This is a genomic window from Bradyrhizobium sp. AUGA SZCCT0177 (assembly GCF_018130125.1).
In the GTDB taxonomy this organism is placed as follows: Bacteria; Pseudomonadota; Alphaproteobacteria; order Rhizobiales; family Xanthobacteraceae; genus Bradyrhizobium.
The window spans coordinates 56,225-110,440 of record NZ_JAFCMA010000005.1 but is presented as its reverse complement, the minus strand read 5'-3'; the positions used below and the strand labels follow the sequence as shown (position 1 = coordinate 110,440).

Sequence of the window (54,216 nt, the reverse complement as noted above, 5' to 3'; positions counted from 1 at the left end):
GCCGCCTGCGGGCCTTTATTTGCAGCCGGCCATTGCAATTTCCAGGAAAATCTATAGTTGTGCGCGCATTCGATTGCCGCCGTGCCTTTTTGAACGCGCCTGTTAGGGCATCTTCCAGAGACATCGTCGATTGGATTTGAATCCGCGCGATCGCCGTGCGGAATGAAAGCCTACGTGCTTTGGAGAATAGAAAATGGCTACGGGAACTGTGAAGTGGTTCAACGGTCAAAAGGGTTTTGGATTCATTCAGCCGACCGACGGCAGCAAGGATGTGTTTGTTCACATCAGCGCCGTTGAGCGCGCCGGCCTGACCGGTCTGGCCGAAGGTCAGAAGGTCGAGTTCGAACTCAAGACCGACAAGATGCGGGGCAAGGTAAGCGCAGAGAACCTGTCGCTGGCCTAAGGCCTCGAAACGGTCGTTTCACGGATGTACTGAAATGGATCGCGGGCCCGCTCGACCCCACGGGGGTTGGGCGGGCCCATGTACTTTCAGGCCTATGTGTTTTCGGGCCCAGTATTTTCAGGCCCACACATTTCTTGGTGGCTATTTGGGGTTGCTGCACCCGCAGGATCGCTGTCGGCAGACGATTCGAAGGTCCGCCCCGCGGGCGCCTGGCAGGCCTCGGATTTTCCGCCGGACGGTCCAGCCGCCAGCCAGGCCTCGGCACCAGCCGTCGTTCCCGGGGATTCCTTTCAAAAATAGACGGTTTCTGGCCTCCGCGGCGTTGCGCCGGGGAAACGATTTTGGCAAGGTCCCGGCGATTTGAGGGGCCACCCTTCTGGGCGGGGAAGGCCTCCTTTTTATGCGCTTGCCGCGCTCGCGGTGTGGCGGGGGAACATCAAGGTCTGAGGCAAATTCAATGACAGCATTATGGATGATTGTGCTCTGCGGAGCGCTTTCGATTGTTTACGCGATCTGGGCGACGGCATCCGTGATGAAGGCGGACGCCGGCAATCCGCGCATGCAGGAGATCGCAGCCGCGGTGGCCGAGGGCGCACAGGCCTATCTGAAGCGCCAGTACATGACGATCGGCATGGTCGGCGTCGTGATCTTCGCCCTGCTGGCTTATTTCCTCGGCATGCTGGTTGCGGTCGGCTTCCTGATCGGCGCGGTGCTGTCGGGCGCCGCCGGCTTCATCGGCATGAACGTGTCGGTTCGCGCCAACGTGCGTACCGCGCAGGCCGCGACTACCTCGCTGGCCGGCGGACTTGAGCTTGCCTTCAAGGCCGGTGCGATCACCGGCATGCTGGTGGCTGGTCTCGCACTGCTCGGCGTCACCATCTACTTTGCCTATCTGACCCAGATGCTGGGCCTGAAGGCCAACGACCGCGTCGTGGTCGACGCGCTGGTCGCACTCGGCTTCGGCGCCTCGCTGATCTCGATCTTCGCCCGTCTCGGCGGCGGCATCTTCACCAAGGGTGCGGACGTCGGCGGCGATCTCGTCGGCAAGGTTGAGGCAGGCATTCCCGAGGATGATCCGCGCAATCCCGCCACCATCGCCGACAACGTCGGCGACAACGTCGGTGACTGCGCCGGCATGGCCGCCGACCTGTTCGAGACCTATGCGGTGACCGCGGTCGCCACCATGGTGCTGGCTGCGATCTTCTTCGCGACCTCGCCGCTGCTGGTGAACATGATGACGCTGCCGCTCGCGATCGGCGGCATCTGCATCCTCACCTCGATCGCCGGTACCTTCTTCGTCAAGCTCGGCGCCAGCCAGTCGATCATGGGGGCGCTCTACAAGGGCCTGATCGCGACCGGTGTCCTGTCGCTCGTCGGCGTTGCCGGCGTCATCTACTGGCTGATCGGCTTCGACACGGCGCTCAAGGCTGGCAATGCATCCTTCACCGGACTGACGCTGGTGTGGTGCGGCATCGTCGGTCTTGTCGTTACCGGGCTGATCATCGTGATCACCGAATACTACACCGGCACCGATTATCGCCCGGTCAAGTCGATCGCGGCGTCGTCGGTCACCGGTCACGGCACCAACGTGATCCAGGGCCTCGCGATCTCGATGGAATCCACCGCCGGCCCGGCGCTGGTCATCATCGCCGGCATCCTCGTCACCTACAGCCTTGCCGGCCTGTTCGGCATCGCGATTGCGACCACCACCATGTTGGCGCTGGCCGGCATGATCGTCGCGCTCGACGCCTTCGGTCCCGTCACCGACAACGCAGGCGGCATCGCCGAAATGGCCGGTCTGCCGAAGGAAGTCCGCAAGTCGACCGACGCGCTCGACGCGGTCGGCAACACCACCAAGGCGGTCACCAAGGGTTACGCGATCGGCTCGGCCGGTCTCGGCGCGCTGGTGCTGTTCGCGGCTTACAATGAAGACCTCAAATTCTTCATCGCCAACGCCGCGAAGTATCCGTACTTCCAGGGCGTGCTGCCCGACTTCTCGCTGAACAACCCCTACGTCGTGGTCGGCCTGCTGTTCGGCGGCCTGCTGCCGTATCTGTTCGGCGCGATGGGCATGACGGCCGTCGGCCGTGCGGCCAGCGCGATCGTCGAGGAAGTGCGGCGTCAGTTCCGCGAAAAGCCGGGTATCATGCAGGGCACCGACAAGCCGGATTACGGCCGCGCGGTCGACCTTTTGACCAAGGCGGCGATCAAGGAAATGATCATCCCGTCGCTGCTGCCGGTGCTGTCGCCGATCTTCGTCTACTTCGTTATCTTCGCGATCGCGGGCGGCGGCGCGGCGGGCAAGTCGGCGGCGTTCTCGGCCGTCGGCGCCATGCTGCTCGGCGTGATCGTGACCGGCCTGTTCGTCGCGATCTCGATGACCTCGGGCGGCGGCGCCTGGGACAACGCCAAGAAGTACATCGAGGACGGCCATTACGGCGGCAAGGGCTCCGACGCGCACAAGGCGGCGGTAACCGGCGACACCGTCGGCGATCCCTACAAGGATACGGCCGGCCCCGCCGTCAACCCGATGATCAAGATCACCAACATCGTGGCGCTGTTGCTGCTGGCGATCCTGGCGCACTGAGCGGCGAGAGGCCCGATCAAACAAAAAACCCCGCGGTGCGAGCCGCGGGGTTTTTCTTTGGAAGCCTGAGGTCTTTCATCCGTCATTGCGAGCGAAGCGAAGCAATCCATAAGCAGCGAACGCGGAAGTGGATTGCTTCGTCGCTTGCGCTCCCTTGCGCAAACGCTTCGCGTTTGTCGCAGGCAATGACGGTTGCCTCAGCCCGCGTCCATCTGCAGGCCTTCCTGCTTGATGATGGCGCCGAACTTCGCGGTTTCCGCCTGGGTGAAATCGGAAAATTGCTGCGGCGTGCCGTAATCGGTGCGTGCCCCGATCTTGGCCATGCTTTCCTTGATGTCGTCGCGCTCCAGGAACACCTTGATTTCCTTGTTGAGGGCATCGACGACGGGAGGAGGGCAGGCCTTGGGCAGGAAGATGCCGAACCAGGACGAGACATCGAATTTTGCCAGCTCCGGCCCGGTCTCGCGCACGGTAGGAATGTTCGGCCCTGACGGACTGCGCTCCGGCGTCGTCACCGCCAGCGCGTTGAGCTTGCCGTCCATGACCTGCGGCAGCGTCGGAAAGAGATTGTCCGACAGGATCTGGATGTCGCCGGCCAGTGCCGCCTGCAGCGCCGGCCCGGCGCCGCGGAACGGCACATGCACCATCTTCAGTCCGGTGAGCTGCAGCAGCCAGGCCATGGTGAGGTGAGGGCTCTGCCCGATACCTGAGGAACCATAAGTCAGCTTGTCCGGATTGGCCTTGATGTAGGCCACCATGTCCCCGATCGACTTGACCGGCACCGAGGGGTGCGCCGAGATGATGTTGGGAATCCGGATCAGGTTGGAGACCGGCTGCAACTGGTCGGCCTTGTAGGTCATATTCCGGAAGATGCTGTAGGCGATGGCGTTGGGGCCGGGATTGCCGACCAGGATGGTGTGCCCGTCGCCCTTCTGGCGGACGACTTCAGCGGTGCCGATGGTGCCGCCGCCGCCGGAGCGGTTCTCCACCACCGCGGACTGGCCCCAGGCCTTTTGCAAATGAGCCGCCAGCAAGCGTCCCATCACGTCCGTGGTGCCTCCCGGCGCGGCCGGCACGATCAGGCGGACGGTTTCGGTGGGCCGCCAGTCGGCGCCCAGGCTGCTGCGCGGCAGAATGGCTGCAGTGGAGAGCGCGGCGGCTCCGGTCAGAATATGGCGGCGGGAAAAAAATCGGCTGGTCACTAGGTCACTCCCTGCGGGGTTTTTTATTCTGCAGGCGACCGTAGGCAGCGCGCACGCGCAGGGCAAGCGGGCGACTTGGCGCAGGGGTGTTCGATATCGTTCCCCGGATGCTGCACAGCGCGCCACCCTTGTGGCGTGGTGCGCTGCTGATCCGGGGTCTACGCATTGGGTCCCGGCTCTGCGGAGCAGCACGAGGGTGCTGCACCGCGTCCAGGACACGAGGGTATCAGTTAAAGCTGAGCAGCTTGAACAGCGGCGTCAGGTAGCTGAGCTCCTGGCCTGAGGTCGGCGTGGTGCGGCTGATGAAGTCGAAGATCTTGCCGTCCTGCAGCCCGTAATTGGCAAGCCGCTGCACCTGACGATTCCTGTCGAAATAGATCGCGATCACCCGCTGGTCGACGACCTGCTGGTTCATGAAGGCGACCTTCCGCTCGGAGCGCTGCGAAATGTAGTAGAACACCTCGCCGTTCAGGGTCGCGACGGTGGAGGGCGTGCCCATCACAATCAGCACCTGGTCCTGGCTGGCGCCGATCGGGATTTGTTCGAGCGCGCCGGGGGGCAGGATATAGCCCTTCTGGAATTGCTCGCCGGTGCAGCCGCCGAGTGCGGCGCAGAGCAGTGCCACGGCCGCAAAGCCGCGAAAACCGCGCCAGCGCGCCGTCAGGCGGCGCGGCGAGGGCGCGCATGAGCGTGAGTGGCCCGTCTCGGTCATTCCGGAATCGATCCCGTCCCCTTGCATCGCGCGAGGCGTTGACGTACCGGGCAGCACGCAGGATTGCAACATGCGCGGGCGCCCGAAGCTGAAACCCTGAAGGCTGAAACCTTCATGGCGGAAACCTTTGGGGCTCGCATGCGGAACCCACAATGCTTTGGCCGTTCAATCACTTCAGGAAACCCCGGTCCGCCCCGCGCGGCACCATTGAAGCCATCTATGGCATGATCGTGACGCAGGCGCGAGAACCGTTGTTTTATCGGGACTTGGCGGTCCCGGACACGGTTAACGGCCGTTTTGACCTGCTTCTGATGCATTTGTGGCTGGTATTGCGGCGGCTCAAATCGGTCCCGGCGGGCAAGGCGCTGTCGCAGCCGCTGTTCGACCATTTTTGCAATGATATGGACGATAATCTGCGCGAACTGGGCGTCAGCGACCTCAAAGTGCCGAAAAAGATGCAGGCCTTCGGCGAGGCCTTCTATGGCCGCACCGCGGCCTATGATCTGGCGCTGACCGAGAGCCGCGAGGCCCTGGCGCAGGCGCTGTGCAAGAACGTCCTCAACGGTGAGAACATCGAAAAGGCGCGCCAGCTCGCAGCCTATGCCGAGGCTGTCATGGCGGCGCTCGACCGGCAGGACGAGGCGGCGCTGGCCGGCGGCACTTTCAAGTTTCCTTCGCCGGAGCAAGCCGGCGCACAAGCATGAGCAAACGGCGATGACCAGGAGTGCCATGATCGAGAAGCCGGACCCGTGGCGCGTTCCCGTCGCGGTGGAGAAAATCCCGGACACGGGTCTGCATCGCGACCTCGAGGCCGATCAGGCCACGCGCGTTGCGGTGGCGGAGATGGGAAGCCTGCGCGAGGTGCTTATGCTGCAGGCCTCCTTCGATGTGACGCCCAAAAGCGGTGGCCGCTTTCAGGTCGAGGGGCGCGTGCGGGCCCGGATCGGGCAGACCTGCGTGGTGACGCTGGAGGAGATGGAGAGCGATATCGACGAGCCGATCGATCTGATCTTCGCGCCGCCGGACCAGATTCCGGAAATGGCCGCGCTGGTCGACGAGGCAGAAGAGAGCGACGAGGACACGCCCGATCCGCCGGAGCCGATCGACAACGGCATCATCGATCTCGGCCGGCTTGCGACCGACGCGCTGTATCTCGCGGTCGATCCATATCCACGCAAACCGGACGCGGTTTTTGAACCGTTGGTCGAAGCCCCTGATCCCGAGGATCACCCATTTGCGGCGCTCAAGGCCCTGAAGGTCACGCCAAAAAAGTCGGGGGCAAAGAAGCCCAAAGACAAGTAACCGACACTTAAAGTGGCCGGTGAAGCAGGATTTCACTTGATGTGGCTATGATGTCTCATCAGGAATCTTGCATAAGATGTTGAGTTTGCTAATATTACGCTGTATTCCCGATTGCGGGCGGTGCTGGGTCCCATTCCCCAAAGACCGTGGTCAAGAGGTTGTGTCAGAACGGGGACACGCTATTGTCGCGGCCCGGCGGGGGCGATAGCGATGCGCTCCGCCGAGCACCGCTATCGGCGGATGCTTCCAGCGCGCGGCCGGGCTCTAACAGGGCTGCAAGAGATCAGGTTTCCGGGACGTTCATGCCTCAAAAGGTTCGAATCGCGCTTGACGCCATGGGTGGCGATGTCGGCGCATCGGTCATCATCCCCGGCGCTGCAAGGGCATTGGCCCGGCATCCCGACATCGAGTTTCTGCTGTACGGCGACAGCGCGCTGATCGAGGCGGAGCTCGCCAAGTATCCGGCTTTGAAGAAGGCCTCGCGTGTGACCCATACCGACGTCACCGTCGCCATGCACGACAAGCCGAGCCAAGCCCTGCGCCGCGGCCGCAAGAAGTCGTCGATGTGGTTTGCGATCGACGCGGTGAAAGAGGGCAAGGCCGACGTCGCCGTATCGGCCGGCAATACCGGCGCGCTGATGGCGATGGCGCGTTTTCATTTGCACACCATGCCGGGGATCGATCGGCCGGCCATCGCCGGCGTGTGGCCGACCAGCCGCGGTGAGTCCGTCGTGCTCGACCTCGGCGCCAGCATCGGCGGCGACCATCATCACCTCGTGGCGCTGGCGGTGATGGGCGGCGCGATGGCGAGCGTGCTGTTCGGCAAGCCGCGCCCGACCGTCGGCCTGCTCAATATCGGCACCGAGGAAGTGAAGGGCGGCGAGGAGATTCGCGCCGCCTCCGAGCAGCTGCGCGCGATGAACCTGCCCGAACTCGATTATATCGGCTTCGTCGAGGGCGACGGCATCGGCAGCGGTGCGGCGGACGTGATCGTGACCGAAGGCTTTTCCGGCAACATCGCGCTGAAGGCCGCCGAGGGAACCGCGCGCCAGATGTCGGAGTTCCTGCGCAGCGCCATGGCGTCGAGCTGGCGCTCCCGGATCGGCTATTTGTTCGCCCGCAACGCCTTCAAGGCGCTGCGGCACAAGCTCGACCCCAACAAATCCAACGGCGGCGTGCTGCTCGGCCTCAAGGGCGTGGTGGTCAAAAGCCATGGTGGAACCAACGCCGAAGGCTTTGCTTACGCGGTCGATGTTGGCTATGAGATGGTCCGCTGCGATCTCCTCACCAAGATCAATCAGATGCTTAATCGCGACGGCAGTGCGCTGGCTCAAGCGCAAACCGCGCAGGAGGCTGTCTCGTGACTGCTAAACGTTCGGTCGTGCTAGGCTGCGGCTCTTATCTGCCGCGGAAGGTCCTGACCAATGCCGAACTGGCGGCCCGGATCGATACCTCGGACGAGTGGATAGTGCAGCGCACCGGTATCCGGCAGCGCCACATCGCCGCAGACGGCGAGTTCACCTCGCATTTGGCGATCAATGCCGCGCGCGCCGCGCTCGACCATGCCGGCGTCGACGCGCAGCAAATCGATCTGATCGTGCTGGCGACCTCGACGCCGGACAACACCTTTCCGGCGACCGCGGTTGCGGTCCAGCACGCGCTGGGCATCAATCATGGCGTCGCCTTCGACCTGCAGGCGGTCTGCTCCGGCTTCGTCTTTGCGCTGGCGACCGCCGACAATTTCCTGCGCTCCGGCTCGCACAAGCGGGCGCTGGTGATCGGTGCGGAGACGTTCTCGCGCATCCTCGACTGGAGCGATCGCGGTACCTGCGTGCTGTTCGGCGACGGCGCCGGCGCCGTCGTGCTCGAGGCCCAGGACCAGCCCGGCAAGCCGACCGACCGTGGTATACTGACGACGCATCTGCGTTCCGACGGACGCCATAAGTCAAAGCTATTTGTCGATGGCGGGCCGTCTTCGACCCAGACCGTCGGCCACCTCCGCATGGAGGGCCGCGAAGTCTTCAAGCACGCGGTCGGCATGATCACCGATGTGATCGTCGATGCCTTCAACGCCACCGGGGCTTCCGCCGAGGAGATCGACTGGTTCGTTCCGCATCAGGCCAACAAGCGAATCATCGATGCTTCAGCGCACAAGCTGCATATTGCGCCGCAGAAGGTGGTTCTGACCGTCGACCTGCACGGCAATACGTCGGCGGCGTCGATCCCGCTGGCGCTCAACGTCGCCGTCAAGGACGGACGCGTCAAGAAGGGCGATCTGGTGCTGCTGGAAGCGATGGGTGGCGGCTTCACCTGGGGTTCCGCGCTCGTCCGCTGGTGAGGTATAAGTAAAATACCCGACAAAGTGGTTGCGCTGTTTCATGCGTGTGCATGATGGTCGCTGTTGACCATTGCGTGCTAACCTCATAATTTCAGAGAATAAATTGTTCGCCGAGAGTGCGGGGCAGGCGATGACCGGGACAGGAAAAACAGTCACACGCGTCGATTTGTGCGAGGCGGTCTACCAGAAGGTGGGCTTGTCGCGAACGGAGTCGTCTGCGTTCGTCGAACTCGTTTTGAAAGAGATCACCGATTGTCTTGAGAAGGGCGAGACGGTGAAGCTGTCGTCGTTCGGCTCGTTCATGGTGCGCAAGAAGGGTCAACGGATCGGACGTAACCCGAAGACCGGCACCGAAGTACCAATCTCTCCGCGACGCGTGATGGTGTTCAAGCCGTCGGCCATTTTGAAGCAGCGCATCAATGGTCACGCGGTGACGAACGGCGACGCCAAGGACGATTGAAGCCTTTGTGAGTGAAGCCGATACCGGTTCGCGTCAACAAAACGCGTGAAGATAGTCAGGTTAAGCGTTTAGAGTTTCTCTTCATTCTCTTGAGCTGAGAGGAGCTAAGCATTTGGACAAGGCGCCGGATGCGTTCCGTACCATCAGCGAGGTCGCGGACGATCTCGACATTCCCCAGCACGTGCTGCGATTTTGGGAAACGCGATTCACCCAGATCAAGCCGATGAAACGAAGCGGCGGGCGGCGCTATTACCGCCCCGACGACGTCGACCTGCTCAAGGGCATCCGCCGCCTGCTGTACGGCGAGGGCTACACCATCCGCGGCGTGCAGCGGATCCTGAAAGAACACGGCATCAAATCGGTGCAGGGTCTTAGCGACCAGAACTCCGCCGTCTCGTTCGGCGCGGTCGAGGAGGCGATCGGCCTCAGCCTGCAGGAGCCGGAAGAGGGCGCAGGTGCGCTCGCCGGATCCGATGACGACGATTACGAGGGAGAAGCCACGGAAATCGACTACCGCTTCGTCGATACCGATGAGGACGGTATCCTCGCCCCCTTTGGCAAGGGCAAGGCGGCTGCCGTGCCCGGCCCGGTAGGCGGCCCCGACCGCGAACGCCTCGAACGCGTGCTGCAGGACCTGGTGGCCTGCCGGCAATTGCTGGATAACGCGCTGAAGGACGGCTGAGGGCAGGGCCGGAACCGGCGCCAGAGCGTTTTCGAGTGAAAGCCTGTCCCGCACTTGATGCGGGATGGACCCCGGTTCGCGTGAAGAAAACGCGTCAAAACAAAAGACCAGGCGGGTGGTTCGGGGCCGATTCCGGCTCGTTTGCGGGTCGGATCGCGCGCCTTGCGCAGGGCGCCGATCGCAGCTAATGGAACGGCATCGGAGCGTGGCGCAGCCCGGTTAGCGCACTAGTCTGGGAGACTAGGGGTCGGAGGTTCAAATCCTCTCGCTCCGACCATCTAACTGATTGATTCCCCTACCTTTCCCCAAAGCGATTCTGGCGTGATTCTGACGCGCGGTTCTTACCCTGTTCTGCCTTCATTATCGGCGGCACGTTTGGCGCTACGCAGATCCGCAACGGCGCCGGTGATCTTCTCGGAGCGACGGCGAATATAACGCAGCGTCGTGCTCTCCTTGGTGGGTCAGCGCGCCCTGGATCATCTTGACCGTCGCGCCGGATTCCTCGGCCTCGGTGGCGCCGCCGGCGCGCGCGTCATGAAATCGGCGGCAGTTGAACCACAGCGAGTCTGGTGCGACCAATCGGAATGCTTGGAAGCGCGCTCAGTGTGATTGCGGAAACCCTCTTCGTTGCCACCGGCCACGCCATACCCAAATTCTTCGAGTGGGAAGAGCTGCCGAACTCGTGGAAGCCCTTGTCGGTTTCGGCTTTATCGCGATTGGCTTCACGCTCTTTTTGCTGGGTCACTGAAGAACCGTGGGAGGCTCTTGCGCGATGAAGACGATCGCACTGCTCGCCGTACTGGCTATGATACTGCAAGGCCTCATCGGCACTGCGTCAAGCGTGGGCGGTCCGCTGACCATCATGCTGATCCTTTTTCTCACCATGCTCGCCGTGGGGATTTACGAGGCCTGGTTAAAGAAGCGCGGCGCGCTTGGATGGATCGTGAATATCGTCGCCTCGGTCATTGGCGGCTTCGTAGCCGCCATCTTCGTTGGCATGGCCATGGAAATGATACTTCCGCAGCTGCACGTGGAAGGGTCGCTCGCGTCCTCGCAGCACCCTCTGCTGTACATCTTGTTGGCAGGTATGGCGATCCTCACAGTGGTTGGATCGTGGGGCACGCTACAGATCGCCAACCGGTTTCGATGATGGCTTACTGAAGGACCTTTGGCAGCACGACCACCATCTCAATCGCGGAAGGGGTCTCACCGTCGAAATACAGATGAGGGCGCCGTCCTCCGCCTTCACTCGTCGTTGAAAGCAAGAAGCGGAACGTCCACGTCGAACACCAATTCGAGCACCAATCCGACCGCGCAAACGACCACGGCCAGTTCGACGATCACAAAAGTGAAAATCGTGGTCAGTCCGACGACAGCGTTTTTGCGTCCGTTGATCATGATCCCCTCGTTAAGAAATCATTTAGCACCGGGGCTATTCGGCTTGGTCGATGATGTGATTTTAACGTAAACGCGGAACCCGCGTGGAACCGGCGTGCCCGATTGCGGGCCCGGATTCACGAAAGCGGGATATCCTGCGCCGAGGTTCTGAAAGGCGAGCAGGGGGCCGCCGGGTGGGAGGCGGAATCTCAGCCCGACTTGTTCATCTTCTTCACTTTTGCGTCGGTGGCTTCGATCGATGCCGCCAATTCCAAGATCGCCTTTGCCAGAAGGTCGGCGGCTTCCTTGGCGTCCTGACAGCGTTCGGCGCGCAGCGCATAATTCTTGGCTGATGATAATGACATTGGCGGCGGCCTTCCCACGGAAAAACCCACCGGGTTGAGGCGGTGGGTTTCCCTACGCGTTTACGTCTCGCGGGGCCTTGGGAGCCGTCCGCGATTGCCCGAACCATAGCGCTAGCTGGTTAATGAATTTTCTGGCCTAAGGCGCGCGCCAGCTTGCCGGCAACGCCGGTGAGCCCGCTTCTGCTAAAGAAATTCGCGCAGCCGCACCAGCTCGGCGACGTGCTCGGCGGACAGGACCTCGGGGATCATTGGCGGCTGCGGCGCTGTCAGAATCTCGTACAGGTGCCGGGTCGATTCAGGCTTGGCCATGAATTCCCTCATGCACTCATCGAGCGTGCCCTCGAACACCATATAGGGGCCGGAGCTGTCGAGGCGGCGGGCGTTGTGAAGCGACGGCCATTTGCGGATGATGGCAGGAACATCAAAACTCACTGGTACTTCGGCACCATCCATTCGTCGTCGAGCTCCTCGGTCACTGGAAAACGGCCCCCCAGCCGCAAGATGATGATGGGCACCCCACCACGAAACTCATAATCCGCGGCGTCGCCGTTGGTTCCCGGCTGATGCCCCCGAAATTTTTGCCGCCGCCGTCTGTTGGGAACAAATTATTGCCGGGGAGCTTGGTCGGGCACGTCCGGACGCGAACCAGCCCCGTCGCGTTCGGCAAAAGGCGGCCTCAGCTCTCCCCCCGTGCTGGGGCCGCCTCTTTCAACAGCGTTGCCGCGGCGCACAAGATCTTCCGCATCGTTGCGAACGGCCGAAGCTGGTTCTTGAACGGACTACTTCTTGAAGAAGCCGACAATGATCAGGAGGATCACCGCGCCAATGACGGCGTTGACGATCGCGGCCAGATAGCCTCCGACCAGGACAAACCCGATCATCGGCAACAGCCAGCCGGCGATCACGGCGCCGACGATGCCGACCACGATGTTGCCGACCAGGCCGAGGCCATAGCCCTTGACGATCTGCCCGGCCAGCCAGCCTGCGATCGCGCCGATGATCAGCCAGACGATGAGAGATTCAATCACGACCATCCTCCCCATTGCTGAGCGCCGCGGTATCCCGCGGTCGCTGCCCTCGAAGCCAACACGTTCAGGAAGCAAGACGTTCAGGAAGCCAAGACGCTTTGGGAGCGACGCTTTGGGAGCCGGACCGCTTGGCATTGCGCCAGCGCTGCCGTTCGCCCCATTGATCGATCTTAGGTAGTATTACGATCCGCTCTCGTTGGCTTGTCAACCAGTAGCTGGCTCCGGTTCGGTCAATCGCACCGCAACAACTTCTTACCGAATGTTCTCGGCGATGGATTTGCGCGTCTCGTTCTGCGCTTTGAAAATATTGCTCAGGACTTCAAACCAGGACGTGCCGCCAATCACCGCATCCAGTTCGGTCGCGCAAAGTTCGGTGGTCGCGGCGGCCCGTTGGTCGACGTTCGGCTGTGTCTGAAATGCGGTCATGATGCGCTCCGGTGGCTGGATGATGCCAAACCATCCTGACCCCGGTGAAAGGTTAGGGACTGTGATTGATGTCACAGCGACGGCGACGGCCGGGCGGCTAAATCCCCTTCATCAGCAATGATCCGACCTCGATCGAAAGGGAGCCGTCACCATGAGCACCATCATCAATCGCGCTGAATCATGCGAGCGGGACCGTCAGGCCGACGCGCTGTCTGATCGCGAGCTCGCCAATGTCAGCGGCGGCAAGGGAAAAGCCACGCCCAGCCCGTTTGTGTTTATCAAGCATTACGACAAGGCCTCGCCCATATTGGCCTGCTGATACGTCAGGCCGGCGTTCGCGCGTGCTTGGCCGCCTCAAAGGCGGCCAGCCGTTCGGCGAACTTTCCGTTCGCAGCGCCGGCGCGCGCGACGATGACAGGGGCCTGGATCGTCTCGAAGAAATGACAGGCCACGCGATGGCCGGGCGCGGCCTCGCGCAGCTTCGGCTCCTCCGCCGAGCAGCGCGGCTGGGCGTGCAGGCAGCGGGTATGGAAGCGGCAGCCGGACGGCGGGTTGAACGGGCTCGGCACGTCGCCCTGCAACATGACGCGCTTGGTGCGCAGGCTCGGGTCCGGCTTCGGGATCGCTGACAGCAGCGCGTGGGTATAGGGGTGCAGCGGCTTTGCGTAGATCGTCTTCTTGTCAGCGATCTCGACCAGCTTGCCGAGATACATCACCGCGACGCGATCGCTGATGTGTTTTACTACCGCCAGATCATGCGCGATGAACAGATAGGAGAGACCAAAACGCTGCTGCAAATTCTGCAGCAGGTTGACGATCTGCGCCTGGATCGAGACGTCGAGCGCCGATACCGGCTCGTCGCAGATGATCAGATCGGGATTGACGGCCAGCGCCCGCGCAATCCCGATGCGCTGGCGTTGCCCGCCGGAGAACTGATGCGGATAGCGCCGTGCATGTTCGGGCAGCAGGCCGACGATATCGAGAAGCTCGCTCACCCGCGTCTCGCGCGAGGCGGGATCGCCGATGTCATGCACCCGCAGCGGTTCGGCCAAAATCTCGCCCACGGTCATGCGCGGATTGAGCGAGGCGTAGGGGTCCTGGAAGATGATCTGCATGTGCCGGCGCAGCCGCCGCAGTTCATCCTTGCCGAGATTGGCGATTTCCTCGCCCTTGAAACGAACCGAGCCCGCCGTCGGGTCCATCAGGCGCAGCACCAGGCGTCCGGTCGTCGACTTGCCGCATCCGGACTCGCCGACCAGCGCCAGCGTCTCGCCGCGGCCGATCTCGAAGCTGACGTCCTCGACGGCGCGCACAAGGCCCACTTGTCTGCGCAGGATGATGCCGCGGCTGAGCTGAAAATGCTTCACCAGGCCGTCGACCTGCAGCACCGGGACCGCGCTCATGACGCCACCTCGACCGGGGCCTTCCAGCAGGCGACGAGGTGACCCGGCGCGAGTTCGCGCAGCGGCGGCGGCGCCTCGCGGCAGCGCCGGTCGGCGAACGGGCAGCGCGGCGCGAAGCGGCAGCCCTTTGGCTGGTTGTTGGGGCTCGGCACCGTGCCTTCGATGGTGGCGAGCCTGATACGGTCGACGTCGAGGCGCGGGATCGAACCGAGCAGGCCGATCGTGTAGGGGTGCTGCGGATCGGCAAACAGATCGGCGACATCAGCGCTTTCGACGATCTGTCCGGCGTACATCACCAGCACCTGGTCGGCGACCTCGGCGATCACGCCGAGATCGTGGGTGATGATCAGGATCGCCATGCCGAGCCGGCGCTGCAATTCGCCGAGCAGATCGAGGATCTGGGCCTGGATGGTGACGTCGAGCGCGGTGGTCGGCTCGTCGGCGATCAGCAGCGCCGGCTCGCAGGACAGCGCCATCGCGATCATGACGCGCTGGCGCATGCCGCCCGACAGATTATGCGGAAAGTCGTCGATGCGCTGCTTCGCTGATGGAATCCGCACCAGTTCCAGCATCTCGATGGCGCGCGCTTTCGCGGCCTGCGGCGACAACTGGGTATGGGCGAGTATAGCTTCGACGATCTGCTGGCCGATGGTGTGGACCGGGTTCAGCGAGGTCATCGGCTCCTGGAAGATCATCGACATCTTGCCGCCGCGCAGCCGGCGGCGCTCGTCGGCCGACAGTTTCAGCACGTCGCGATTGCCGAACATGACGGCCTCGGCCTCGACCTTGCCCGGGCTCGCCACCAGGCCCATCACGGAGAGCGACGTCACGCTCTTGCCGCAGCCGGATTCGCCGACGAGACCGACGGTACGGCCGCGCGGTACGTTGAAGCTGATGCCGTCGACGGCGCGAAACAGGCCGCGGTCGGTGGCAAAATGGGTCTTGAGGCCGCGGACCTCGAGCAGGTTTTCCATCAGAACGAGTAATCCAGGCCTTTGTAGAAGGTGTTTTGATAGAGCATGTGCGGACGGACGCCCTTCAGTTTCTTCTGGCTCGTGGTGTACATCGCGATGTTCATCACCGGCATCCACAGATGCTCCTCGGTGACCCGCTGCTGGGCCAACGCGTAGTATTTGGTGCGATCGGCGTCGGTCAGCGACGCGCGGCCCATCTTCAAATACTCGTCGGTCTTGGGGTCGTTCCAGTTCATCCGGTTCGGCGCCGGCATGTTCTTCGAATCGAAGTAGAAGTTCAGGAGGTCGCCCGCCGATATGTAGGGGAACGTCACCGTCCACAATTCGTAGTCCTGCTTGGCCATCTCGGCCGGCGCGATCGTGGAATCGAAGCCGACGATCTTCCAGTCGATGCCGATCTTGCGCATGTAGCCCTGGATCGCCTCGGAGACGCGGCCGAAATAGGCGACCTGCGTGAACAGCACCTTCGGCGCGAGCTTGACGCCGTCCTTCTCGCGGATGCCGTCGGCGCCGACCTTCCAGCCGGCCTCGTCCAGCAGCCTTTTGGCGCGTTCGACGTCCTCCTTGATGATGCCCTTGGTGGACGCGGCGAAGTCGAGTGCCTTGTCGTCGATGAAGGTGTAGGCCGGTTCGGCATTGCCGAGCATGATGCCCTTGACGATGTCGGCGCGGTTGATCGCGATGTTCATCGCCTCGCGCACGCGCTTGTCGGCTACCATAGGCCGCGTGGTCTTGTAGCCGTAATACATCAGCTGGAAGTTAGGCTGCGCCTCCTGCACGTTGAGGGTCGGCGCGGCCTTGACCTGCTGGATGAACTGCAGCGGGATTTGGTGGCTGACATCGAATTGTCCGCCCAGCATCGCGGCGACGCGGCTGGAATCCTCCGGCACGATCTTGATGCTGAGTTTTTCGAATTTCACCGGGCCCTTGTTCTGGTACATTGACGGGCCCCATTTGTAGGCGTCGTGGCGCTTGAGCACGATTTCGGTGCGCGGCTGCCAGTTCTCGAAGCACCAGGGACCGGTGCCGTCGATCGCCTTGATGCCGTAATCCTTGCCGAGCGCCTCCACGCTCTCCTGGTTGTGGATCGCGGTGGTGAACATCGTGAGCTGGAGCAGCAAGTCGGCGAACGGCTCGTTCAGCTCGTATTCGACGGTGTAGGGGTCGGGCGCGCGCAGTTCCTTGATGTTGCCGGCGCGCCAGGCCAGCGGCGCTTTCAGCTCGGTGCTGGTCAGGCGCTTGAAGGAATAGATCACGTCGGCGGCGGTGAATTTCTTGCCGCTGCAGAATTGCACGTCATCGCGCAGCTTGAACACGTAGGTCTTGCCATCCTCGCTGATCGTCCACGACTTGGCGAGATAAGGGATCGCCGTCTTGCCGTCCCAGTCCATCGCGACCAGCGTATCCTGAATCATGTTGACGATGTCGGAGGAGGGCGACCAGGTGGTGCGCTGGCCGTCATAATGCGGCGCATCTAGCGACTTCATCATCTTCAGGGTCTGCGCCTCGAGCGGGGAGGCTCCCACCACTCCGAGCAGCACCGCAGCCGTCGTGAACAATCCGCGCATCGTTTGCTCCTTGTTGTTGCTTGCCTATAGCGACGCGTCCAACCCCTTGTAGAAGGTGTTCTGGTAGATCATGTGCGGCCGCGCGCCCTTGATCTTCTTGTTGGCGACCTGGTCCATGTTGATGTTGAGGACCGGGATCCACAGATGCTCCTGCATGACCTTCTGCTGCACCATCGCGTAATGTTTGGCGCGATCGGCCTCGGTCAGCGCCGAGCGGCCGAGCTTCAGCCACTCGTCGGTCTCGGCGTCCTTCCAGTTCATCCGGTTCGGCGTCGGGATGTTGCGTGAATCGAAGTAGATGTTCATGAGATCGCCGGCCGACAGATACGGCACCGTCACCGACCAGATTTCATAATCCTGCTCGGCCATCTTGGCCGCCGCGATGGTCGAGTCCTGCGGGTTGAGCCGCCAGTCGACGCCGATCTTGCGCAAGTATCCCTGGATCGCGTCGGCGACCTTGGCCGAGTTGGCGTTCGCGGTGTAGTACACTTTCGGCGCCAGCTTGGTGCCGTCCTTTTCGCGCACGCCGTCGGCGCCGACTTTCCACCCCGAATCGTCGAGCAGCTTCCTGGCGCGTTCGAGGTCTTCCTTGACGATTCCGGCCGTCTTCGGATCGTGGTCGAGCGCATCCTTGTCGACGATGGTGAAGGCCGCCGTGGCGTTGCCGAGCAGGATGCCCTTGGCGATCTCCGCGCGGTTGATGGCGATGCTCATGGCCTCGCGCACGCGCTTGTCGGCGACCATCGGCCGCGTGGTCTTGAAACCGAAATAAAGCAGCTGGAAATTCGGCTTCGCCTCGCTCACGTTGAGCATCGGGGCGGCCCTGGCCTGGGTGATGAACTGGTGCGGAAACTGGTGGGTGATGTCGAACTGGCCGGCCATCATCGCCGCAACCCGGCTGGATTCCTCGGGCACGATCTTGACCACCAGTTTTTCGAATTTCACCGGGCCCTTGTTCTGGTACATCGACGGGCCCCATTTGTAGGCGGCGTGGCGCTTCAGCACGATCTCGGTGCGCGGCTGCCATGAATCGAAACACCACGGCCCGGTGCCGTCGGCGCCCTTGATGCCGTAGTCCTTGCCCAGCGCCTCGACGCTTTCCTTGTTGTGGATCACGTTGGTGAACATGGTGAGCTGCAACAGCAGCTCGGAGTAGGGCTCCTCGAGTTCGTATTCGACGGTGTAGGGATCAGGCGCGCGCAACTCCTTGATGCTGCCGGCGCGCCAGGCGTACGGCCCCTTGATCGCGGGATCCTTCAGCCGCTTGAAGCTGTAGATCACGTCCTCGGCGGTGAATTTCTTGCCGCTGCAGAACGAGACGTCGTCGCGCAGCTTGAACGTATAGGTCCGGCCGTCCTCGCTGATGATCCAGGACTTGGCGAGATAGGGGATCGGCGTGCGGCCGTCCCAGTCCAGCGCCACCAGCGTGTCCTGGAACATGTTGACGATGTCGGATGTCGGACCCCAGGTGGTGCGCTGCGCGTCGTAATGCGGCGCGTCGATGCCCTTCATCAAGGTCAGCGTCTGGGCCGATGCGGCCCCCGCGACGCCCATTGCCAATGCCACACCCAGAACGGTTCTGATCATGTCTGCAGCCTCGGATCGAGGACGTCGCGGAACGCGTCGCCCAGAAGGTTGGCCGCCAGCACGATCACGAAGATCGCGCAGCTTGGGATCGTCGCGATGTGCGGCGCCATGAACAGGAAGTCGCGCCCCTGGGCCGCCATCATGCCGAGTTCGGCGGTCGGGGGTTGCGCGCCCATGCCGAGGAAGCCGAGCGCCGAGCCGATCAGGATGATCTGGCCGAAGCGAAGCGTCAGGAACACGAAGATCGTCGAGATGCAGTTGAGCGTGAGATAGCGCCAGATCAGTGCGCCGTCGGTGACGCCGACCGCGCGGCCGGCTTCCATGAATTCCTGGCCCATGACGCCGACCGCGGCCCCGCGCGCCACCCGCGCGACGTCGGGCACGGTGGCGACCACCAGCGCGATGACCACGGCGGTGAGGCCGGCGCCGAAAATCGCGGCGACCGCGAGCCCGATCAGGATGGCGGGGAACGCCAGCATCACGTCGACCAGCCGCATGATCCAGCCGTCGAGCCGCCTGTAGTAGGCGGCGAGAATGCCGAGCACGCCGCCGAACAGGCCGCCGATGATGACGCCGACCAGCCCGAGCATCAACGTGGCGCGGGTGCCGAAGATGACGCGGCTCAGCACGTCGCGGCCGGTGTTGTCGGTGCCGAACCAGTGCTCGGCGCCCGGCGGTTGCATGACCTTGGTGAGGTCGGTGAAGTAGGGGTCGTAGGGCGCGATCCAGGGCGCGAAAACCGCCGCGGCCACGATGGTGGTGAGCGTCAACGCCGCCCCGGCCGCGACCCGGTCGCGCGCGAGGCGCCGCAGCACGCCGGCACGGGCGAATGCGCCGGTTTCGGGCTCGGCGACAAAGACGGGTTCAAGGGCCTGAACGCTCATCGGCGCGCCACCCTGGGATCGAGATAGACGTAGAGCACGTCGACGATCAGGTTGATCGACAGGAAGGCTATGGCGAGGATCATGATCGCGCCCTGCGCGGTCGGGAAATCGCTGGAGACGATGGCGCCGACCGCAAGCCGGCCGACGCCGGGCCAGGAAAACATCGTTTCGGTGACGACGGCGCCGCCGAGCAGGAAGGCCGCCTGCAGCCCGATCAGGGTGACGACCGGGATCATGGCGTTGCGCAGCGCGTGATGGACGATCACCGCCGTCTCGCGCAGCCCCTTGGCGCGCGCCGTGCGCACGAAATCGGCGCCCAGCACTTCCAGCACAGCGGTGCGCGTCAGCCGCGCGATCGGTCCGATCAGCACGAGGCCGAGCGTGGTCGCGGGCAGGATCAGGCTCGGCAATCCGCCGTCCCAGATCGGCCCGGTGCGGCCGGTGAACGGCAGCAACGCCCATTTGAAACCGACATACTGGATCAGGATCAGGCCGATGAAGAACACCGGCATCGAAACACCGGCTACCGAGCAGGCCATGATGATGCGGTCGGCGAGGCGGCCGCGATTGACGGCGGCCAGCGTTCCAAACGCAAGCCCGCTCGGCACCGCGATCAGCATCGCGCCGAGCATCAGTTCGACCGTTGGACCGATCGTCATCGCGAGTTCCTCGCTCACCATCCGGTTGGAGATGATCGAGCGGCCGAGATCGCCGCGCAGAACCCGCATGATGTATTCGAAGAACTGCACCGGGATCGAGCGGTCGAGGCCAAGCTCGAGCCTGATCGCCGCGATGGTCTCGGCCTTGGCGTCGGGACCGGCGATGATCATTGCGGGATCAGCCGGCACCACCTGCAACAGACAAAAACAGAGGAAGAGAACCCCGAGCAAAGCGGGGAACGAAATCAGCAGGCGATGGACAATCTGTTGTCCCATGCGACGCCAACGGACCGTTAGGCCAACAAACGGCGCGTCCGCTTACGCAGACGCTTGCAGCGCGTCCGCTTACGCGAACGCTTTGCAGTCCCCTCCCTGGCAGCGGCGCTTCGTCCGACGTGCGCGCGCTTTGATTATTGCCGATACTGGCATGCACCGCGCGCGCCGTCACGCCCATTTTGCCGAACCGTTTCCGCCTGCGCTCCCTTGTCGCGTACGGGCGTAATGCCTTATCGCGGAATATGCGAGCGGCGATCGCTATGCGGAAGTTGCCACAATCAGCGCGCGGTCTCGCCGTCGTCGCGCTGATCGGCGGGTTTTTCATTATTGATCGCGACGAAGGGCAGCTGTCGCGTTGCCTTTGAGGGCCGTCCAATCCGCGCATCGTAGCTTTCGGCGAGCGCAAGCAGTCGTTTTTTCGTGAAGGGATCGGCCTTGTCCGCAATCGCGCGGACGCGCCGGGACTGCTCCTTGAAATACGCGTCGTTCATAAGGCACCAAAATTAATAAATCCAATAGCCGCAAACATACTACAGGCGCACTCCCGCCGTCGCCCTGAGTTTTAGTATGGTTAAACGCGAAAGCCCGTCAGCCCTTGCAAGTGACGACGGTCTGGAAGGGCCAAGAGAAAGGCTGAGGCCACTTCCGTTCCGGTCCGGCTGTCACCTGGGGAACAGCGCGGCCGTCGCCGATCCGTCATGGTCCCGGTCATACCGAGGCAATGTTGCACCGGGACAGCGGCGGGAGACGCACCATGGAACGCAGGACTGACAAGCCGGTCGAACTGACGACGCACCATCTGGATATCGTGACCGGCGGCAGGCTGGGCACCGGCCCCACGCACCTTCCGCCCCGTAACCCCTTTGGTCCGCCGAAGCCGCCCCGCTAAGCGAGCGAATAGCCCCGGCATCAACTGTCGGGGTTTTTTCGTGCAAAGATTCAGATGTTTGTGCCGCTCGAACTTGGAGCCGCGTCTCCGTCCGTTATGACGTCGCCACGACCCAGCCCACCGATGTCTGAACTGGATTGCCCATCCGGCAACGGTTAGGCTTCATCCGCCGATCGAGACTATCCGCCAAAGAGCGGCGTCGGATTTGGGAAACGGAAACGCAAGGGGTCGATCATGAAAATACGCCCGACAGGCGTGATACCGCCGATGACAACGCCGTTTCGCAAAGACGGCGAGATCGATTTCAAGCAGGTCGCCCCGCAAGTCGACTGGCTGATCGGCGCCGGCAGCCATGGCTTGGCGGCGGGCGGTTCGACCGGCGAGGGACATACGCTCGATCATGAAGAGTATCGCGACCTGGTGGCGGCAACGGTGGAAGCCGCCAAGGGCCGCGCGCCCGTGATCGCCGGCATCATCGTCGACTCCACACGCGACGCGATCCGGCGCGGCAAACTGGTGCGCGACATGGATGTCGCGGCACTGCAGGTGACGCCGGTGCATTATCTGTTCAAGCCGGACGATCAGGCAATGGTCGATCATTTCCGCCGGATGGCCGACGAGACCGGCATGCCGATCATCATCTACAACGTGGTGCCGTGGTCGTATCTGTCGCCCGCGCTGCTGACGCGGATCATGAATGAGGTGCCGCTGGTGGTCGGGGTCAAGCAGAGCGCCGGCGATCTGAAACTGTTCGCCGATCTCATGATGATGGCGCCGGATAAATTGATCTACAGCGCGGTCGACGCGCTGATGTATCCGTCTTACGCGCTCGGCGCGCACGGCTCGATCGCCGCGATCCTCACGGCCGCGCCGCATGCCTCGGTCGAGCTGTGGGATGCGGTCAAGGCCGGCGATCACGTCCGCGCGCTCGACCTGCACAAGAAACTGCTGACGCTGTGGAACGCTGTAGTCTCAGACAATCTGCCGGCCTGCACGCGCTACGCGCAATCGCTGCAGGGAATGCCAAAAACCTATCCGCGCGCGCCGATGCCGGAAGCATCGGTAACGCAACAGGCCGCGATCAAGAAGGCGCTGGAGGGGTTGGGCGCGTCGGCCGGCCAGCGCGTCGAGGCGGCGGAGTAGGGCACGGTTTTTCCGTACCGCGGACATCGCGTCGCTTCGTGCCATCGAGACGCAAGCTTTACCGGCGAAGTGTAGCTGCTACACTTCGCAGAGGCCCCCGTGCATCGCTCGTGAAGGCCAAAAAACAAACGAGAAAATAAGAGGAAGCGGGAGCCATGAAGGAATTCGCCGGAAAGATCGCCGTCATCACCGGAGGCGGCACGGGCATGGGCCGCGAGCTGGCGCGCCAGCTCGTCGCCGAGGGCTGCAATGTCGCGATGTGCGACGTCTCCGCCGAGGCGATGGCCGAAACCAGGCAGCTGTGCGAAGCCGAGAAGCTGCCGCAGGGCCTGCGCGTCACCACCCATATCGCCGACGTCGCGATCGAGGATCAGCTCAAGCGGTTTCGCGATGAGCTGATCGAGCAACAGGCGACCGACAAGATACATCTGCTGTTCAACAATGCCGGCATCGGCGGTGGCGGCAGCCTGTTCACCAACACGCGCGAACAATGGGAGCGCACCTTCAACATCTGCTGGGGCGGCGTGTATCTCGGGGTCCGCACTTTCATGCCGCTGCTGCTGAAGGCCGACGAGGGCCACATCATCAATACGTCCAGCGTCAACGGCTTCTGGGCGTCGGTCGGCCCTGGCGTGTCGCACACCGCCTATGCCGCCGCCAAGTTCGCGGTGAAGGGATTTTCCGAGGCGCTGATGACGGATCTGCGGCTCAACGCGCCGCATATCAAGTGCTCGGTCGTGATGCCCGGCCACATCGGCACCTCGATCGTGTCGAACTCGCGCAAGATCCAGAGCGGGAGCGAGACCGAGCGCCTGACCGATGTCGAGATCGGTGTGACCCGCGAACGGCTCAAGGGCATGGGCACCGACACCTCTGCCATGTCGGATGAGGACATCCAACAACTCGCGCTCGACCGCGCGCGATCGTTTCATGATGATGCGCCGACCACGGCGGCGGCCGCCGCGAAAATCATCCTTGACGGCGTCAAGGCTGATCGCTGGCGCATCCTGGTCGGCGACGACGCCCACAAGCTCGACGAGCGCGTGCGCAAGACGCCGGAGGAGGCGTATACGCTCGATTTCTACCAGAGCTATCGGGACGAGGTCGGCTGGAAGCTGGCCTGAGGGCCTGATCTGAATAGCGACCAGAGCCTGAACTCAATAAGAGTCGTTGGCTGACCTAAGCGTGTGCCACGCTGACGGGAAAACGCCGCGTGGCGGTATCGTAGGGTCTACCAGGGCTCGCCGGTTCAGCGGGTTGTCCGACCTGTACCTTGGGATAGTATTCTGCGGGTTTGAAGCGGAACTAAGCTGAGCCCACCTAACGACCACGGAGCATCAACCATGAAGATCGTCGTGATCGGTGGCACCGGCCTGATCGGCTCGAAGACCGTCGCCATTCTGCGTCAGGGCGGGCACGAAGTCGTCGCCGCCTCGCCCAAAAGCGGCGTTAACGCGATCACCGGTGAGGGACTCAAGGAGGTCATGGCGGGCACACAGGTGGTGATCGACCTGGCCAATTCGCCCTCATTTGAAGACAAGGCGGTGCTCGAATTCTTCGAGACCTCCGGCCGCAACCTGCTCGCCGCCGAGGCCGCGGCGAACGTCCGGCATCATGTCGCACTGTCGATCGTCGCGATCGACCGGACCGACAATGGCTATTTCCGCGCCAAGGTCGCCCAGGAGAAACTGATCGAAGCCTCCGGCATTCCATACACCATCGTTCGCGCGACCCAGTTCCTGGAATTCGTTCGCGGTATCGCCGATTCAAGTGTGGATGGAAACACAGTGAGGCTCCCGCCTATCCTGTTCCAGCCCATCGCGGCGGACGACGTTGCTGCCATCGTTGCCGATCTGGCACTCGCGGCGCCGCGAAGCGGTATCGTGGAGATCGCCGGACCGGAACGAGCGCCGCTCATTGACATCATCGCCCGCTATCTGAAGGCGGTTGGCGACCCGCGCGAAGTCGTGAGCGATCCCGAGGCCCGATACTGGGGCGGTCGGGTTGACGAGCACTCGCTCGTGCCGTTGGGCGAGGCGCGCCTCGGCCGCATCGGTCTCGACGAATGGCTTCGCCGCGCAAAGGCCTGATCTCGCATCAGCTCCTGGGCAATGAACGAAAGAGGCGATTATGGCAAACAAACTCGTTGCGCTGGTTCTTCTGTGTTTGATGACCGGAACGGCGGTTGCTCAGGAGCCCAAGGTGACGCCGCTCATGTCCAAGGATCTTCCGGATAATCCCGGCAAGGAAGCTTTGATGATCACGGTCGAGCATGCGCCCGGCGGGTCGAGTGCTGTCCACCGACACAACGCACATGCGTTTGTTTATGTGCTGGAGGGTTCCGTCGTGATGCAGCTGAAGGGTGGACAACCGGTGACACTGACAGCAGGACAAAGTTTCTATGAAGGCCCCGATGATATTCATGTCGTCGACCGGAACGCGAGCGGCACCCAGCCGGCGAAATTCCTGGTGCTCTTGATCAAGGACAAGGGAGCGCAGGCGCTCGTGCCCGCGCAGTGACTGCTACAGCCGTGGAATGGTCGTGCCCGATATTTGCTGCGCTCTAGGCAGAGCGTGTGTCAGACAAGGTCACGCCCGCGCCACTCGCTGGCGCGAGCCGGGCTTGTAGGCGAGGCGGGTGTGGCCGGCGCAGTAGGGCATACCCTTGAGCGGCGTGTTGCCGCAAAAGCAGAAGTCGTCCGCGCCGGGCGTGCTGATCGGCCAGCGGCAGCGCTCATGGCTGAGTTCGAGCAGTGAGCAGGGCCGCTCGCTGGCGATCGGGGCGTCGGGGGCCGGTTGCCCGTTCTGGTAGACCACTTGCAGCATCCGGTACTGCGCGCGGGGAACGGATTTCGGGCTGCGTTCCCTGGTGGCCCCTTGCAGATGCTGTTCGATGTTGGTCGGGCCGCGGGTCAGACCGAGCCGTGTCAATTTGCCGATCACGGCGTTGCGGCTGACGCCGATGTGAGCGGCGATCTCGCGGCAGGAGAGGCCGGATTCGAAATGTTGCTTGAGGAGTTCGACGCGCTCGGTGGTCCAGGTCGGTATGTTTGCGAACATGCTTGCGGTCCCAAATTCTTTGAGGAACCGCCGCGTTCCTTGTCTCCCGTCAGCGAATTTTCCGCTGGCGTGCCATCAAGGCCTGCCATTGTCGCGGATCGACAGCAGCCCGTCCTTGATGGCGAGCCGGATGCCTTCCTCGATCAGGGTCTTCGCAACGCCGGGAACGCTAGTGCCGTGGGTACCCTGTCTCACCAGTTTTTCGAGATAGCTGATGGTCGAGAGCGCCAAGGTCACGGGAATGCGGTCGGTTTCGGCTTTTTCTGTAGCCATGCAAGAACGCTAACTTTTAAACGCGGTACTGAAAAGTATCTATTTAGACTCTATTAAGTTTCGTGGGGATAAGTCAATTGCCGCCAAGGTCGCAGCCTATCTCATTGTAACGGCATCGAAAAAGTCGACCGCTGCCAGGCAGGGGCTGATCTTGAACACCGCTGCGCGCCCAGCGAGCGGGGTCGACGGCGCCAACGCAGCCGCGGCGAAACGATCCAGCGCCTCGCTCATTTCCCGATTGCCTCAGGCCGTATGCACAGTCGATGCTGCTGCGGACGAGGGACAATCCTGCGATGACGATCACCAACGGTCTCTACTCGATCCTGACCGAAATGATGGAGGGCGGGCGTGGCCACGCCAGCGGCGTCATCGTGCTGCTGGATGGCAGGATCGTCGGCGGCGACTCGCATTTCTATTATACCGGCTCCTACACCGCCGACCGCGGCAAATGGCGCGGCGAACTGACCACCACCCAGCACACCAAATCGGCTGGCGTGCTGCCGCTGTTTGGCGGGCGCGAGGTCACCACTGGCTTCAGCGGCACCTATGCCACCGATAGCGCTGACGTGCAGGGGGCGGCGCTGGTTGGAAAGACCAGCGTCAGGATTCGTTCCAGGTTGGAGCTGCTTTCGCCGCTGTGACGGCGCACCGCGTCACGGTCATCAGCCGTGCACGACGCTCTTTGCGATCATGCAGTGGATGCCCTTGGAGCCGTTGACCGTCTGCGTCACCCGCAGGTCGGCGGCGAGGCTGCACAGCGTGTAGGCGTCCTCGCGCGACAGGTTGCGCTTCTCGCCGAGCAGCACGATCATGTCGCGCAGCGCGCGCACCACGCATTGGTCGAGGTCGGGGTCCATCGCCATGGTCATGTAATGATCAGGCGTTTCCGCGCGCGGATAGTCCAGCCGGAGATCCTTGCGCAGCGTCAGCCGGAAACGGCCCTGCAGCGCGGTTTCGATCGCGGTGACGCAGACTTCGCCGTCGCCTTGCACGCCGTGGCCGTCGCCGCAGGAAAACAGCGCGCCGGGCACGAACACCGGCAGATAGAGTTTGGCGCCAGCCCCTAGCTCCTTGTTGTCCAGATTGCCGCCCATCGCGCGCGGGATCAGCGAGGTGATGCGGCCCCAGGCCGGCGGCGGCGCCACGCCCATCACGCCGAAGAACGGTTTGAGCGGAAGGTCGAGCCCCCACGGCATCCGGCCGACCATCCGCTCGCGGTCGAGCGGAATGTTCAGAAGCCGCGTGTCGGGGAAATCGTCGGGCAGGGTGCCGGACAGCGGCTTGATCAGATTGTAGCCCCAGTCCTGCCGGAGCTGGACGTCGAGAATGTCGACCTCGAGCACATCACCGGGCGCGGCGCCTTCCACCGCGATCGGGCCGGTCAGGATATGACCCGGCACCATCCGCTCGTTCTGGGCGTGCACATCGGCAAGCTCCGGCGGCACGTGGAATTTGCTGCGGTCCGGCACCACGTCGGGGCCGCCGGTGATGGTATCGACCGTGACCTCATCGCCGCTGGCAATGGTCAGGACCGGCTTCAATTTCGCTTCGAAAAAGCCCCAGTGGCAGGTCATGGGGCTGGAATGCAGGTGATGATGGGTCATGGGGGACCTTCTTGTCGGTGTTGTCTCGTCCTATTTGTCATTGCCGGGCATAGTAGTCTGCTTGCGCAGACTACGTAAACTTGTCTGCGCCCCGGCAATCCATCATTTTCGCATGACGCTTTTTGCGAAGAAGATGGATACGCGGGTCAAGCCCGCGTATGACGAGCCGGAAATCCAAGAGGCCTTCCTTGTTCTTTGTTCTCTCCAAAACGCTCGGCTACATGCTGATGCCGACGAATTTCCTGATCGGCGTCGGTTTCATTGGCGCCATCCTGCTGCTGACGCGCTTTGCATCGCTCGGCCGCAAGCTCGTGATGGCCTCGGTGCTGCTGCTGGTGATCTGCGGATTGTCACCGCTCGGAAACCTGTTGCTCTATCCGCTGGAGCAGCGCTTTCCACGATGGGAGGTCGGAGCGGGCGCGCCGCCGGACGGTATCGTCGTGCTCGGCGCATCGATCGAGGCTGACATATCGGCTGCGCATGGCACGCCGGTGGTGCGCAGCGCGCCGGACCGCATCATCGCGGCGGCGGCGTTGGCGCACCGCTATCCGAATGCGCGCATCGTCTTCACCGGCGGCAGTGCCAATCTGATTTCGAACGACGCGCGCGAGGCCGATTTCGCCGGCGCGGTTTTCGAGAGCCTCGGCATCGCAAAATCGCGGCTGATCATGGAGCGGGCATCACGGAATACGCTGGAGAATGCCCAGTTCTCGAAAGCGCTGGTGGCGCCGAAGGACGGCGAGCGCTGGTTGCTGGTGACCTCGGCCTTTCATATGCCGCGATCGGTCGGCCTGTTCCGAAAGGCTGGATTTGCGGTCGAGGCCTATCCGGTCGATTGGCGGGTCGGCGACCGCGGCGACCTGATGAAGTTCTCTAACGCCATTCTTGATGGCCTCGGACGGACCGAAACCGCAGCGCGTGAATGGATGGGCCTGGTTGCGTACCGGGCCACCGGCAAGATCGACGATTTGCTGCCGGGGCCGGCGCCGAAGTAGAGGTCGCAACAGGCGACCGGCCGGGCTAGAATTGATGCCAACAAGCGCAGCGCGCCGATCCAGGGAGTTTACGCCATGCAACAGCAAACGCCGCCGGAAGCGTTCGATTTGAACGGCATGGCTGCCGACCTGATCAGCCTGTTGCGGCTCCGGACCACCGTGATCGGCATCAAGATGTTCGCGACCGTCGAGGAGATGGCGGCGATCCCGAAGATCCGGCGGCCGTCCGCGGTCCATACCACCGACCAGATTGTCAGCATGGCTTCAAGGCTCGGCTGGACCGTCGGCATCACCGGCGAAGACCTCGTCGGCGCGCAATGCCGCGCCGTGATCGGGCTGGCGCCAACCGACGAGAAATTTCTCGAAGGAAAGAATTACGTCGGTGTCTGGCATGGCACGGAGGAAGACGCGCGGCTGCGCCAGGAAGCGCTCGATGTCGTGCCATATGGCAAATACCAGGCGATGGCGGTGAGCCCGCTCACCAGCGGACGGCTCAATCCGCCGGACATCTGCCTGGTCTATGCGACGCCGGGCCAGATGATCATCCTGATCAACGGGCTGCAATATACCGGCTACAAGAAGTTCGAATGGGGCGTGGTCGGCGAGACCGCCTGCGCGGATTCCTGGGGGCGGGCGCTCAAGACCGGCGAGCCGAGCCTGTCGCTGCCATGCTTTGCCGAACGGCGCTATGGCGGCGTGCCCGACGAAGAGATGCTGATGGCGCTGCAGCCGGCGCATCTCGCCAAGGCCATTGTCGGCATGAAGCAACTGGCGAAAAACGGCCTGCGCTATCCGATCGCGCCCTATGGCATCCAGGCCGACGTCCGCGCCGGCATGGGCGTTTCGTATGCTAAGAAATAGCCTTGCGAAATGAAGGGGAAACCGTCATTGCGAGCGCAGCGAAGCAATCCATAGCCACCAAGTAAGATAGCCACCAAGTAAGTATGGATTGCTTCGTCGCTTCGCTTCTCGCAATGACGAGTATTAGGGAACTAAAACATGTCTTCGTCGAAATTCGACATCGTAGTCTACGGCGCTACCGGCTTCACCGGCCAGCTCGTCGCTGAATATCTCGCCGCGCATTACAAGGGCGACAGCAGCCTGAAATGGGCGATGGCCGGGCGCAGCAAGGACAAGCTCGCCACGGTGCGCGATGCGATCGGCGCGCCGTCGGATACGCCGCTGATCGTGGCCGACGCGTCAGATGCCGCGTCGCTGAAGGCGATGGTGGGTCAGACGAAATCGGTGATCTCGACGGTCGGCCCGTATCAGTTTTACGGCAATGAGCTGCTTGCGGCCTGTGTGGAGTCGGGTACCGACTATTTCGATCTCTGCGGCGAGCCGCTCTGGATGCGCCAGATGATCGACAAGCATGAAGCCGCGGCGAAGGCGAGCGGCGCGCGCATTGTGTTTTCCTGCGGGTTCGACTCGGTGCCGTTCGAACTCGGTGCCTTCTTCGTGCAGGAGGAAGCCAAGCGGGTGTTCGGTGCGCCGGCTTTGCGCGTCAAGGGTCGCGTGCGCGATATGCGCGGTACCTTGTCCGGCGGCACCGCCGCCAGCGCCAAGGCGACCTTCGACGCCGTTGCCAAGGATCTCAGCCTCGTTGCGATCCTCAAGGATCCGTTCGCGCTGACGCCGGGATTCAAGGGGCCGAAACAGCCGCCGGGCAGCAAGCCGTCCTATGAGGAAGACCTGCAGTCCTGGATCGCGCCCTTCATGATGGCGCTGATCAACACCCGCAACGTCCATCGCTCGAACATGCTGATGGGCTTTCCGTACGGGCAGGAGTTCGTCTACGACGAAATGGTGCTGACGGGGGCTGGCGAGAAGGGCGAGGCCAACGCCAAGCTCGTGATGGCCGCAAACACCGAAAAGACCGGCCCCGGTGCGCCCAAGCCGGGCGAGGGGCCATCGAAGGAAGAGCGCGAGAACGGCCTCTATGACCTGCTTTATGTGGCGATCGCTCCCGATGGCCGCCAGGTCCGTGCGGCGGTGAAGGGTGACCGCGATCCAGGCTACGGCTCGACCTCCAAGATGATTTCGGAATGCGCGATCTGCCTGCTGCGCGACACGCCTGATGTGGCCGCCGGCATCTGGACGCCGGGCGCGGCGATGCAGCACAAGCTGATCAAGCGGCTGGTCGACAACGCTGGCCTGACGTTCACCGTGGAGAAGTAGCCCAGTTTTCGAGCATCATCTTCCCGGAAGTCAGGCAATGCCTTCGTCGGAATTCGACATCGTCGTCTATGGAGCCTCCGGCTTCACCGGCCAGCTCATCGCTGAATATCTCGCCGCGCAGTACAAGGGCGACGGTAATCTGAAATGGGCGATGGCCGGGCGCAGCCTGGACAAGCTCGCTGCCGTGCGCGACGCGATCGGCGCGCCGGCTGATACCCCGCTGATCGTTGCCGATGCCGGCGATCCCGCCTCGCTGAAGGCGATGGTCGGCCGAACCAGATCGGTGATCTCGACCGTCGGTCCGTATCAGCGCTATGGCTCCGAACTGGTCGCAGCCTGCGTCGCGGATGGCACCGATTATTTCGACCTTTGCGGCGAGCCGCTCTGGATGCGGCAGATGATCGACACGCACGAGGCGGCCGCAAAGTCGACCGGCGCACGCATCGTATTTTCCTGCGGCTTCGATTCGCTGCCGTTCGAACTCGGCGTGTTCTCCGTCCAGCAGGAGGCGAACAAGAGTTTTGGCGCCCCGGCCAACCGCGTCAAGGGCCGGATTCGCGACATGAGTGGCACATTGTCCGGTGGTACCGCCGCGAGCACCTGGGCGACGTTCGCGGCTGCCGCGCAAGACCTCAGTCTGGTCGCCCTGTTGAAGGATCCATTTTTGCTGGCGCCGGGATTTGAAGGCCCGAAGCAGCCGCGCGGGAACAAGCCGCTGTTCGACGATGATCTGGGCTCGTGGACGGCGCCTTTCGTGATGGCGACCATCAACACCCGCAACGTGCACCGTTCCAATTTGCTGATGAACTTTCCGTACGGCAAGGACTTCGTTTACGACGAGATGGTCCTGACCGGTCCGGGAGAGCAGGGCGAAGCCAACGCCAGGCAGCTCGTCGCCGCCGTCAACGCCGAGAGGATGGGCGGCGCAAGCGGCCTGAAGCCCGGCGACGGTCCCTCGAAAGAGGTGCGGGAGAGTGGTTTCTTCGATCTGCTGTTCGTCGCACTCGCGCCCGACGGCAAGCAGGTGCGGGCTGCCGTGAAGGGTGACCGCGATCCCGGCTATGGCTCGACGGCGAAGATGATCTCCGAATGCGCGATCTGCCTGCTGCGCGATGCGCCTGATGTGCCCGCCGGCATCTGGACGCCGGGGGCGGCGATGCAGCACAGACTGATCAAGCGGCTGGTAGACCACGCCGGCCTGACGTTCACGGTGGAGACGTAGCCGCAGCTCGTAGGGTGGGCAAAGCGAAGCGTGCCCACCAATTCAGAGTGCGCAAGGAGTGGTGGGCACGGCGCTTGCGCGCCTTTGCCCACCCTACAAATCTTCACTGCGCTGCGACCGCTACGCCGCGCGACGCGACGGCTACGCCGCGCGGGGATCGTATCTGTACATCCAGTCCATGCCCCTGGACGTGACCGGCAGCAGCAGTTTCAGCATGCGGTCACGGATCCAGGCGCCGGTCGGACTGAACTCGCGCTTGCTGTTGCCGTTGCGGCGCGCCAGCGCCACGATCTTTTCGGCGCGCGGGCGGCGCTCGGCCTCGAAATTCTGGAATGTCAACGCGAGCTCCTGGCGGGTCTGCATCAACCGGCCAAGCCGCAGCGCGTCTTCCAGCGCCAGCGAGGCGCCCTGGCCGGCATGCGGACTGGTGGCGTGCGCGGCGTCGCCAATGAGCAGCGTCCGCTGGCGCGACCAGGTCGGCAGGGTCGCGACATCGAGCGTGTCCGTGACCACGATGTTCTCGGCGGCATCGATGATTTGCAGAATCGGATCGTGCCAGCCGGCGTGGAATTTCCGCAAATGCTGCCGCAACTGGTCCTGGCTCATGGCGCGGAACGTCGCGGCACTGGCGCCATGCGCGGGCTGCGTGCTCCACCACATCAGGCCGTCGTTGGGATCGGAGCTGCAGAAGCCATAGCCGAAGAACCCACTCTGGCCGAACGTCGTCACCACGCGCTGGCCGATCGGCGAATTCTCGATCACCGCGCGTGGCACAAAACCGCCGAAACCGATCAGCCCGGTGTCGAACGGCTTTGGTCCGTCCGGGATGACGTGGCCGCGGACGGCCGAATGCACGCCGTCGGCGCCGATGACAAAATCGCCCTCGGCAAAGCTGCCGTCGGAAAAATGCGCCACGACCGGCTGGTCGGCGCGATCCTCGATTCCCACCAGCCGCTTCTCGAACCGCAGCTCGACGTTCGAGCACCAGGCCTTGTTGACCAGCAATTCATTGAGCGTGGCGCGGCACATGTTCACCGCCGGCTGGCCGAACCGCGCCTTCATGTTGCGGTTGAGCGAGCCGAGGCGGGCGCCTTTCTGCGAATAGAAATCGAACGATTCGGCGACCGAACCGCGCCGGATCATCTCGGGGGCCAAGCCGATCTCGGCCAGCACGTGCATGCCGTTCGGCGCGATCTGCAGGCCGCCGCCGATCCCGGCCGAGTAGGGCCAGGCTTCGAACACCTCGGCATCGATGCCGGCCTGCTTCAGGAAGATTCCGGTCACCGGACCTGCGATGCCACCGCCGATGATCAGGGCTTTGGGTCGTTGGGCCATGCCTTGCTCCATGCATCCGTGGGGTGGTAGGAAATATCAGCTGCTAATTATCTTAGTAGCTAAGATAATAATGGACTAAGATATGAAATCGACCGTGTCAAGGCCGAAGGCGCGGGCCGCGCTGTTGCAGGAACTGGAAGAGGCGATGCGGCGGTCGTCGGCGCAGGGCGTGATCTTTGGGCAAACCGTTGCCAATGTGGCCGGAATTTCCGGTTCCGACCTCGAATGCCTGGATTTTCTCAATCTCGAGGGCCGCGTCACCGCCGGCCGTCTTGCCGAGGTCACGGGGCTGACCACCGGCGCCATCACCGGCGTGGTGGACCGGCTCGAGAAGGCCGGCTTCGTGCGTCGCGAGCGCGACGCGGCCGACCGGCGCAAGGTCTTTATCGCGACCGTGCCTGACAACGTCGCGCAGATCGGGCGGTTCTATGTGCCAATGCAGCAGGCGATGCACAAACTATGGAGCTCCTATTCGGAAGCGGAACTGCAATTGCTGCTGCGCTTCGCGAGCGAGAGCTACAAGTCGGTGTTGGAGGCGACCGAGGCGCTGAAGGGATTGATCGACTCGCCGACGGAGAAAGCGCCTAAGAAGCTGGGACGGCCGCGCCGTTGAAGGTCTGGCCGGCGCGGGCCTTGTAATGCTCGGCGGCGACGAACATGCCCCACATCAGCCCCAGCATCATCCAGAAATGCCGCCAATGGTCGGTGTCGATGATAAAACTCTCGCCGACGGTGCCGAGATAGGCGGCGAAGATCGCGAGATAGGCGCGCTGCCAGGGCGCGCGGACGAAGATGTATCGAAAGCCGTTCAGCGCCGTGACGAACACCAGCGCCGGGTAGCAGACGCCGGAGAGCCAGCCGCCCGACATGAATGCGTTCAAATAGGAATTGTGGGTGTCCTCGGGAAAGTAGCGGGTGAACTGCAGCGGACCTATTCCGAACGGCAGATCGAGCGCCATGTTGGCGCCGAGGATGTAGCGCCCGAACCGGCCGAAGCGGCCGGAGTCATAGCTTTGATCGAAACTGGCGCGCTGCTTGAACATCTGCGCGATCGAGTCGAACGACAGCAGCACCGCCACCAGCGCCGCCGCGAGGATCGCAGCGACAATCGCGATCATGATGATGCGTGAACGCTGCGCCTGCGACCGGCTGGTCAGCACCATCAGCGCCAGCATGAACATCGAGGTCAGGATCAGCCCGCCCCAGGCCGCGCGCGAAAACGCCAGCAGGATCGCCAGCGACATGATGCCGAAGGCGACGGTGTTGCGCAGCGACTTTCCGAGTTTGTCCGAGACCACGCTTTGCAGGCAAAACAGCGCCGGCAGGATCAGGAACGCGCCGAGCACGTTGGGGTCCTTGAAGGTGCCGCGGGCGCGATCGTACAGCGTCAGGAGATCGCGTCCGCCCGGGACGAGGTTGAAATACCCGGCGACACCCAGGCTCGCCGCGATCATTGCGCCGACGACGAGCCCGCGCCTGAGCATGTCGAGCCGTCCTGCGGTGTCTTCGGCCATCACCATCGCGAACAGCATCACGGTGATGGCCATGTACCAGGAGGTCGCGATCCACATGCTGACATTGGGCCGGTCGATCACGGCAATGGCGCTGATCGTGTAGCCGGTGTTGAGCAGGAACAGCGCCAGCAGCAGCGGAATGAACACCAGCCGCATCCGCAAGCCGCCGGTGGCAAAGAAGACCAGCGACGCCAGCAGCGTTGCGATCTCATAGGGGCTGGGCTCGATGAAGACGATGGCCCCGGACGCGCCGACCAGCCATACCATCGCGCGCTGCACCGCGAGCACGCCCGGCGCGGCTGTCAACGATGGAAGAGGACCCCCGGCTGTCGCCGCATACGCCATTCGATACTCACGCACACGCTAAACGCTACAATACGCCCACAACCGCTTATGTCGTCATTGTCTGCAACAAACGCGGAGCGTTTGTGCATGAGAGCGAAGCGAAGCAATCCATCGGGCAACGAAGGAAGTGTGGATTGCTTCGTCGCTTGCGCTCCTCGCAATGACGCTTCAAACGTCTCAGAAACTCTAATAAGCGTTCTCGTTCTTCGTCATCAGCGCCAATGGCGTCCTGAGCAGAATGAAGAGGTCGAACAGCACCGACCAGTTCTCGATGTAATAGAGGTCGAACTCGACGCGCTTCTGGATCTTCTCGTCGGTGTCGACTTCGCCGCGCCAGCCGTTGATCTGCGCCCAGCCGGTGATCCCGGGCTTGACGCGGTGGCGCGCGAAATAGCCGTCGACGGCCTCGTCGAACAGCCGGCTCTGCAATTTGCCCTGCACGGCGTGCGGGCGCGGGCCGACCAGCGACAGGTTGCTCTTGAACACGACGTTGAACAGCTGCGGCAGTTCATCGAGGCTGGTCTTGCGGATGAAGCGCCCGACGCGGGTGACGCGGGCATCGTTCTTGGTCACGACCTTGGAGGCGGTGGGATCGGCGAGATGGTGGTACATCGAGCGGAACTTGAAGACGTCGATGCGCTCATTGTTGAAGCCGAACCGCTTCTGGCGGAAGATCACCGGCCCGGGACTGTCGAGCTTGATGGCGAGAGCGACCAGCCCCATGACGGGCAGCGCCAGCATCAGGATCAGGAAGCCGACGACGTGGTCGAACAGCCACTTCATCACCAGATCCCAGTCGGTGATCGGCGCCTCGAACACGTCGAGCGTCGGCACCTCGCCGAGATAGGAATAGGAGCGGGGACGGAAGCGCAGCTTGTTGGTGTGCGCCGACAGGCGGATGTCGACCGGCAGCACCCACAGCTTCTTCAGCATTTCCAGGATGCGCGTCTCGGCCGAGATCGGCAGCGCGAACAGCACGAGGTCGACGCGGGTGCGGCGGGCGAATTCGACGATGTCGTCGACCTTGCCGAGCTTCGGGCTGCCGGCGCAGGTTTCCAGCGCGCGGGCATCGTTGCGGTCGTCGAACACGCCGAGCACGTCAATATCGGAATCATGCTGGGTCTTGAGCGCCTCGACCAGCTGCTCGCCGTTCTGGTCCGAGCCCACCACGATGGTGCGGCGGTCGAGCCGGCCCTGCCGCGCCCAGCTGCGCACCAGCGCGCGCAGGAAGGCGCGTTCGATCAGCAGGGCCGCAAGGCCGACGACGAAGAACGATGCGAGCCAGATCCGCGAAATCTCGCTGCCGAGCTTGACGAGGAAGGAGGCGCCGATGAACAGCAGGAACACGAAGGCCCAGGACGAAATCATCCTGGTCATCTGCCGCAGCTGGCCGCGGAACACCTGGACTTCGTAGATGTCGGCGGCCTGGAAGCAGATCACGGCGGTCGCCGTCATGCCGACAATCGCCGCGACATATTCCCAATGGAAACCCTTGAGGCGCACGACATAGGCGAAATAGAGCGCAAGGCCGATCAGGCTGAGCATGACGAAATCGACCAGGCGCACCGCGCCCGCGATCACGATCGGCGAATAGGCGCGGCTGACTTTCTGGTTGGTGACGGCAAGGGCTGCCGGCGACAGCCGGCGGCGCCGTTCGATCGGCGGGCGTTCACCGGTAGCGGTCGCCGCGGCCGTTGCTGCCGCGGCGTCTAACATCGAGCGAGCGTTAAGCGGTTCCACTGTCCAAGTCCGATCGTTGATTCCGTTCTTAGGCCGGCACATAGGGACGCGCCTGCCGATGCGGAATTCCCTGCCATCCGGCTTAAGGGACAAATCGGAAGAAACAGTTACGTTGGTAAAGAACGGTTAACGATTGGCAAACGCGTCGCGGTAGCCGGTCAATACACCCTCGACCATCGCCTTCTGCGAGAAGTGCTGGAAAATCCGCTCGCGCAGGGATTTGGCCCGCTCCAGCGTCGCCGCCGGATTCTCCAGTGCAACCTCGATCGCGTCCGCCATCGCCGCGGCGATGTTGGGGGCGAACAACGCCTCGGTATGAGAGCCGAAAATCTCCGGAATGCCGCCGACATTGGCGGCCACCATCGGAATTCCCGCCGCCGCGGCCTCGATCACGACATAGGGCATGGAATCGCCGCGCGAGGGAACCACCAGCAGCGAGCCCTTGGAAAAGCCGTAGCGCGCCTTGACGTGGCCGATGAAGCGGATGGCCTCGCCGAGGCCGAGCCGCTGCACCTGGGCCTTCAAACTCGCGCTTTCCTCGCCGTCGCCGGCGAGCGTCAGCGTCACCGGCCGGCCGTCGGCGCGCAGCCGGGCCACCGCGTCGATCAGGAGGTCGGCGCCCTTGATGTGCCGGAACTCGCCGACATAGATCACGTCCGTGGCGTCCTCGGCCTTGACGACCGGATCGAATTCATTGGCGGTGACGCCGTTGAACACGCAGCGCACCAGCCCCTTCGGGGTGCCGATGGTGCGCTGATAGGTGTTGCGCGCAAACGCGCTTTCGAACAGGAACAGGTCCGTCGAGTCCATCAGCGCGCGCTCGAGGCGGGCATAGAAGTTGCCCTTGAGCGTCGACAGCGGGTAATGCAGCGACCCGCCATGCGGCGTATAGACCCGGATCGTATCCCTGGCGGCGATCTTGGAACGTATGAACACACCGGCCTTGGCGCCATGGCCGTGCAGCACGTCCGGTTTCAGGTTCCGGACCAGGCGCAGGAAGCGCACCCATGCCAAGGTGTCGCTGGGGCGCGGTTCGCGGTGGATGGCGACGCGATGAACGCCGAGCTTGAGGCGGGGGGCGATTTCCGCCAGCGCCTGCTCGGCGCGCTCGCCGCCGGTGAGGCTGTCGGCGATGATGCCGACGTGATGGCCTTTATCGGCCTGGCCGTTGGCGAGATCGAGGATATGGCGAAAAATGCCGCCCACCGGGGCGCGCGTCGCGTGCAGGATACGAAGGGGCTGACCGTCGATGATAGGCATAATCAGAACCAGCGTTCGCCAACGAGCACCGTATCGCCCGGGCTGATGGACGTTCCCGGCGGCACCACATAGCGCGCCGTTCCGGATCCGTCGGTGTGCGTGACCGTCACCCGGTCGCGCAGCGCGCGCGGCGAGAAGCCGCCAGCGATGGCAACGGCGCTTTCAACGGTCATGTTCGGTACATAAGGGTATTGTCCGGGCGCCGCCACTTCGCCGAGGATGAAGAACGGCCGATAGGCCTCGACTTCGACGGCGACCGAGGGCTCGCGGATGAAACCGCGGCGCAGCCTGGCGCCGATGTCGGCGGCCAGCCCCGCGGGCGTGCTGCCGCGCGCCGGGACCGAACCGATCAGCGGCATCGTGATCGAGCCGCTGGCATCGATCGCATAGGTGTTGGTGAGGCCTTCCTGGCCGTAGACCACGACGCGGAGCTTGTCGCCAGTATCCAGATGATAGGCCGCGTCAAAGCGCGGCGGCGCCGGTTCGGCATAGGCCACCGCAACAGGGGCAGGGCCAGCATAGGGCGCCACGGCAACCGGCGTGGTCCGGCCCATGCAGCCCGCAAGCGCCAGCGCAGCAACCAGACATGGGATCGTGGCGAGTGCGCCTCGCATGGGGGAGAATCCTGAAAAAGTATCCGCCCGATTAAGGGCGTTCATGGTTAACAAAACATGACCGCAGCCCTGCGGGGCGGTCATTGCAGCTCGCAATTCGCGCGGATTAACCCAGCGGCAACCTTAATGGAGTGTAATCGCCGGGCTTCAGGTAGAGTCGTGGCGTTTTCGAGCGAAAACGCGTCACGATTTTAAGTAGCGTCCGCGGGAGTGTGCGATGCGTTTTGCGTTTTGGCGTACGGGCAGGGTCAAGGCCGTGTTGGAGCGGGCGCTTCCAAAGCCCGCACCGGCTGTCGCCAGGCCCGTCTCCACAGAGCCCGCCTTCGCTATGCCTGCCGTTGCCAAGCCCGTCGTCGCGAAGCAGGTTGCGTCCGAATCCGGCGATCTCGACCTGCACGCGCTCGGTCAGGCCCTGATCAGCAAGCGCGCCTGGATCGTCGTCCCGACGGTGCTGGCGCTGGTGCTGTCGATCGCCGCCGTCAACATGGTCACCCCGCGCTACAAATCCGAAGCCCGCATCCTGGTCGATGGCCGCGAGAACGTGTTCCTGCGGCCGAACGGCGAGCGCAATGAAGAGCGCAACACGGTCGACGCCGAGGCGGTGACGAGCCAGGTGCAGCTGCTGTTGTCGCGCGATCTGGCGCGCGAGATCATCAAGAAGAACAAATTGGCCGAGCGCCCGGAATTCGATCCGGTGCTGCAGGGCTTTTCGCCGCTGAAGTCGCTGCTGGCGCTGTTCGGAATCGGACGCGATCCGCTGTCGCTGACGCCGGAAGAGCGCGTGCTGGATGCCTATTTCGAGCGCTTTACGGCGTATGCGGTGGACAAGTCGCGCGTCATTGTCATCGAATTCCAGTCGCGCGATCCGGAGCTGGCCGCGCGCGTCGCCAATTCGATCGCGGAAGGGTATCTGGCGTTGCAGCAGGGCGCGCGCCAGGATCAGGCGAAGTCCGCCAGCGGCTGGCTGTCGGGCGGTATCGAGGATCTGCGCAAGAAGGTCGCGGAAGCCGAGCAGCGCGCGGAAGATTTCCGCTCCAAGTCGAGCCTGTTCATCGGCACCAACAACACCTCGCTGTCCAACCAGCAGATGGGCGAGATCAACACCCAGCTCAACAACGCCCGCGCCCTGAAATCGGACGCCGAGTCCAAGGCGCGCATGATCAAGGACATGCTTCAGAGCGGCAAGCCGATCGAGGCTTCCGAAGTGCTCAATTCCGAATTGATCCGCCGGCTGTCCGAACAGCGCGTGACGCTGCGCGCGCAGCTCGCCGAACAGTCGTCGACGCTGCTCGACGGTCACCCCCGCATCAAGGAATTGAGGGCGCAGCTCGGCGATCTCGATCGCCAGTTGCGCGAGGAGGCGAGCAAGATCTCGCGTTCGCTCGAGAATGACGCGCGCCTCGCCAGTGGCCGGGTCGATAGCCTGAGAAACGAACTGGATCAGGTCAAGAAGCAGGCCTCCGCCTCCAACGGCCAGGACGTGCAGCTGCGCGCGCTGGAGCGCGAAGCCAAGGCGCAGCGCGATCTCCTGGAATCCTATCTGGCGAAATACCGCGAAGCCGCCGCCCGCGAAAACATCGACGCCGCGCCGGCCGACGGCCGCATCATCTCGCGCGCCACCGTTTCCAATACGCCGGCCTATCCGAAGAAGCTCCCGATCGTGCTGATCGCGACGCTGGCAACGTTGCTGCTGACCTCAGGCGCGATCGCGACCGGCGAGCTGCTGCGCATGACCGCGCCGCGCGCGGCCGCCGCAGCTCCTCCCAGCGCCGTGGCTCCGACCGCGGAATCGGTTCGCGTCTCCGCGCCTCCGACTGCACCGTATTTCGAGCCTCATGATGATTTCGGGCCGGAACCTGAACATCCCGTGACGGACGACTCAAAGCCTGCCTTCAGCGAACCCCGCGCCGAACTCGCGGCAGGGATCGAAGAAGTCGAGCAACTGGCCGATCGGCTCGCCCAGGCGGGCGGGGCGGCGCGCAAGGTAACGGTCCTCGGCACCGCGTCGAGCGAAGGCATCACGCTGACCGCCTTGACGCTGGCGCGCCTGATGGCGCGGCAGGCCAAGATCGTGGTGGTCGATCTGACCGCGGCTTCGCCGACGATGACGGCGGTCTCGGTCGATCCGGCGGCGCCCGGGCTCGCCGAACTGATGCAGGGCGAAGCAACCTTTGCGCAGATCATCACCAAGGACCGGCTGTCGCGCGTCCATCTCGTCAGCGCCGGACGTCCGGGCTTCGATCGCTCGCAGCTGCAGTCGCCGCGGCTGACGCTGGCGATCGACGCGCTGCTGCGGGTCTACGACCATGTGTTGCTCGATGCCGGCTCGGCCTCCGACCTGCCGGCGGAACTACTGACCGCGCATGCCCGCGCGGTCGTGGTCCCCGACGCCTCGATGGATTCGGACGCCCGCAGCATCATGTGCGATCAGCTCCGGGCCGTCGGCTTCTCCGACGTCACCATGCTGCGCAAGCCGTGCCAGCCCTCGGACGCTGTCGAACGCAGCCCGCGCGTGGTGGCGGCGTAAGGGTGCGGTCAACCACCGTCATTGCGAGGAGCACTTGCGACGAAGCAATCCATCTATCCGTTATGCCGCGATATGGATTGCGTCGCTGCGCTCGCAATGACGACAGGACGGGTTTCGCTGCGCTCTACCCATCCTACGAGCGGGCTGCGTCGCCTCGTGCGCAAGCGTAATCTTGCGGCCAGCGTGCGACAAAACAACCCGACGGGCAAATCAGTTCTGATTTACGGAAGTCATGTCAAGCCCCGAAATAAAAAATATTTCTGTTTACCAGAACACAAATCAGGGGCATATATTCGCCCATCCCGTCCTACTCAGAAGGGCGTCGGCCGTCGTCACGGACGTTGGACGGGTTGCGGTGGACGCTTGTTTACGCTGAGACGACGGCGTGGATAAGCGTACGGCAAAACCGTGTGGTCCTGGCGCCCGTTGCTGGCGTCAAGCCGTCGGCTAAGCGCAAGCTGAACCGGTGGTGACGGAGTCAACCAAGAACTCGTCTCCGGGGAGAGCACGGCATAAGCCGTAAAGCCATTGCGCAGGGAAGGCCGGGTGTTCTCCGCTGCCCTGTATGCTCGTGTGCAGCCTACTTAGTGCTAACCGCACACGGGACCGCGGGTGCAGCGCGCACCCGGTCTTCCCTGCGCCCTCTCATTTCGGGGGCAAGGAGTTTCTGGCAAAGCTCGGGCGCAGTGCGTCGCGAGAATGCGAAACTGTATCCTTGTCGTCCCGGCGAAGGCCGGGACCCATAACCCCAGGGAGACGTTTTGCGAAAGGTCTCTGCTACCGAGCTTCTATTGAGAGATCATGTGGTATGGGTCCCCCGATGCGCAATTGCGCATCGGCGTTCGCCGGGACGACGAAGGGGAGATGGCATCATTTGCGCGACTGGTTTGTTTGCGCCAAGTCAGCTGAACGCATTCCGCAGCTTCTGCGCCATCTCGAGCAGGGCCGGATTATGCTTCACCATGCGCTTGGTACGGTTCAGCCCCGACATCACGCCCGCGGCGAGCTTGCCGCGCTGGCTCAGCGCGATAAAACTGTCGAAGATCGGTTCGTCGTCCTTGCAGAACAGCCGCTTGTAATCGTCCGATCCGATGCCGAGATCGAAGGCGCGATAATCTTTGGCAGCGAAGTGATCGATGATGTCGCGCATCAGGATCAGGCCGGGGCTGTATTTCGAATTGGCCGACATCGTGTAGGTGTTGAACATCATCGAAAAACGATGACCGTCGGCGACGCCGGTGAAGATCGCGATCACTTCCTCGTCGCATTCAAGCGCGTGGATGTCGATGACGCGGTTGCCGCCTTCCACGTGTGCTGCGCAGGCGCTGCGGATGAAATCCTCGATGCCGGGCTCGGCGAATACGTCAGGCAGTTTCTGCTCGGCCATCCGCAGCGGCTTGATGCGGAAGAACCAGTCGAGCAATCGCGTGATGTCGGCGTCGGTGGTGGCGACGTGATAGCGAAAGCCGGGCAGGGCCTGCAGCTTGCGCTCCTTGCCCTTCAACCGCTGCCGGAACGACTTGCTGACCAGCGCCGTCGGCGCCGCACCGGGCTCCATCTTCAGCACCGGGCAGTCGTTGGCGGAGGGTTGATGCGGCAGCAGTGCGATCGGGTTTGGCAGATCGCGCCAGCGCAGCGGCTGTTGATGCAGCGCCAGCACGTCGGCCTCGGAACGTTGCGAGATGGCCGCGATCAGGCCCTCGATATCGGCCCGCGTTGCGGTCGCGGCAAAATCCATGTCCCACAGCGCCATGTTGAAGGTCGAGTGCTTGCCGCCCATGAAGCTGGCGCAGCGCGCGCCATAGACATGCCTGACCGCGAGCGGCAGCAGCATCAGCGGCCGGCGCTCCGCGTCGTAGGCGATCACGATGAAGGGGGTGAGGCCTTCGCGCGCGCCGACATTGCGCTGCCAGGCGCTGACGAAGTCGAAGCGCTGAAAGGGCGTGGAGGATTGCGGCTGCGCGTTTTCCAAGCCGCGCCAGATCGCTTCGGCGCCTGTGAGATCGCGGATGATGTCGATGCCGGCGATGCGCCCCGGTTTCGACCAGGTTTGCGTATCCGCCGTTCCGTTTTCAATCGCGGCAGCCATGGTCATCGCAGAACCCTGTAGGAAATTGTTTACAATTTTCGGCTTTGGCGCGACCTTCGCAGGGAAATGTCAACAAAGAGTAATAACAATGCAGGCGCGGCGGGGCACCGCGCGACCGTATTTGGGGGCGTGACGTTGGGTCAGGACGTCGGGTTTTTGAAGCGGGCCCAAATGGAGCTCGCTTATTTCAGCGGCTACGCGCGGCTGAAGCAGCGCGGAAGCGGCGGCGCCGGTGTCGTGCTGCGGTTCGAACGGGTGCGGGCGCGGCCGCCGCGCCGGTTCCAGCCGCTCAAGGCGAGCGAGATCACCCCGCAGTTTCTCGACCGGATGATCCGGGCTGTGAAGCGCTGGAAATATGACATCGTCTCGATGGACGAGGTATGCCGGCGCGCGGTCACGCTGCCGACGGCCAATCGGTTTGTCGCGCTGACATTTGACGGCGGCTACAAGGACGTGATGACGGCGGCCTATCCGGTGCTGGCGAAGCACGCTGTTCCCTTCACCATCTACCTCCCGACGGCGTTTCCGGACGGGCTCGGCGAGGCATGGTGGCTGGCGCTGGAAGAAATGATCGCGCGGGAAAACCGCATCAGCCTCGTGATCGATCGCAAAGAGCGGCATTTCGCGACGCGAAGCGCTTCCGATAAATATCAGGCGTTCGAATTTCTTGCGAGCTGGATGCGGACGCTGTCGCCGCCGGATCTTTCATTCGCCATCAACGATCTCTGCAAGCGCTATTCGGTCGACCTTGCGGGCCTGTCGCGCGGCGCGTCGATGGACTGGGGCGACCTGACCAAGCTCGCGGCCGATCCCAACGTGACGATCGGCAGTGCCACGGTGAATTACCCGGTTCTGTCGAACCTGAAAGACGCCGACGCCCAGCGCGAGATGGCGATGGGCAAGGCGGTGGCGGAAGCGGCCTTCCACTGCACCATCAAGCATTTCGCCTATCCGTTCGGCGATCGCGACGCCTTTCGCCGGGCGCACGTGGCGATGGCGCAGGAGATGGGTCTCGCCAGTGCGGCAACCGTGTTACCGGGCGTGGTCGCTTCGAAGGGATATACCAATCTGCACGCGTTGCCGCGCGTCGCCTGGGACGGACGGCAGCGTTCGCTGCGCATGATGCGGGTGATGCTGTCGGGGGCGTTTCTTCCGCAGGTAAAGGCGAAACGAACCAATTGGGGGTGAGTGCAAAATTCAGGCGTCGGGCCGCGACATCCAGCTGATGATCGGCATCGCCGGCAGCACCCATCCAAGGCCCGCCACGACGTAGAAAATCGATTGCAACAGCCCGGAATTGGCCAGCCAAGGCGTCTGCGCGATGGTCATGCCGAGCAGAGACCAGACCACGACGAGCACCAGCAAAAAGATGGTTCCGACGAATTTGCGGGTACGGATTGTCATGGCGGATATGTGAAGCCTTTACTGAGCTTTGAGCCTGTTGCGCGCGGGAAGGGGCGGACTATAAGGGGCGCGGTAATTCAATCAAGCATGGGCATCGAACGGGTTCAATGACCGGTATTTCCGCCAACGAGGGGCCTCCAAACCGCGCTGTCAGATGGTGGCTGTTTGCGGTCGCGGCCCTGATCGCGATCATGGTGCTGGTCGGCGGCGCCACGCGGCTGACTGAGTCCGGATTATCGATCGTCGAGTGGAAACCCGTCACCGGAACCTTGCCGCCGTTGACGGATGCGCAATGGGCACAGGCGTTCGAGGGCTACAAGACCATTCCGCAATACCGCGAACTCAACGCCGGCATGACCCTGGCCGAGTTCAAGACCATCTTCTGGTGGGAATGGAGCCACCGGCTGCTCGGGCGCGTGATCGGCGCGGTCTATCTGCTGCCGTTCCTGTTCTTCCTGTGGCGCGGCATGCTCGGCACCGAGCTGAAGCGGCGGTTGTGGGTGATCTTTGGCCTCGGCGCGCTGCAGGGCGCGGTCGGCTGGTGGATGGTGGCCTCGGGCCTCACGCAGCGGGTCGAAGTCTCGCAATATCGGCTGGCGGCGCATCTGATGCTGGCGCTGGTGATTTTTGCGGCGATCGTCTGGACATTGCTGCGGCTGACGGATCGGCAGCAAGCCGCGGCGTCGTCGCGACTGAAGGTCACCGGCGTGGCGTTGCTGGCGCTGACCTTCGTGCAGATCTATTTCGGCGCGCTGGTCGCGGGCCTGCGTGCGGGCAGGGTGTACAACACCTGGCCGCAGATCGACGGCGCCTTCATTCCATCCGCAGCAAGGCTGTTCTTCGAAGATCCATGGTGGCGCAATCTGTTCGACAACACGCTCACGGTGCAGTTCGAGCATCGCATGACCGCCTATGCGCTGCTGGCGCTGGCGGTGCTGCACGCGATCGATGCGGTCGCCTCGCGCGCCGGGACGGCCGTGGTCTGCGGCGCCTGGTGGCTGGTCGCCGCGATCGTCGTGCAGGCGGTCCTCGGTATCCTCACGCTGCTGCACCAGGTGCCGATTGATCTGGCCCTGGCCCATCAGGCGGTTGCGATGGTCGTCCTGACGCTGGCGATTTTTCAGACCGAGCGGCTGGTCGCGCGCCGCACCGAGCCCGGCCCGGAGAGATTGGTTCAGCCGGTGGGGCAGCCCGGCTGAGATGGGAGAATTCTAAAGCTATTCTAAGCTGTCGTGAGCGCTTGACGCGCTTGTGTCGGACGTTGCGCTTTACTTGAATCATCCGGACGATAAAACGAGCCGGAAATCAGGGTTTCCATTATGTCTTCAGCATTCATCCAGGCCGCCGTCATCCTGCTCCGCGAGGGGCTTGAAGCCATGCTGGTGATCGCGGCGCTTGCCGGCTATCTGAAAAAGGTCGGCTCCGCGCACCGTGTCGGCGCGCTGTATGGTGGTGCGCTGGCCGCGGTTGGCGCCAGCTTCATCGCCGCCTGGCTGTTTGCGGTACTCAATTCCGGCGACCACAGCGACGTCCTCGAAGGCGTCATCATCCTGTTCGCCGCCGCGTTGATGCTCTATGTCAGCGGCTGGCTGATGGTGAAGCAGGATCCGCGCGGCTGGCAGGATTATCTGGCGCACAAGGCCGACAGCGCGCTGGCGCAGGACACGGTGTGGGCGGTCGGCGCGCTGGCCTTCCTGGCGGTGTTCCGCGAGGGCGCCGAAACCGTGCTGTTCATCAATGCGCTGGCGAAGACCGAAGGCGGATGGAGTGCCGGGCTGTTCGGAGGCCTTGCGGCGGCGACGGTCGGGCTTGCCGTGCTGTTCTATTTCATCAACATGATCGCGCAAAAGCTTCCGCTGCGGCCGCTGTTCGTCATCACGTCCGCCTTCCTGTTCGCGATGGCGATCAAGTTCATCGGCGAAGCCGTGCAGGAATTCCAGGAGCAGGCGATCATCACGGTCACCGAGGTCAAGGGCAGCGCGTTTTTCACCGCGATCGGGCTCAATCCGAGCGTGGAAGCGCTGTCGATCCAGCTCCTGGTCATTCTATTTACGCTCGCGACCTATTCAGTGTTCCAGCGCAATGCTCGCCTGATGCGCGAGGAAAAAACCTCGGTGCGCGCGGCCGAGTGATCCTCAAGCGGCCTGCCGCTTGAGATCGAGATAGTCGAGCCCGATATCGAGCGCGGCCGAGCTGTGGGTGATCCAGCCGGCCGAGATCAGGTCGACGCCGGTTGCCGCGATCGCCTTCGCGGTGGCGGCGGTGATGCGGCCGGACGCCTCGGTGATCGCCCTGCCGCCGGTCATGGCCACGGCCTGCTTGAGCTCCTCGTTCGACATGTTGTCGAGCAGCACCGCGTCAACGCCGAGTGCCAGCACCTGTTCGAGCTGCGCCAGCGTGTCGACCTCGACCTCGATCTTGACGAGGTGACCGGCATGGGCCTTCGCGCGCTCAATGGCGTTGCGGATGTCGCCGGCCAGCGCGATGTGGTTGTCCTTGATCAGGATGGCGTCGTCGAGGCCAAAACGATGATTGCCGCCGCCGCCGGCGCGCACCGCATATTTTTCCAGCGCGCGCAGCCCCGGCGTCGTCTTGCGCGTGCAAACGATCTGCGCCTTCGTCCCCTTCGCGGCTGAGACCAGCGAGGCGGTGGCCGTTGCAACGCCGCTGAGATGACACAGGAAGTTCAGCGCCGTCCGCTCGCCGGTCAGCAAACCGCGTGCGGGGCCTTCGATGGTCGCGATGACTTCGCCCGGCGCGACGACGCTGCCGTCGGGCCGCTCCGCACGGAGCGTGATGGCTGGCGAGGCGAACTGGAAGGCGCAGCGTGCGATGTCGAGGCCAGCCACGACGCCGGGCTGCCGCGCGCGCAGCACCAGCGCGGCCTGCTGGTCGGCGGGAACGATCGCGTCAGCCGTGATGTCGCCGGCGCGACCGAGATCCTCCAGGAGGGCGGTTCGCACGATCGGCTCGTACATGATGGGCAGGAGGGGATTGAGGGTCATGATTGGGCACTCCCAAGAGACAGGGTGTCGGATTCCACAATCTCGCGAGCGGCGTCCAGCGCCTCGGAAAGCGAGATCGATGACGGCGTGGCCAACGGCAGCGTGTCGGGATAATCGGTACGAAAGTGCCCGCCGCGGCTCTCCTCGCGCCGATAGGCGGCGACGGCGATCATCAATCCCACCAGCGCTGGATCGGATGCCGCGCCGTCTCTGTGGGCGATCGGCAAGAGGCTATGAACCAGCCGTCCGATCGCGTTGCGGTCGCGGAGCACGCCGAGGCCTTGCGACATCATTGGCCGTAGGGGCGATGGATCGGAGGCGGGCAGGGGCGCAAGGGGCGCACGCGCCTTCAATGGCCCGCGGCTTGCTCTGCTGACGCTTCCGGCAACCCACTCGGCGCAGACGATGGCTTCCATCAGCGAATTGCTGGCGAGACGATTGGCGCCGTGCAACCCGGTGCGGGCGACCTCGCCGCAGGCCCAGAGGCCGCCAACCGTGCTGCGGCCTTCGAGATCAACGGCAATCCCGCCCATGTGGTAGTGCACGGCGGGCCGGACCGGAATCGGATCGGTCGCAGGATCGATCCCGGCCATCTTGCAGAACGCGGAGATGACGGGATAGCGCTTGGCAAAATCCTTCCCCGGATGCTTCCGTGCATCGAGGAATACCCGATGTCCCTCAGCGCGGCGGCGCCACACGGCGCGGGCGACGATGTCTCGGGCTGCGAGTTCGGCGCCTGGCTCGTTCGCCATGAAACGCTCACCGGTTTCGTCGATCAGGGTTGCGCCGTCGCCTCTGATAGCCTCGGTGAGCAGCGGCATCGGCCGCGACGGTCCATCGAACGCGGTTGGATGAAACTGGACAAACTCCAGGTCCGAAAGCTTCGCGCCCGCGTGCGCTGCCAGCGCGAGGCCTTGGCCGAAGCAGCCGGCCGGATTGGTGCTGTCGAGAAACAGTCCGCCGATCCCGCCGGTCGCGATCACGACGCGGCCGCTATCGATGACCAGCGGGCCTTGCGCGTTGACGGCGAGCACGCCCTTGACGGCGTTGTCCTCGACGATCAGCCGCCGCGCCTCGACACCCTCCAGCAGCGTGATTGTTGGGCAGCGGCGTACCGCCGCGATCAATGCCCGCATGATCTCGCGGCCGGTGCCGTCGCCGGTGGCGTGTACGATCCGGTTGCGGCTGTGGGCGGCTTCGAGGCCAAGCCGCCAGCGTCCGTCCGGCCGCCGGTCGAAGGCGACGCCGAGTTGCGCGAGATGTTCGACCGCCGCGGGCGCTGCGTGGACGATCCGGCTTGCGGTGGTCTCATCGCAAAGGCCGGCGCCGACAGCGAGGGTGTCGGCGAGATGCAGCGCAGGATCGTCGTCCGCACCCATCGCCGCGGCGAGCCCGCCTTGCGCCCACAGGCTGGAGGCCTCCGCACCCAATGGGGCCTTCGACACCACCAGCACCGGCTCCGGCGCCAGTTGCAATGCCGTCATCAATCCTGCGGCGCCGCCGCCGATGATTACGGGACGGTTGGCCAGCGCTGAAATATCCGTGCTCATATCGCCAGCATCCTCTCGACGGCGCGCCGCGCGGGGGCGGCGATCGCGGGATCGATTGTCACCTGGTGCTGATTGGTCTCCAGCGCATGGCGGATATTTTTCAGCGTGATCCGCTTCATATGCGGGCACAGATTGCAGGGCCGGATGAACTCGACATCGGGATGCAGCACCGCGACGTTGTCGCTCATCGAGCACTCGGTCAGCAGCACGACGCGGGGCGGGCGCTGCTGTTCGACATAGCCGGACATCGCCGCCGTCGAGCCGGAGAAGTCAGCTTCCGCCACCACCTCGGGCGGGCATTCCGGATGCGCCAGAACAGTGACGCCGGGGTGGTTCTCCCGGATCTGCCTGATGTCGTCAGGCGTGAAGAGTTCATGCACTTCGCAGTGGCCCTTCCACGCGATGATCTTCACGTTGGTCTGCTTGGCGATGTTCTGCGCCAGATATTCGTCCGGCAACATGATGACGTGCTCGGCGCCCAGCGACTCCACCACCTTGAGCGCGTTGCCCGAGGTGCAGCAGATGTCGGATTCCGCCTTCACGGCGGCCGATGTGTTGACATAGGTGACGACGGGCGCGCCGGGATATCGCTGACGCATTAACCGCACGTCCGCCGGGGTGATCGAATCCGCCAGTGAGCAGCCGGCCGCAAGATCAGGGATCAGGACGATCTTCTGCGGATTGAGCAGCTTGGCCGTCTCGGCCATGAAGTGCACGCCGGCGAGCACGATGATATCGGCGTCAACCTTGGTGGCTTCGCGCGCGAGCAGCAGGCTATCGCCGACGATGTCGGCGACGCCGTGGAAGATTTCCGGCGTCTGGTAGTTGTGCGCCAGGATGACCGCGTTGCGCTTCCTCTTGAGGTCGAGAATGGCGTCGACGTCGCCTGCGAAGGTCGCCCATTCGGGCGGCGGGATCACGCGTTTCACCCTCTCGTAAAGCGGCGCGGTGCGGGCGAGGGCGTCGGCATTGAGGCTGGCCATTTATACTCTCCATGAGCATATCATGGCTTATACTTATCCTGAGCATAACCTAAGTCAAGTGCGCGAGAGCGGGAGTTTGGTTCCGGCGACGGCCCGTTCGGCCAGGACGGCGTGGCGGAAGCGGAACAGCTTGGCGGGGCGGCCGACCGTGTCGGCGGCGATTGCGCCAGTTTCCTCAACGAGTTGCTGTTGTTCCATCAGGCGGCGGAAGTTCTGCTTGTGCACCAGCCGTCCTGCAAGCGCTTCAACACTGCGTTGCAGTTGCAGCAGGGTGAATTCCGCCGGCATCAGCTCGAATACCACGGGGCGGTATTTGATCTTGGCCCGCAGCCTGGCGATTCCGGTCGCGAGAATACGGCGGTGATCGGCCGTCATCGGCCGGCCGGGCACCAGCGTGGCCGCGTTGCCGCTTTCGCGAACCGCTTCGGGAATTAGCGCGGCCTCAAAGAGCAATTCGTAACGTTGCAGCACGAGTTCTTCATTCCACTCGCGGTCTTCGAACCCGAAGGTGATCGCGGCACGCTGCCAGCGTTCACGTTGCAGCGCTGGCGAGGGCGCGGATTTCGCCCATGCGCGCAGTCGCGGCGTCAGCAGCTTCGCCAGCAGAGAAGGCGGCCCTTCCCGATGATCTTCCCAGGGGAAATAATCATACCAGCCGGACCAATGCGCCGCCGCCCCGTCGGCGACCTGATCCTCGCGGGTCAACCCGAGATAGCTGATCGAGACGGAGTGGGGTGATGAGCCATCCCCGGTGCGTCCACGATCGGCAAACGTATAGAGCTGTTCGACATAGCCGAGCGGATGGCCGGTTTGCGCTTCGACCCACGCCCGCAAACCCGATTGCAGCGAGCGGTGCTTGAATTCGAACGGCCCGCTCGGCAGCGCACCCGCATTGGCGATCGTCATGATCTTGGGTTGGCCGTCGGTCACCGCGACCAGCACGGCGACGAGGTCGGCGGTGATCGCGCGCGCGGAATTCGGTGTCTTAGTTTTTCGCGGTGGCCCTGCCACGTCCAAAAGTCCGTTTCTGTTGCAGTCGCGGCTAGCGATAGCCGTAGACGCCGCCGGCGTAAGGCAGGCGACTCCAGTAGGGCGTATAGGGGCCGCCGTAATAGGGGCCATCATAGCTGTAGGAATGGCTGGTCCCATAATAGCCCGGCAGGGTGTTGGAGCCCGGCAGCAACGGCACACCGTACACACGCGGCGCATAGGGCACGACCCCGACCGGCGTGAACAGCACGTCGGGATCGGCTTCCTCGACCACCACCAATTGCCGGCCGCGGCGCACATATAGAGGCGCCGTCGCGGGGGCGACGATGGTCCGGTAATTGTAGTGCGCGCGGGGCAGGCCCGGCGGCAATTGTTTTGTGGCACGAACCGCGGCGCGCTTGCCGGCGGCGGCGTTATTGGCGCGCTTCGCCACGGCTGGGCTTTTGGCGGATGTGGTAGCGGCCGGGCTGTCGGCAGGCTTTGATGCTGCGGTGCCATCGGGGGCCTTGGCGGCACCGGGGCCCTCGTCCGCGGCAGCAGCTCCGATCGCGAAAATAGCGACCAGAAATGGCGTCATCCAGCGCAGCATCGTTTGCTCCGAATCATCAAGGGCGGCTCAGCGCCACTTTATGCCGGAATGACCGTTAATGAGAGGCTTGTGATTTCGGGCCAGATGGCCGGCTGGGAGGCGGCGGTCACCAACTGTCGCCACCGCCCGAGTGCGCAATTGCGCACGGGGGGCGGGTAAACCGTTAGGCCGCGGCGTACTGGGTACCCCGCTTTCGCGGGGTACCACGAGTCGTGGTGATGCGACGTGCGATGGCCCTCAGGCCGTCAGCGCCTGCTCCAGATCCGCGATCAGGTCTTCCTTGTCCTCGATGCCGATCGACAGCCGGACCACGTCGGGGGCGGCGCCCGATTTCACCTTGGCGGCGTCGTCGAGCTGGCTGTGCGTGGTCGAGGCCGGGTGGATCACCAGCGAGCGGGTGTCCCCGACATTGGCCAGATGCGAGAACAGTTTCAGGTTCGACACCAGGTTGACGCCGGCGTCATAACCGTCCTTGAGGCTGAAGGTGAACACCGCGCCGGCACCCTTCGGTGCGTATTTGCGCGCGAGGTTGTTGTACCTGTCGCTGGCGAGACCCGCATAGTTCACCGCGGCGACCTTCGGATGGCCGGCGAGAAATTCCGCGACGGCCTTGGCGTTCTCGCAATGCTTCTGCATGCGCAGCGGCAGCGTCTCGATGCCGGTGAGGATCATGAAGGCGTTGAACGGCGACAGCGCCGGGCCGAGGTCGCGCAGGCCGAGCACGCGACAGGCGATCGCAAAGGCGAAATTGCCAAAAGTTTCCTGCAGCTTGATGCCGTGATATTCGGGGCGCGGCTCGCTCAGCATCGGATACTTGTTGTCCTTCGACCAGTCGAAGGTGCCGGCATCGACGATGATGCCGCCGAGCGAATTGCCGTGGCCGCCCAGAAATTTCGTCAGCGAATGGACGACGATGTCGGCGCCGTGGTCGATCGGGCGGATCAGGTAGGGGGTGGCAAGCGTGTTGTCGACGATCAATGGCACGCCGGCCTTGCGGGCGACGGCGGCGATCGCCTCGATATCGGTGATGCTGCCCGAGGGATTGGCGATCGACTCGATGAAGATCGCCTTGGTGTGCGGCGTCACCGCGCGTTCGAAGCTTGCAATATCATCGGAATCCGCCCATGCGACGTTCCAGCCAAAGCTCTTGAATGCATGCGTGAACTGGTTGATCGATCCACCATAGAGTTTGCGCGCGGCAATGATCTCGTCGCCGGGCATCAGCAATTGCTGGAACACCACCACCTGGGCGGCGTGTCCGGACGCGACTGCAAGCGCGGCGGTGCCGCCTTCGAGCGCGGCGACGCGTTCTTCCAGCACGGCGTTGGTCGGATTGCCGATGCGGGTATAGATGTTGCCGAAGGCCTGCAGGCCGAACAGCGACGCAGCGTGATCGGCGTCGTTGAAAACAAAGGACGTGGTTTGATAGATCGGCGTCGCCCGCGCGCCGGTGGTCGGATCAGGCTGCGCGCCCGCATGCACGGCAAGGGTCGAAAATCCCGGGTGGCGATCGGTCATTCTATGCATCCTGTTTTTGGTTCGTCGAAAATGCGCGGCATGCTGATCGCAAGCCGCGTCCGCCGTCAAGGCGACCGTTTCACATATCGTGGATTAGGAACGGACGTGCTTCACGGGAGCCTGTAGCTAGGCGGCGCTCCGCGCCGTTGGCCACGTTTTCGAAACAATCGTTTCGCATCTGCGTTACGACAGTTCGCTCTTGTTTTTCGCGGCGCGGTCGGATGCAGCGGTTTCACCGCCGCCGACGCTCATCCGGTTCAGCGACAGACGCATGCCCTGCGTCGGGATCGGCGCGCGCTTGGAGCTGAGCGTTCGCGAATTGACGCCCATCCAGGAAATCTCTGATGACAGCCGCCCATATTCGATCTTCGGGCAGCGGTTCATCACGACCTGGATGCCGGCGGCTTCGGCTTTTTCCGCAGCGGCGTCGTCGCGCGCGCCGAGCTGCATCCAGATCACCTTCGGCAGCGGCGACAATTTCAGGGCTTCATCGACCACAGGCATGATGTGGCTGGAATTGCGGAAGATGTCGATCATGTCGATCGGGCGGTCGATATCCCCGAGCGAAGCGACGAAGGGTTTGCCGAGCAGGCTCTTGCCGACATGGCCGGGATTGACCGGGATCATGTCGTAGCCGCGCTGTGCCAGATATTTGAACGCGAAGTAACTCGGCCGCACGTTGACCGGCGAGGCGCCGACCATCGCGATCGATTTCACGCTGTTGAGGATCGCGCGGATGTAATTGTCGTCGTAGGCGTCGTGGTTCATTTATGATTCCCTGCGTCATTGCGAGAAGCGAAGCGACGAAGCAATCCATTCTTTCTTTGCTTGGTATCGATGGATTGCTTCGCTGCGCTCGCAATGACGGAAAAGCTATCTATCCTGCCATTTCGGCTCGCGTTTCTCGATGAAGGCGCCGATGCCTTCCTCGGCGTCGCGCGCCATCATGTTTTCGGTCATCACCTCTGCCGCGTAGCGATAGGCGTCGGCGAGGCTCATTTCGGCCTGGCGATAGAAGGCCTCCTTGCCGAGCTTGACGGTGTAGGCGGATTTCAGCGCAACCTTTTGCGCCAGTGCAATCGCCGCATCGCGTTCGGTGCCGGGTGGAACCACGCGATTGACGAGGCCGAGGTTTTGCGCCGTCGTGGCGTCCACC

At 63.4% G+C, this 54,216-nt stretch carries 58 protein-coding genes and 1 tRNA gene (1 of these 59 running past the window's edge); 26 read left to right on the top strand and 33 right to left on the bottom strand.

The window, feature by feature from the left end; all coding sequences use genetic code 11:
- Positions 1-193 precede the first annotated feature (193 nt).
- Together JQ597_RS07710 and JQ597_RS07705 are read left to right on the top strand one after the other, a co-directional pair.
- On the top strand, positions 194-403 hold the full coding sequence (locus JQ597_RS07710; protein ID WP_192733570.1) for a cold-shock protein: 210 nt from the start codon (positions 194-196) through the stop codon (positions 401-403).
- Between the two features lie 457 nt (positions 404-860).
- Entirely contained in the window at positions 861-2,990 is a 2,130-nt protein-coding gene (locus JQ597_RS07705; protein WP_212263618.1) for a sodium-translocating pyrophosphatase, read from the top strand.
- A 197-nt stretch (positions 2,991-3,187) separates the two neighbouring features.
- Here JQ597_RS07705 and JQ597_RS07700 read toward each other — a convergent pair whose 3' ends face one another.
- Positions 3,188-4,192, bottom strand: a complete 1,005-nt coding sequence (locus tag JQ597_RS07700; RefSeq protein ID WP_212263617.1) for a Bug family tripartite tricarboxylate transporter substrate binding protein — start codon at positions 4,190-4,192, stop codon at positions 3,188-3,190.
- A 226-nt stretch (positions 4,193-4,418) separates the two neighbouring features.
- Complete coding sequence (locus tag JQ597_RS07695; RefSeq protein WP_212263616.1) at positions 4,419-4,904, bottom strand: outer membrane protein assembly factor BamE; 486 nt, start codon at positions 4,902-4,904, stop codon at positions 4,419-4,421.
- 152 nt (positions 4,905-5,056) lie between these two features.
- Here JQ597_RS07695 and JQ597_RS07690 point away from each other — a divergent pair, with 152 nt between their 5' ends.
- The 7 genes from JQ597_RS07690 to JQ597_RS07660 all read left to right on the top strand — a co-directional run bounded on the left by JQ597_RS07690 (position 5,057) and on the right by JQ597_RS07660 (position 9,963).
- Positions 5,057-5,608: a ubiquinol-cytochrome C chaperone family protein gene (locus JQ597_RS07690; RefSeq protein WP_212263615.1), complete on the top strand. Its 552-nt coding sequence runs from the start codon at positions 5,057-5,059 to the stop codon at positions 5,606-5,608.
- A gap of 10 nt (positions 5,609-5,618) precedes the next feature.
- Positions 5,619-6,206, top strand: a complete 588-nt coding sequence (locus JQ597_RS07685) for a YceD family protein (RefSeq protein WP_212263614.1) — start codon at positions 5,619-5,621, stop codon at positions 6,204-6,206.
- A gap of 302 nt (positions 6,207-6,508) precedes the next feature.
- Positions 6,509-7,570, top strand: coding sequence for a phosphate acyltransferase PlsX (plsX, locus tag JQ597_RS07680; protein ID WP_212263613.1), 1,062 nt, complete (start codon positions 6,509-6,511; stop codon positions 7,568-7,570).
- On the top strand, positions 7,567-8,544 hold the full coding sequence (locus JQ597_RS07675) for a beta-ketoacyl-ACP synthase III (protein ID WP_212263612.1): 978 nt from the start codon (positions 7,567-7,569) through the stop codon (positions 8,542-8,544). The genes plsX and JQ597_RS07675 overlap by 4 nt, the downstream gene beginning before the upstream one ends.
- A 130-nt stretch (positions 8,545-8,674) precedes the next feature.
- Positions 8,675-9,004, top strand: coding sequence for an integration host factor subunit alpha (locus JQ597_RS07670; RefSeq protein WP_192734233.1), 330 nt, complete (start codon positions 8,675-8,677; stop codon positions 9,002-9,004).
- A 112-nt stretch (positions 9,005-9,116) separates the two neighbouring features.
- Positions 9,117-9,686 carry a MerR family transcriptional regulator gene (locus JQ597_RS07665; protein ID WP_212263611.1) on the top strand — a complete coding sequence of 190 codons (570 nt, stop codon included), beginning with the start codon at positions 9,117-9,119 and terminating at the stop codon, positions 9,684-9,686.
- A gap of 199 nt (positions 9,687-9,885) precedes the next feature.
- Positions 9,886-9,963 (top strand) — tRNA-Pro (locus tag JQ597_RS07660).
- Positions 9,964-10,218: 255 nt separating this feature from the next.
- Here JQ597_RS07660 and JQ597_RS07655 read toward each other — a convergent pair.
- A complete protein-coding gene (locus tag JQ597_RS07655) occupies positions 10,219-10,431 on the bottom strand; it encodes a hypothetical protein (protein ID WP_212263610.1) in 213 nt (70 codons plus the stop codon).
- 27 nt (positions 10,432-10,458) lie between these two features.
- Between JQ597_RS07655 and JQ597_RS07650 the strand changes: the two genes are divergently transcribed.
- Entirely contained in the window at positions 10,459-10,836 is a 378-nt protein-coding gene (locus tag JQ597_RS07650) for a hypothetical protein (RefSeq protein WP_212263609.1), read from the top strand.
- Between the two features lie 95 nt (positions 10,837-10,931).
- On the opposite strand, the gene JQ597_RS07645 is transcribed toward JQ597_RS07650, so the two are convergent.
- The 5 genes from JQ597_RS07645 to JQ597_RS07625 form a co-directional block, all read right to left on the bottom strand.
- The gene (locus JQ597_RS07645; protein WP_212263608.1) at positions 10,932-11,084 is read right to left on the bottom strand and encodes a hypothetical protein; all 153 of its coding nucleotides are present in this window, start codon (positions 11,082-11,084) and stop codon (positions 10,932-10,934) included.
- Between the two features lie 188 nt (positions 11,085-11,272).
- The gene (locus tag JQ597_RS07640; protein WP_192733559.1) at positions 11,273-11,428 is read right to left on the bottom strand and encodes a hypothetical protein; all 156 of its coding nucleotides are present in this window, start codon (positions 11,426-11,428) and stop codon (positions 11,273-11,275) included.
- Between the two features lie 183 nt (positions 11,429-11,611).
- Positions 11,612-11,881 (bottom strand): hypothetical protein, encoded by a 270-nt coding sequence (locus JQ597_RS07635; RefSeq protein WP_212263607.1) that lies wholly within the window; start codon positions 11,879-11,881, stop codon positions 11,612-11,614.
- A 326-nt stretch (positions 11,882-12,207) separates the two neighbouring features.
- On the bottom strand, positions 12,208-12,462 hold the full coding sequence (locus JQ597_RS07630) for a GlsB/YeaQ/YmgE family stress response membrane protein (RefSeq protein ID WP_192733557.1): 255 nt from the start codon (positions 12,460-12,462) through the stop codon (positions 12,208-12,210).
- Between the two features lie 246 nt (positions 12,463-12,708).
- Positions 12,709-12,882, bottom strand: a complete 174-nt coding sequence (locus JQ597_RS07625) for a hypothetical protein (RefSeq protein WP_212263606.1) — start codon at positions 12,880-12,882, stop codon at positions 12,709-12,711.
- Between the two features lie 151 nt (positions 12,883-13,033).
- On the opposite strand from JQ597_RS07625, the gene JQ597_RS07620 reads away from it, so the two are divergent.
- The gene (locus JQ597_RS07620) at positions 13,034-13,201 is read left to right on the top strand and encodes an Hcp family type VI secretion system effector (RefSeq protein WP_212263605.1); all 168 of its coding nucleotides are present in this window, start codon (positions 13,034-13,036) and stop codon (positions 13,199-13,201) included.
- A gap of 4 nt (positions 13,202-13,205) precedes the next feature.
- On the opposite strand, the gene JQ597_RS07615 is transcribed toward JQ597_RS07620, so the two are convergent.
- The 7 genes from JQ597_RS07615 to JQ597_RS07585 form a co-directional block, all read right to left on the bottom strand.
- A complete protein-coding gene (locus JQ597_RS07615; RefSeq protein ID WP_212263604.1) occupies positions 13,206-14,285 on the bottom strand; it encodes an ABC transporter ATP-binding protein in 1,080 nt (359 codons plus the stop codon).
- A complete protein-coding gene (locus JQ597_RS07610) occupies positions 14,282-15,259 on the bottom strand; it encodes an ABC transporter ATP-binding protein (protein ID WP_212263603.1) in 978 nt (325 codons plus the stop codon). Before JQ597_RS07610 ends, JQ597_RS07615 begins: the two co-directional genes overlap by 4 nt.
- Entirely contained in the window at positions 15,259-16,827 is a 1,569-nt protein-coding gene (locus JQ597_RS07605; protein ID WP_212263602.1) for an ABC transporter substrate-binding protein, read from the bottom strand. The genes JQ597_RS07610 and JQ597_RS07605 overlap by 1 nt, the downstream gene beginning before the upstream one ends.
- 24 nt (positions 16,828-16,851) lie before the next feature.
- Positions 16,852-18,414: an ABC transporter substrate-binding protein gene (locus JQ597_RS07600; protein WP_212263601.1), complete on the bottom strand. Its 1,563-nt coding sequence runs from the start codon at positions 18,412-18,414 to the stop codon at positions 16,852-16,854.
- The gene (locus JQ597_RS07595; RefSeq protein ID WP_212263600.1) at positions 18,411-19,298 is read right to left on the bottom strand and encodes an ABC transporter permease; all 888 of its coding nucleotides are present in this window, start codon (positions 19,296-19,298) and stop codon (positions 18,411-18,413) included. Before JQ597_RS07595 ends, JQ597_RS07600 begins: the two co-directional genes overlap by 4 nt.
- Positions 19,295-20,233, bottom strand: coding sequence for an ABC transporter permease (locus tag JQ597_RS07590; RefSeq protein ID WP_212263599.1), 939 nt, complete (start codon positions 20,231-20,233; stop codon positions 19,295-19,297). The genes JQ597_RS07595 and JQ597_RS07590 overlap by 4 nt, the downstream gene beginning before the upstream one ends.
- A 278-nt stretch (positions 20,234-20,511) precedes the next feature.
- Positions 20,512-20,724, bottom strand: a complete 213-nt coding sequence (locus JQ597_RS07585; protein WP_212263598.1) for a hypothetical protein — start codon at positions 20,722-20,724, stop codon at positions 20,512-20,514.
- 263 nt (positions 20,725-20,987) lie between these two features.
- Here JQ597_RS07585 and JQ597_RS38055 point away from each other — a divergent pair, with 263 nt between their 5' ends.
- From JQ597_RS38055 to JQ597_RS07565, 5 genes are all read left to right on the top strand, one after another.
- Positions 20,988-21,122, top strand: coding sequence for a hypothetical protein (locus JQ597_RS38055; RefSeq protein WP_283813401.1), 135 nt, complete (start codon positions 20,988-20,990; stop codon positions 21,120-21,122).
- A gap of 234 nt (positions 21,123-21,356) precedes the next feature.
- Positions 21,357-22,265 (top strand): dihydrodipicolinate synthase family protein, encoded by a 909-nt coding sequence (locus JQ597_RS07580; RefSeq protein ID WP_212263597.1) that lies wholly within the window; start codon positions 21,357-21,359, stop codon positions 22,263-22,265.
- 155 nt (positions 22,266-22,420) lie between these two features.
- Positions 22,421-23,389: an SDR family oxidoreductase gene (locus JQ597_RS07575; RefSeq protein WP_192733546.1), complete on the top strand. Its 969-nt coding sequence runs from the start codon at positions 22,421-22,423 to the stop codon at positions 23,387-23,389.
- Between the two features lie 219 nt (positions 23,390-23,608).
- Complete coding sequence (locus tag JQ597_RS07570) at positions 23,609-24,355, top strand: SDR family oxidoreductase (RefSeq protein ID WP_212263596.1); 747 nt, start codon at positions 23,609-23,611, stop codon at positions 24,353-24,355.
- A gap of 40 nt (positions 24,356-24,395) precedes the next feature.
- On the top strand, positions 24,396-24,785 hold the full coding sequence (locus tag JQ597_RS07565) for a cupin domain-containing protein (protein ID WP_212263595.1): 390 nt from the start codon (positions 24,396-24,398) through the stop codon (positions 24,783-24,785).
- Between the two features lie 69 nt (positions 24,786-24,854).
- On the opposite strand, the gene JQ597_RS07560 is transcribed toward JQ597_RS07565, so the two are convergent.
- Together JQ597_RS07560 and JQ597_RS07555 are read right to left on the bottom strand one after the other, a co-directional pair.
- Positions 24,855-25,325: a GcrA family cell cycle regulator gene (locus tag JQ597_RS07560; RefSeq protein ID WP_212263594.1), complete on the bottom strand. Its 471-nt coding sequence runs from the start codon at positions 25,323-25,325 to the stop codon at positions 24,855-24,857.
- 75 nt (positions 25,326-25,400) lie between these two features.
- A complete protein-coding gene (locus JQ597_RS07555) occupies positions 25,401-25,598 on the bottom strand; it encodes a hypothetical protein (protein ID WP_212037720.1) in 198 nt (65 codons plus the stop codon).
- 293 nt (positions 25,599-25,891) lie between these two features.
- On the opposite strand from JQ597_RS07555, the gene JQ597_RS07550 reads away from it, so the two are divergent.
- A complete protein-coding gene (locus JQ597_RS07550; RefSeq protein WP_249136219.1) occupies positions 25,892-26,239 on the top strand; it encodes a GrlR family regulatory protein in 348 nt (115 codons plus the stop codon).
- Between the two features lie 21 nt (positions 26,240-26,260).
- Here the strand turns inward: JQ597_RS07550 and JQ597_RS07545 are convergent, their stop codons facing one another.
- Positions 26,261-27,202, bottom strand: coding sequence for an acetamidase/formamidase family protein (locus tag JQ597_RS07545; protein WP_212263592.1), 942 nt, complete (start codon positions 27,200-27,202; stop codon positions 26,261-26,263).
- Positions 27,203-27,390: 188 nt separating this feature from the next.
- On the opposite strand from JQ597_RS07545, the gene JQ597_RS07540 reads away from it, so the two are divergent.
- The 4 genes from JQ597_RS07540 (at position 27,391) to JQ597_RS07525 (ending at position 31,597) form a co-directional block, all read left to right on the top strand.
- The gene (locus JQ597_RS07540) at positions 27,391-28,197 is read left to right on the top strand and encodes a YdcF family protein (RefSeq protein WP_212263591.1); all 807 of its coding nucleotides are present in this window, start codon (positions 27,391-27,393) and stop codon (positions 28,195-28,197) included.
- 75 nt (positions 28,198-28,272) lie between these two features.
- The gene (locus tag JQ597_RS07535; RefSeq protein WP_212263590.1) at positions 28,273-29,058 is read left to right on the top strand and encodes a DUF169 domain-containing protein; all 786 of its coding nucleotides are present in this window, start codon (positions 28,273-28,275) and stop codon (positions 29,056-29,058) included.
- A 138-nt stretch (positions 29,059-29,196) separates the two neighbouring features.
- Positions 29,197-30,375, top strand: coding sequence for a saccharopine dehydrogenase family protein (locus tag JQ597_RS07530; protein ID WP_212263589.1), 1,179 nt, complete (start codon positions 29,197-29,199; stop codon positions 30,373-30,375).
- A 37-nt stretch (positions 30,376-30,412) separates the two neighbouring features.
- Entirely contained in the window at positions 30,413-31,597 is a 1,185-nt protein-coding gene (locus JQ597_RS07525) for a saccharopine dehydrogenase family protein (protein WP_212263588.1), read from the top strand.
- 141 nt (positions 31,598-31,738) lie between these two features.
- Here the strand turns inward: JQ597_RS07525 and JQ597_RS07520 are convergent, their stop codons facing one another.
- The gene (locus JQ597_RS07520; RefSeq protein WP_212263587.1) at positions 31,739-32,932 is read right to left on the bottom strand and encodes an FAD-dependent oxidoreductase; all 1,194 of its coding nucleotides are present in this window, start codon (positions 32,930-32,932) and stop codon (positions 31,739-31,741) included.
- Between the two features lie 82 nt (positions 32,933-33,014).
- Here JQ597_RS07520 and JQ597_RS07515 point away from each other — a divergent pair, with 82 nt between their 5' ends.
- Positions 33,015-33,545, top strand: a complete 531-nt coding sequence (locus JQ597_RS07515) for a MarR family winged helix-turn-helix transcriptional regulator (protein ID WP_249133048.1) — start codon at positions 33,015-33,017, stop codon at positions 33,543-33,545.
- Here the strand turns inward: JQ597_RS07515 and JQ597_RS07510 are convergent.
- The 4 genes from JQ597_RS07510 to JQ597_RS07495 all read right to left on the bottom strand — a co-directional run bounded on the left by JQ597_RS07510 (position 33,517) and on the right by JQ597_RS07495 (position 38,405).
- Entirely contained in the window at positions 33,517-34,791 is a 1,275-nt protein-coding gene (locus tag JQ597_RS07510; protein WP_212263586.1) for an O-antigen ligase family protein, read from the bottom strand. The two genes, JQ597_RS07515 and JQ597_RS07510, sit on opposite strands and share 29 nt — an antisense overlap.
- Before the next feature lie 186 nt (positions 34,792-34,977).
- Positions 34,978-36,507, bottom strand: a complete 1,530-nt coding sequence (locus JQ597_RS07505) for an undecaprenyl-phosphate glucose phosphotransferase (RefSeq protein ID WP_212263585.1) — start codon at positions 36,505-36,507, stop codon at positions 34,978-34,980.
- A 150-nt stretch (positions 36,508-36,657) separates the two neighbouring features.
- Complete coding sequence (locus JQ597_RS07500; protein ID WP_212263584.1) at positions 36,658-37,791, bottom strand: glycosyltransferase family 4 protein; 1,134 nt, start codon at positions 37,789-37,791, stop codon at positions 36,658-36,660.
- Positions 37,792-37,793: 2 nt separating this feature from the next.
- Positions 37,794-38,405 carry a polysaccharide biosynthesis/export family protein gene (locus tag JQ597_RS07495; RefSeq protein WP_212263583.1) on the bottom strand — a complete coding sequence of 204 codons (612 nt, stop codon included), beginning with the start codon at positions 38,403-38,405 and terminating at the stop codon, positions 37,794-37,796.
- A 217-nt stretch (positions 38,406-38,622) separates the two neighbouring features.
- Here JQ597_RS07495 and JQ597_RS07490 point away from each other — a divergent pair, with 217 nt between their 5' ends.
- Positions 38,623-40,932 carry a GumC family protein gene (locus tag JQ597_RS07490; RefSeq protein ID WP_212263582.1) on the top strand — a complete coding sequence of 770 codons (2,310 nt, stop codon included), beginning with the start codon at positions 38,623-38,625 and terminating at the stop codon, positions 40,930-40,932.
- Between the two features lie 901 nt (positions 40,933-41,833).
- Here the strand turns inward: JQ597_RS07490 and JQ597_RS07485 are convergent.
- Positions 41,834-43,027 carry a GNAT family N-acetyltransferase gene (locus JQ597_RS07485; RefSeq protein WP_212263581.1) on the bottom strand — a complete coding sequence of 398 codons (1,194 nt, stop codon included), beginning with the start codon at positions 43,025-43,027 and terminating at the stop codon, positions 41,834-41,836.
- Positions 43,028-43,156: 129 nt separating this feature from the next.
- Between JQ597_RS07485 and JQ597_RS07480 the strand changes: the two genes are divergently transcribed.
- Positions 43,157-44,209, top strand: coding sequence for a polysaccharide deacetylase family protein (locus JQ597_RS07480; RefSeq protein WP_502754318.1), 1,053 nt, complete (start codon positions 43,157-43,159; stop codon positions 44,207-44,209).
- A gap of 9 nt (positions 44,210-44,218) precedes the next feature.
- Here the strand turns inward: JQ597_RS07480 and JQ597_RS07475 are convergent, their stop codons facing one another.
- Positions 44,219-44,425 carry a DUF2842 domain-containing protein gene (locus JQ597_RS07475; RefSeq protein ID WP_192733494.1) on the bottom strand — a complete coding sequence of 69 codons (207 nt, stop codon included), beginning with the start codon at positions 44,423-44,425 and terminating at the stop codon, positions 44,219-44,221.
- Between the two features lie 107 nt (positions 44,426-44,532).
- Between JQ597_RS07475 and JQ597_RS07470 the strand changes: the two genes are divergently transcribed.
- Entirely contained in the window at positions 44,533-45,624 is a 1,092-nt protein-coding gene (locus JQ597_RS07470; RefSeq protein ID WP_212263579.1) for a COX15/CtaA family protein, read from the top strand.
- 120 nt (positions 45,625-45,744) lie between these two features.
- A complete protein-coding gene (locus JQ597_RS07465; protein WP_212263578.1) occupies positions 45,745-46,557 on the top strand; it encodes an FTR1 family iron permease in 813 nt (270 codons plus the stop codon).
- Positions 46,558-46,560: 3 nt separating this feature from the next.
- Here the strand turns inward: JQ597_RS07465 and nadC are convergent, their stop codons facing one another.
- The 8 genes from nadC to JQ597_RS07425 form a co-directional block, all read right to left on the bottom strand.
- Positions 46,561-47,430 carry a carboxylating nicotinate-nucleotide diphosphorylase gene (nadC, locus tag JQ597_RS07460; RefSeq protein ID WP_212263577.1) on the bottom strand — a complete coding sequence of 290 codons (870 nt, stop codon included), beginning with the start codon at positions 47,428-47,430 and terminating at the stop codon, positions 46,561-46,563.
- Positions 47,427-48,980 carry an L-aspartate oxidase gene (locus JQ597_RS07455; protein WP_212263576.1) on the bottom strand — a complete coding sequence of 518 codons (1,554 nt, stop codon included), beginning with the start codon at positions 48,978-48,980 and terminating at the stop codon, positions 47,427-47,429. Before JQ597_RS07455 ends, nadC begins: the two co-directional genes overlap by 4 nt.
- A complete protein-coding gene (nadA, locus tag JQ597_RS07450; protein WP_212263575.1) occupies positions 48,977-49,963 on the bottom strand; it encodes a quinolinate synthase NadA in 987 nt (328 codons plus the stop codon). Before nadA ends, JQ597_RS07455 begins: the two co-directional genes overlap by 4 nt.
- A gap of 54 nt (positions 49,964-50,017) precedes the next feature.
- The gene (locus JQ597_RS07445) at positions 50,018-50,974 is read right to left on the bottom strand and encodes an NUDIX hydrolase (protein ID WP_212263574.1); all 957 of its coding nucleotides are present in this window, start codon (positions 50,972-50,974) and stop codon (positions 50,018-50,020) included.
- A gap of 31 nt (positions 50,975-51,005) precedes the next feature.
- Positions 51,006-51,542, bottom strand: coding sequence for an NADH-quinone oxidoreductase subunit E (locus JQ597_RS07440; RefSeq protein ID WP_212263573.1), 537 nt, complete (start codon positions 51,540-51,542; stop codon positions 51,006-51,008).
- Positions 51,543-51,779: 237 nt separating this feature from the next.
- The gene (locus JQ597_RS07435; protein WP_192733486.1) at positions 51,780-53,060 is read right to left on the bottom strand and encodes an O-acetylhomoserine aminocarboxypropyltransferase; all 1,281 of its coding nucleotides are present in this window, start codon (positions 53,058-53,060) and stop codon (positions 51,780-51,782) included.
- Positions 53,061-53,243: 183 nt separating this feature from the next.
- Complete coding sequence (locus JQ597_RS07430) at positions 53,244-53,828, bottom strand: CoA-binding protein (protein WP_212263572.1); 585 nt, start codon at positions 53,826-53,828, stop codon at positions 53,244-53,246.
- 105 nt (positions 53,829-53,933) lie between these two features.
- Positions 53,934-54,216 carry the 3' end of an enoyl-CoA hydratase gene (locus tag JQ597_RS07425; protein WP_212263571.1) on the bottom strand. The gene runs 542 nt beyond the window's last position, so the window shows 283 of its 825 coding nt (coding positions 543-825); the start codon falls outside the window, past its right edge; it ends in the stop codon at positions 53,934-53,936.

What these genes read in the sequence shown, in the direction of transcription:
- JQ597_RS07600 (WP_212263601.1), bottom strand. Translation starts at nt 18,414, where the DNA reads ATGATCAGAACCGTTCTGGGTGTGGCATTGGCAATGGGCGTCGCGGGG.
- JQ597_RS07430 (WP_212263572.1), bottom strand. Translation starts at nt 53,828, where the DNA reads ATGAACCACGACGCCTACGACGACAATTACATCCGCGCGATCCTCAAC.
- nadA (WP_212263575.1), bottom strand. Translation starts at nt 49,963, where the DNA reads ATGGCCAGCCTCAATGCCGACGCCCTCGCCCGCACCGCGCCGCTTTAC.
- JQ597_RS07625 (WP_212263606.1), bottom strand. Translation starts at nt 12,882, where the DNA reads ATGACCGCATTTCAGACACAGCCGAACGTCGACCAACGGGCCGCCGCG.
- JQ597_RS07555 (WP_212037720.1), bottom strand. Translation starts at nt 25,598, where the DNA reads ATGGCTACAGAAAAAGCCGAAACCGACCGCATTCCCGTGACCTTGGCG.
- JQ597_RS07510 (WP_212263586.1), bottom strand. Translation starts at nt 34,791, where the DNA reads ATGGCGTATGCGGCGACAGCCGGGGGTCCTCTTCCATCGTTGACAGCC.
- JQ597_RS07615 (WP_212263604.1), bottom strand. Translation starts at nt 14,285, where the DNA reads ATGAGCGCGGTCCCGGTGCTGCAGGTCGACGGCCTGGTGAAGCATTTT.
- JQ597_RS07505 (WP_212263585.1), bottom strand. Translation starts at nt 36,507, where the DNA reads ATGTTAGACGCCGCGGCAGCAACGGCCGCGGCGACCGCTACCGGTGAA.
- JQ597_RS07530 (WP_212263589.1), top strand. Translation starts at nt 29,197, where the DNA reads ATGTCTTCGTCGAAATTCGACATCGTAGTCTACGGCGCTACCGGCTTC.
- JQ597_RS07705 (WP_212263618.1), top strand. Translation starts at nt 861, where the DNA reads ATGACAGCATTATGGATGATTGTGCTCTGCGGAGCGCTTTCGATTGTT.
- JQ597_RS07565 (WP_212263595.1), top strand. Translation starts at nt 24,396, where the DNA reads ATGGCAAACAAACTCGTTGCGCTGGTTCTTCTGTGTTTGATGACCGGA.
- JQ597_RS07650 (WP_212263609.1), top strand. Translation starts at nt 10,459, where the DNA reads ATGAAGACGATCGCACTGCTCGCCGTACTGGCTATGATACTGCAAGGC.
- JQ597_RS07490 (WP_212263582.1), top strand. Translation starts at nt 38,623, where the DNA reads ATGCGTTTTGCGTTTTGGCGTACGGGCAGGGTCAAGGCCGTGTTGGAG.
- plsX (WP_212263613.1), top strand. Translation starts at nt 6,509, where the DNA reads ATGCCTCAAAAGGTTCGAATCGCGCTTGACGCCATGGGTGGCGATGTC.
- JQ597_RS07685 (WP_212263614.1), top strand. Translation starts at nt 5,619, where the DNA reads ATGACCAGGAGTGCCATGATCGAGAAGCCGGACCCGTGGCGCGTTCCC.
- JQ597_RS07435 (WP_192733486.1), bottom strand. Translation starts at nt 53,060, where the DNA reads ATGACCGATCGCCACCCGGGATTTTCGACCCTTGCCGTGCATGCGGGC.
- JQ597_RS07695 (WP_212263616.1), bottom strand. Translation starts at nt 4,904, where the DNA reads ATGACCGAGACGGGCCACTCACGCTCATGCGCGCCCTCGCCGCGCCGC.
- JQ597_RS07550 (WP_249136219.1), top strand. Translation starts at nt 25,892, where the DNA reads ATGACGATCACCAACGGTCTCTACTCGATCCTGACCGAAATGATGGAG.
- JQ597_RS07465 (WP_212263578.1), top strand. Translation starts at nt 45,745, where the DNA reads ATGTCTTCAGCATTCATCCAGGCCGCCGTCATCCTGCTCCGCGAGGGG.
- JQ597_RS07645 (WP_212263608.1), bottom strand. Translation starts at nt 11,084, where the DNA reads ATGATCAACGGACGCAAAAACGCTGTCGTCGGACTGACCACGATTTTC.
- JQ597_RS07580 (WP_212263597.1), top strand. Translation starts at nt 21,357, where the DNA reads ATGAAAATACGCCCGACAGGCGTGATACCGCCGATGACAACGCCGTTT.
- JQ597_RS07575 (WP_192733546.1), top strand. Translation starts at nt 22,421, where the DNA reads ATGAAGGAATTCGCCGGAAAGATCGCCGTCATCACCGGAGGCGGCACG.
- JQ597_RS07560 (WP_212263594.1), bottom strand. Translation starts at nt 25,325, where the DNA reads ATGTTCGCAAACATACCGACCTGGACCACCGAGCGCGTCGAACTCCTC.
- JQ597_RS07495 (WP_212263583.1), bottom strand. Translation starts at nt 38,405, where the DNA reads ATGCGAGGCGCACTCGCCACGATCCCATGTCTGGTTGCTGCGCTGGCG.
- JQ597_RS07595 (WP_212263600.1), bottom strand. Translation starts at nt 19,298, where the DNA reads ATGAGCGTTCAGGCCCTTGAACCCGTCTTTGTCGCCGAGCCCGAAACC.
- JQ597_RS07640 (WP_192733559.1), bottom strand. Translation starts at nt 11,428, where the DNA reads ATGTCATTATCATCAGCCAAGAATTATGCGCTGCGCGCCGAACGCTGT.
- JQ597_RS07515 (WP_249133048.1), top strand. Translation starts at nt 33,015, where the DNA reads ATGAAATCGACCGTGTCAAGGCCGAAGGCGCGGGCCGCGCTGTTGCAG.
- JQ597_RS07635 (WP_212263607.1), bottom strand. Translation starts at nt 11,881, where the DNA reads ATGGATGGTGCCGAAGTACCAGTGAGTTTTGATGTTCCTGCCATCATC.
- JQ597_RS07545 (WP_212263592.1), bottom strand. Translation starts at nt 27,202, where the DNA reads ATGACCCATCATCACCTGCATTCCAGCCCCATGACCTGCCACTGGGGC.
- JQ597_RS07500 (WP_212263584.1), bottom strand. Translation starts at nt 37,791, where the DNA reads ATGCCTATCATCGACGGTCAGCCCCTTCGTATCCTGCACGCGACGCGC.
- JQ597_RS07570 (WP_212263596.1), top strand. Translation starts at nt 23,609, where the DNA reads ATGAAGATCGTCGTGATCGGTGGCACCGGCCTGATCGGCTCGAAGACC.
- JQ597_RS07535 (WP_212263590.1), top strand. Translation starts at nt 28,273, where the DNA reads ATGCAACAGCAAACGCCGCCGGAAGCGTTCGATTTGAACGGCATGGCT.
- JQ597_RS07440 (WP_212263573.1), bottom strand. Translation starts at nt 51,542, where the DNA reads ATGCTGCGCTGGATGACGCCATTTCTGGTCGCTATTTTCGCGATCGGA.
- JQ597_RS07620 (WP_212263605.1), top strand. Translation starts at nt 13,034, where the DNA reads ATGAGCACCATCATCAATCGCGCTGAATCATGCGAGCGGGACCGTCAG.
- JQ597_RS07610 (WP_212263603.1), bottom strand. Translation starts at nt 15,259, where the DNA reads ATGGAAAACCTGCTCGAGGTCCGCGGCCTCAAGACCCATTTTGCCACC.
- JQ597_RS07475 (WP_192733494.1), bottom strand. Translation starts at nt 44,425, where the DNA reads ATGACAATCCGTACCCGCAAATTCGTCGGAACCATCTTTTTGCTGGTG.
- JQ597_RS07470 (WP_212263579.1), top strand. Translation starts at nt 44,533, where the DNA reads ATGACCGGTATTTCCGCCAACGAGGGGCCTCCAAACCGCGCTGTCAGA.
- JQ597_RS07590 (WP_212263599.1), bottom strand. Translation starts at nt 20,233, where the DNA reads ATGGGACAACAGATTGTCCATCGCCTGCTGATTTCGTTCCCCGCTTTG.
- JQ597_RS07670 (WP_192734233.1), top strand. Translation starts at nt 8,675, where the DNA reads ATGACCGGGACAGGAAAAACAGTCACACGCGTCGATTTGTGCGAGGCG.
- JQ597_RS07585 (WP_212263598.1), bottom strand. Translation starts at nt 20,724, where the DNA reads ATGAACGACGCGTATTTCAAGGAGCAGTCCCGGCGCGTCCGCGCGATT.
- JQ597_RS38055 (WP_283813401.1), top strand. Translation starts at nt 20,988, where the DNA reads ATGGAACGCAGGACTGACAAGCCGGTCGAACTGACGACGCACCATCTG.
- JQ597_RS07630 (WP_192733557.1), bottom strand. Translation starts at nt 12,462, where the DNA reads ATGGTCGTGATTGAATCTCTCATCGTCTGGCTGATCATCGGCGCGATC.
- JQ597_RS07455 (WP_212263576.1), bottom strand. Translation starts at nt 48,980, where the DNA reads ATGAGCACGGATATTTCAGCGCTGGCCAACCGTCCCGTAATCATCGGC.
- JQ597_RS07605 (WP_212263602.1), bottom strand. Translation starts at nt 16,827, where the DNA reads ATGCGCGGATTGTTCACGACGGCTGCGGTGCTGCTCGGAGTGGTGGGA.
- JQ597_RS07520 (WP_212263587.1), bottom strand. Translation starts at nt 32,932, where the DNA reads ATGGCCCAACGACCCAAAGCCCTGATCATCGGCGGTGGCATCGCAGGT.
- JQ597_RS07485 (WP_212263581.1), bottom strand. Translation starts at nt 43,027, where the DNA reads ATGACCATGGCTGCCGCGATTGAAAACGGAACGGCGGATACGCAAACC.
- JQ597_RS07690 (WP_212263615.1), top strand. Translation starts at nt 5,057, where the DNA reads ATGCTTTGGCCGTTCAATCACTTCAGGAAACCCCGGTCCGCCCCGCGC.
- nadC (WP_212263577.1), bottom strand. Translation starts at nt 47,430, where the DNA reads ATGACCCTCAATCCCCTCCTGCCCATCATGTACGAGCCGATCGTGCGA.
- JQ597_RS07710 (WP_192733570.1), top strand. Translation starts at nt 194, where the DNA reads ATGGCTACGGGAACTGTGAAGTGGTTCAACGGTCAAAAGGGTTTTGGA.
- JQ597_RS07525 (WP_212263588.1), top strand. Translation starts at nt 30,413, where the DNA reads ATGCCTTCGTCGGAATTCGACATCGTCGTCTATGGAGCCTCCGGCTTC.